The organism is Spirillospora sp. NPDC047279, from assembly GCF_040643285.1.
GTDB lineage: Bacteria > Actinomycetota > Actinomycetes > Streptosporangiales > Streptosporangiaceae > Spirillospora.
In genome coordinates, this window is record NZ_JBEYUA010000002.1 from 338,932 (window position 1) to 395,146 (window position 56,215).

Annotated in this window: 50 protein-coding genes (1 of these 50 cut by a window edge); 32 read left to right on the forward strand and 18 right to left on the reverse strand. The window is 72.5% G+C overall.

Annotated features, from left to right (window positions below):
- From ABZ810_RS05805 to ABZ810_RS05820, 4 genes are all read left to right on the forward strand, one after another.
- Positions 1-772, forward strand: partial view of an ABC transporter permease gene (locus ABZ810_RS05805; RefSeq protein WP_358399670.1) — the 3' portion only. 488 nt of this gene lie to the left of the window's left edge; the window shows 772 of its 1,260 coding nt (coding positions 489-1,260); its start codon lies off the left edge, out of view; its stop codon occupies positions 770-772.
- A 148-nt stretch (positions 773-920) separates the two neighbouring features.
- Positions 921-2,459 carry an AMP-binding protein gene (locus ABZ810_RS05810; RefSeq protein WP_358399673.1) on the forward strand — a complete coding sequence of 513 codons (1,539 nt, stop codon included), beginning with the start codon at positions 921-923 and terminating at the stop codon, positions 2,457-2,459.
- Entirely contained in the window at positions 2,459-2,704 is a 246-nt protein-coding gene (locus ABZ810_RS05815; protein WP_358399675.1) for a hypothetical protein, read from the forward strand. Before ABZ810_RS05810 ends, ABZ810_RS05815 begins: the two co-directional genes overlap by 1 nt.
- The gene (locus ABZ810_RS05820) at positions 2,701-3,366 is read left to right on the forward strand and encodes a GNAT family protein (RefSeq protein ID WP_358399677.1); all 666 of its coding nucleotides are present in this window, start codon (positions 2,701-2,703) and stop codon (positions 3,364-3,366) included. Before ABZ810_RS05815 ends, ABZ810_RS05820 begins: the two co-directional genes overlap by 4 nt.
- Positions 3,367-3,583: 217 nt before the next feature.
- Here ABZ810_RS05820 and ABZ810_RS05825 read toward each other — a convergent pair whose 3' ends face one another.
- The gene (locus tag ABZ810_RS05825) at positions 3,584-5,902 is read right to left on the reverse strand and encodes an esterase-like activity of phytase family protein (RefSeq protein WP_358399679.1); all 2,319 of its coding nucleotides are present in this window, start codon (positions 5,900-5,902) and stop codon (positions 3,584-3,586) included.
- Between the two features lie 227 nt (positions 5,903-6,129).
- On the opposite strand from ABZ810_RS05825, the gene ABZ810_RS05830 reads away from it, so the two are divergent.
- Positions 6,130-9,600 carry a protein kinase gene (locus tag ABZ810_RS05830; RefSeq protein ID WP_358399681.1) on the forward strand — a complete coding sequence of 1,157 codons (3,471 nt, stop codon included), beginning with the start codon at positions 6,130-6,132 and terminating at the stop codon, positions 9,598-9,600.
- Positions 9,601-9,712: 112 nt separating this feature from the next.
- The gene (locus ABZ810_RS05835) at positions 9,713-11,899 is read left to right on the forward strand and encodes a DUF4132 domain-containing protein (protein WP_358399683.1); all 2,187 of its coding nucleotides are present in this window, start codon (positions 9,713-9,715) and stop codon (positions 11,897-11,899) included.
- A 30-nt stretch (positions 11,900-11,929) separates the two neighbouring features.
- Here ABZ810_RS05835 and ABZ810_RS05840 read toward each other — a convergent pair whose 3' ends face one another.
- A complete protein-coding gene (locus tag ABZ810_RS05840; protein ID WP_358399686.1) occupies positions 11,930-12,829 on the reverse strand; it encodes an Lrp/AsnC family transcriptional regulator in 900 nt (299 codons plus the stop codon).
- Between the two features lie 185 nt (positions 12,830-13,014).
- Between ABZ810_RS05840 and ABZ810_RS05845 the strand changes: the two genes are divergently transcribed.
- The 9 genes from ABZ810_RS05845 to ABZ810_RS05885 are packed head-to-tail and all read left to right on the forward strand — an operon-like array spanning position 13,015 to position 21,579.
- Positions 13,015-14,133, forward strand: coding sequence for an extracellular solute-binding protein (locus ABZ810_RS05845; protein ID WP_358399688.1), 1,119 nt, complete (start codon positions 13,015-13,017; stop codon positions 14,131-14,133).
- Positions 14,130-14,987, forward strand: a complete 858-nt coding sequence (locus ABZ810_RS05850) for an ABC transporter permease (RefSeq protein ID WP_358399690.1) — start codon at positions 14,130-14,132, stop codon at positions 14,985-14,987. The genes ABZ810_RS05845 and ABZ810_RS05850 overlap by 4 nt, the downstream gene beginning before the upstream one ends.
- Positions 14,987-15,790, forward strand: coding sequence for an ABC transporter permease (locus tag ABZ810_RS05855; protein ID WP_358399691.1), 804 nt, complete (start codon positions 14,987-14,989; stop codon positions 15,788-15,790). Before ABZ810_RS05850 ends, ABZ810_RS05855 begins: the two co-directional genes overlap by 1 nt.
- The gene (locus tag ABZ810_RS05860; RefSeq protein WP_358399694.1) at positions 15,787-16,866 is read left to right on the forward strand and encodes an ABC transporter ATP-binding protein; all 1,080 of its coding nucleotides are present in this window, start codon (positions 15,787-15,789) and stop codon (positions 16,864-16,866) included. Before ABZ810_RS05855 ends, ABZ810_RS05860 begins: the two co-directional genes overlap by 4 nt.
- A 20-nt stretch (positions 16,867-16,886) precedes the next feature.
- Positions 16,887-17,849, forward strand: a complete 963-nt coding sequence (speB, locus tag ABZ810_RS05865; RefSeq protein WP_358399696.1) for an agmatinase — start codon at positions 16,887-16,889, stop codon at positions 17,847-17,849.
- Positions 17,846-18,805, forward strand: coding sequence for a C-terminal binding protein (locus tag ABZ810_RS05870; RefSeq protein ID WP_358399697.1), 960 nt, complete (start codon positions 17,846-17,848; stop codon positions 18,803-18,805). Before speB ends, ABZ810_RS05870 begins: the two co-directional genes overlap by 4 nt.
- Positions 18,802-19,695, forward strand: coding sequence for a hypothetical protein (locus tag ABZ810_RS05875; RefSeq protein ID WP_358399700.1), 894 nt, complete (start codon positions 18,802-18,804; stop codon positions 19,693-19,695). Before ABZ810_RS05870 ends, ABZ810_RS05875 begins: the two co-directional genes overlap by 4 nt.
- The gene (locus ABZ810_RS05880) at positions 19,692-20,846 is read left to right on the forward strand and encodes an aromatic ring-hydroxylating dioxygenase subunit alpha (RefSeq protein ID WP_358399702.1); all 1,155 of its coding nucleotides are present in this window, start codon (positions 19,692-19,694) and stop codon (positions 20,844-20,846) included. The genes ABZ810_RS05875 and ABZ810_RS05880 overlap by 4 nt, the downstream gene beginning before the upstream one ends.
- On the forward strand, positions 20,839-21,579 hold the full coding sequence (locus ABZ810_RS05885) for a class II aldolase/adducin family protein (RefSeq protein ID WP_358399703.1): 741 nt from the start codon (positions 20,839-20,841) through the stop codon (positions 21,577-21,579). Before ABZ810_RS05880 ends, ABZ810_RS05885 begins: the two co-directional genes overlap by 8 nt.
- On the opposite strand, the gene ABZ810_RS05890 is transcribed toward ABZ810_RS05885, so the two are convergent.
- The 4 genes from ABZ810_RS05890 to ABZ810_RS05905 all read right to left on the reverse strand — a co-directional run bounded on the left by ABZ810_RS05890 (position 21,567) and on the right by ABZ810_RS05905 (position 24,875).
- Positions 21,567-22,223 carry a GntR family transcriptional regulator gene (locus ABZ810_RS05890; protein WP_358399705.1) on the reverse strand — a complete coding sequence of 219 codons (657 nt, stop codon included), beginning with the start codon at positions 22,221-22,223 and terminating at the stop codon, positions 21,567-21,569. The genes ABZ810_RS05885 and ABZ810_RS05890 overlap by 13 nt on opposite strands.
- Positions 22,224-22,368: 145 nt before the next feature.
- Positions 22,369-23,709: a phosphotransferase family protein gene (locus tag ABZ810_RS05895; RefSeq protein ID WP_358399707.1), complete on the reverse strand. Its 1,341-nt coding sequence runs from the start codon at positions 23,707-23,709 to the stop codon at positions 22,369-22,371.
- A complete protein-coding gene (locus ABZ810_RS05900; protein ID WP_358399709.1) occupies positions 23,706-24,134 on the reverse strand; it encodes a nuclear transport factor 2 family protein in 429 nt (142 codons plus the stop codon). The genes ABZ810_RS05895 and ABZ810_RS05900 overlap by 4 nt, the downstream gene beginning before the upstream one ends.
- Positions 24,135-24,194: 60 nt before the next feature.
- Complete coding sequence (locus ABZ810_RS05905) at positions 24,195-24,875, reverse strand: TetR/AcrR family transcriptional regulator (RefSeq protein WP_358399711.1); 681 nt, start codon at positions 24,873-24,875, stop codon at positions 24,195-24,197.
- Positions 24,876-25,029: 154 nt separating this feature from the next.
- Between ABZ810_RS05905 and ABZ810_RS05910 the strand changes: the two genes are divergently transcribed.
- Genes ABZ810_RS05910 through ABZ810_RS05925 form a run of 4 tightly spaced genes read left to right on the forward strand, consistent with a single transcriptional unit; the run spans position 25,030 to position 29,029 of the window.
- Positions 25,030-26,601, forward strand: a complete 1,572-nt coding sequence (locus ABZ810_RS05910) for an AMP-binding protein (protein ID WP_358399714.1) — start codon at positions 25,030-25,032, stop codon at positions 26,599-26,601.
- Positions 26,598-27,209 (forward strand): VOC family protein, encoded by a 612-nt coding sequence (locus ABZ810_RS05915; RefSeq protein WP_358399716.1) that lies wholly within the window; start codon positions 26,598-26,600, stop codon positions 27,207-27,209. The genes ABZ810_RS05910 and ABZ810_RS05915 overlap by 4 nt, the downstream gene beginning before the upstream one ends.
- A 12-nt stretch (positions 27,210-27,221) precedes the next feature.
- On the forward strand, positions 27,222-27,863 hold the full coding sequence (locus ABZ810_RS05920; protein ID WP_358399718.1) for a carboxymuconolactone decarboxylase family protein: 642 nt from the start codon (positions 27,222-27,224) through the stop codon (positions 27,861-27,863).
- Positions 27,863-29,029 (forward strand): acyl-CoA dehydrogenase family protein, encoded by a 1,167-nt coding sequence (locus ABZ810_RS05925; protein WP_358399719.1) that lies wholly within the window; start codon positions 27,863-27,865, stop codon positions 29,027-29,029. The genes ABZ810_RS05920 and ABZ810_RS05925 overlap by 1 nt, the downstream gene beginning before the upstream one ends.
- Before the next feature lie 116 nt (positions 29,030-29,145).
- On the opposite strand, the gene ABZ810_RS05930 is transcribed toward ABZ810_RS05925, so the two are convergent.
- From ABZ810_RS05930 to ABZ810_RS05940, 3 genes are all read right to left on the reverse strand, one after another.
- Entirely contained in the window at positions 29,146-30,075 is a 930-nt protein-coding gene (locus ABZ810_RS05930; protein WP_358399721.1) for an SMP-30/gluconolactonase/LRE family protein, read from the reverse strand.
- A 261-nt stretch (positions 30,076-30,336) separates the two neighbouring features.
- Entirely contained in the window at positions 30,337-31,632 is a 1,296-nt protein-coding gene (locus tag ABZ810_RS05935) for an arginine deiminase (protein ID WP_358399724.1), read from the reverse strand.
- A gap of 19 nt (positions 31,633-31,651) precedes the next feature.
- Positions 31,652-33,100 carry a basic amino acid/polyamine antiporter gene (locus ABZ810_RS05940; RefSeq protein ID WP_358399725.1) on the reverse strand — a complete coding sequence of 483 codons (1,449 nt, stop codon included), beginning with the start codon at positions 33,098-33,100 and terminating at the stop codon, positions 31,652-31,654.
- Between the two features lie 173 nt (positions 33,101-33,273).
- On the opposite strand from ABZ810_RS05940, the gene ABZ810_RS05945 reads away from it, so the two are divergent.
- Positions 33,274-33,792 (forward strand): hypothetical protein, encoded by a 519-nt coding sequence (locus ABZ810_RS05945; protein ID WP_358399727.1) that lies wholly within the window; start codon positions 33,274-33,276, stop codon positions 33,790-33,792.
- A 7-nt stretch (positions 33,793-33,799) separates the two neighbouring features.
- On the opposite strand, the gene ABZ810_RS05950 is transcribed toward ABZ810_RS05945, so the two are convergent.
- Positions 33,800-35,776 carry a hypothetical protein gene (locus ABZ810_RS05950; RefSeq protein ID WP_358399729.1) on the reverse strand — a complete coding sequence of 659 codons (1,977 nt, stop codon included), beginning with the start codon at positions 35,774-35,776 and terminating at the stop codon, positions 33,800-33,802.
- Between the two features lie 456 nt (positions 35,777-36,232).
- On the opposite strand from ABZ810_RS05950, the gene ABZ810_RS05955 reads away from it, so the two are divergent.
- Positions 36,233-37,213, forward strand: coding sequence for an endonuclease/exonuclease/phosphatase family protein (locus ABZ810_RS05955; protein WP_358399731.1), 981 nt, complete (start codon positions 36,233-36,235; stop codon positions 37,211-37,213).
- 207 nt (positions 37,214-37,420) lie between these two features.
- Positions 37,421-38,491: a hypothetical protein gene (locus tag ABZ810_RS05960; protein WP_358399733.1), complete on the forward strand. Its 1,071-nt coding sequence runs from the start codon at positions 37,421-37,423 to the stop codon at positions 38,489-38,491.
- Positions 38,492-38,509: 18 nt separating this feature from the next.
- Here ABZ810_RS05960 and ABZ810_RS05965 read toward each other — a convergent pair whose 3' ends face one another.
- On the reverse strand, positions 38,510-39,100 hold the full coding sequence (locus tag ABZ810_RS05965; RefSeq protein ID WP_358399736.1) for a hypothetical protein: 591 nt from the start codon (positions 39,098-39,100) through the stop codon (positions 38,510-38,512).
- A gap of 186 nt (positions 39,101-39,286) precedes the next feature.
- Positions 39,287-40,492, reverse strand: a complete 1,206-nt coding sequence (locus ABZ810_RS05970; RefSeq protein ID WP_358399738.1) for a YncE family protein — start codon at positions 40,490-40,492, stop codon at positions 39,287-39,289.
- A 203-nt stretch (positions 40,493-40,695) separates the two neighbouring features.
- Between ABZ810_RS05970 and ABZ810_RS05975 the strand changes: the two genes are divergently transcribed.
- Both ABZ810_RS05975 and ABZ810_RS05980 read left to right on the forward strand, forming a co-directional pair.
- Positions 40,696-41,349, forward strand: a complete 654-nt coding sequence (locus ABZ810_RS05975) for a TetR/AcrR family transcriptional regulator (RefSeq protein WP_358399740.1) — start codon at positions 40,696-40,698, stop codon at positions 41,347-41,349.
- 54 nt (positions 41,350-41,403) lie between these two features.
- Positions 41,404-43,077: an FAD-binding dehydrogenase gene (locus tag ABZ810_RS05980; protein WP_358399742.1), complete on the forward strand. Its 1,674-nt coding sequence runs from the start codon at positions 41,404-41,406 to the stop codon at positions 43,075-43,077.
- A gap of 12 nt (positions 43,078-43,089) precedes the next feature.
- Here ABZ810_RS05980 and ABZ810_RS05985 read toward each other — a convergent pair whose 3' ends face one another.
- Together ABZ810_RS05985 and ABZ810_RS05990 are read right to left on the reverse strand one after the other, a co-directional pair.
- Positions 43,090-44,412, reverse strand: coding sequence for a hypothetical protein (locus ABZ810_RS05985; protein ID WP_358399744.1), 1,323 nt, complete (start codon positions 44,410-44,412; stop codon positions 43,090-43,092).
- Positions 44,413-44,484: 72 nt separating this feature from the next.
- A complete protein-coding gene (locus ABZ810_RS05990; protein ID WP_358399747.1) occupies positions 44,485-44,895 on the reverse strand; it encodes a hypothetical protein in 411 nt (136 codons plus the stop codon).
- Positions 44,896-45,050: 155 nt separating this feature from the next.
- On the opposite strand from ABZ810_RS05990, the gene ABZ810_RS05995 reads away from it, so the two are divergent.
- Positions 45,051-45,953: an RNA polymerase sigma-70 factor gene (locus tag ABZ810_RS05995; RefSeq protein ID WP_358399749.1), complete on the forward strand. Its 903-nt coding sequence runs from the start codon at positions 45,051-45,053 to the stop codon at positions 45,951-45,953.
- 4 nt (positions 45,954-45,957) lie between these two features.
- Here the strand turns inward: ABZ810_RS05995 and ABZ810_RS06000 are convergent, their stop codons facing one another.
- Positions 45,958-47,019 (reverse strand): DUF6348 family protein, encoded by a 1,062-nt coding sequence (locus ABZ810_RS06000; RefSeq protein WP_358399752.1) that lies wholly within the window; start codon positions 47,017-47,019, stop codon positions 45,958-45,960.
- 102 nt (positions 47,020-47,121) lie between these two features.
- On the opposite strand from ABZ810_RS06000, the gene ABZ810_RS06005 reads away from it, so the two are divergent.
- Positions 47,122-47,511, forward strand: a complete 390-nt coding sequence (locus tag ABZ810_RS06005) for a MerR family transcriptional regulator (RefSeq protein WP_358399754.1) — start codon at positions 47,122-47,124, stop codon at positions 47,509-47,511.
- A gap of 66 nt (positions 47,512-47,577) precedes the next feature.
- On the opposite strand, the gene ABZ810_RS06010 is transcribed toward ABZ810_RS06005, so the two are convergent.
- Positions 47,578-48,012, reverse strand: a complete 435-nt coding sequence (locus tag ABZ810_RS06010; RefSeq protein ID WP_358399756.1) for a PaaI family thioesterase — start codon at positions 48,010-48,012, stop codon at positions 47,578-47,580.
- 115 nt (positions 48,013-48,127) lie between these two features.
- On the opposite strand from ABZ810_RS06010, the gene ABZ810_RS06015 reads away from it, so the two are divergent.
- Positions 48,128-48,976 (forward strand): hypothetical protein, encoded by an 849-nt coding sequence (locus ABZ810_RS06015; protein ID WP_358399759.1) that lies wholly within the window; start codon positions 48,128-48,130, stop codon positions 48,974-48,976.
- A 1-nt stretch (position 48,977) separates the two neighbouring features.
- Here ABZ810_RS06015 and ABZ810_RS06020 read toward each other — a convergent pair whose 3' ends face one another.
- Together ABZ810_RS06020 and ABZ810_RS06025 are read right to left on the reverse strand one after the other, a co-directional pair.
- Entirely contained in the window at positions 48,978-49,244 is a 267-nt protein-coding gene (locus ABZ810_RS06020; RefSeq protein WP_358399761.1) for a DUF397 domain-containing protein, read from the reverse strand.
- Positions 49,162-50,052: a helix-turn-helix transcriptional regulator gene (locus ABZ810_RS06025; protein ID WP_358399763.1), complete on the reverse strand. Its 891-nt coding sequence runs from the start codon at positions 50,050-50,052 to the stop codon at positions 49,162-49,164. Before ABZ810_RS06025 ends, ABZ810_RS06020 begins: the two co-directional genes overlap by 83 nt.
- A 42-nt stretch (positions 50,053-50,094) precedes the next feature.
- Between ABZ810_RS06025 and ABZ810_RS06030 the strand changes: the two genes are divergently transcribed.
- From ABZ810_RS06030 to ABZ810_RS06050, 5 genes are read left to right on the forward strand one after another with little or no spacing between them, the layout of a single operon-like run.
- Positions 50,095-50,325: a hypothetical protein gene (locus tag ABZ810_RS06030; RefSeq protein ID WP_358399766.1), complete on the forward strand. Its 231-nt coding sequence runs from the start codon at positions 50,095-50,097 to the stop codon at positions 50,323-50,325.
- Positions 50,325-50,645: a hypothetical protein gene (locus ABZ810_RS06035; protein ID WP_358399768.1), complete on the forward strand. Its 321-nt coding sequence runs from the start codon at positions 50,325-50,327 to the stop codon at positions 50,643-50,645. Before ABZ810_RS06030 ends, ABZ810_RS06035 begins: the two co-directional genes overlap by 1 nt.
- 54 nt (positions 50,646-50,699) lie before the next feature.
- On the forward strand, positions 50,700-52,808 hold the full coding sequence (locus ABZ810_RS06040) for a histidine kinase (protein ID WP_358399771.1): 2,109 nt from the start codon (positions 50,700-50,702) through the stop codon (positions 52,806-52,808).
- A 56-nt stretch (positions 52,809-52,864) separates the two neighbouring features.
- Positions 52,865-53,596: an ABC transporter ATP-binding protein gene (locus tag ABZ810_RS06045; RefSeq protein ID WP_358399773.1), complete on the forward strand. Its 732-nt coding sequence runs from the start codon at positions 52,865-52,867 to the stop codon at positions 53,594-53,596.
- Positions 53,596-56,034, forward strand: a complete 2,439-nt coding sequence (locus ABZ810_RS06050; protein WP_358399775.1) for an FtsX-like permease family protein — start codon at positions 53,596-53,598, stop codon at positions 56,032-56,034. The genes ABZ810_RS06045 and ABZ810_RS06050 overlap by 1 nt, the downstream gene beginning before the upstream one ends.
- Positions 56,035-56,215 lie beyond the last annotated feature (181 nt).

Genomic DNA, 56,215 nt, shown 5'->3' on the forward strand with positions numbered 1-56,215 from the left:
GTACGACACGTTCCACCAGAAGGAAGGGCAACGTGTCGCCGTCCTGGGGAAGGCGGCGGCGCAGCGGCTCGGCATCACCCGGCTGGACCACCAGCCGGCGATCTTCATCGGTGACACGGCGCTGACCGTGGTCGGGATCGTCGAGGACGTCCGGCGCCGGCCCGAGACCCTCCTGTCGGTGCTCGTGCCGTCCTCGACGGCCGCCCTGTTGTGGGGCGAGCCGGGCGGCGCGGAGGGGCGGCCGGCCAAGGTCCTCATCGAGACCCGGCTGGGCGCGGCGCAGCTGATCGGCGGCCAGGCCGCCGTGGCGATCCGGCCGGACCGGCCCGAACGGCTCAAGGTGACCGCGCCGCCCGACCCGAGACAGCTGCGCGACCAGGTCACCACCGATCTCGGCGGGCTCTTCCTGGCGCTGGCCGGCATCTGCCTGGTCATCGGCGCGGTCGGGATCGCCAACACCACGCTCGTGGCCGTCCTCGAACGTACGGCGGAGATCGGGCTGCGCCGGTCCCTCGGCGCCCGCGGGCGGCATATCGCGGCGCAGTTCCTGTCGGAGTCGGCCGCGCTCGGATTCCTCGGCGGGCTCGCCGGCACCTGCGCCGGCGTCGGCACGGTCGTCGCGGTCGCCGTCGCCCGCGACTGGACGCCCGTGCTCGAACCGCTGACCGTCCTGCCCGCGCCTCTCGTCGGGGCCCTCACCGGCCTGCTCGCCGGCCTCTATCCGGCCTGGCGCGCCTCCCGGATCGAACCGGTGGAAGCGCTGCGCCGCTGAAACCGGCCACTGAAATCGGTCGCTAAAGGAATCGCCCGCCTGCGCATTTGTTCAATACATTCCCCGGCACTCTTGGCACATTAATCAATATGCGAACGCGAAGAAATGGCGCCCGGCCGGGCCGATTGCCGATAACGAGGAGGCGGAGATGTCAGTGACCGTCCTGTCCCCCCAGGGGCAGATCACCTGGGACCGCGAACAGATCGAGGAGATGTCCTGTGACCTGGCGATCCGGTTGATGGCCCGAGGGTGCGAGCCAGGGTGCCGCGTGGCGGTGACGGGCGACACCTCGTCGGCGAGCGCGCTTTTCGCACGTGCGGCGCTCATCGCCGGTTTCCAGATCACCTATATCGGCGTGGTCACCCGAGCCGCGGGCGTGCTGGCATCGGTGAACGAAAGGCTCGATCGGCTCCAGCCGGATATCGTCGTCGGCCCCGCACGGGAATTGCGCGACCTCACCACGAGGGCACGGCGGGCGGCCGTCGAGGATCTGCTCGACCCGCCGCTGCGGGACCGTCCCCGCGCGGGCGCGTCCGGCGGGTTCGAACCGGAGCGGTTCAGGCTGGTGCAGTTCACGAGCGGGACGACTGGCGCTCCGGCGCCCGTCACCGTCTCCCGCGACGCGCTCGAGGCCAATCTCGGGGCGCTGGGCCGCAGGTTCGAGGCGTCGGCCGACGACTCGATCTTCTCGTGGCTGCCGCTCAACCACGACATGGGCCTGATCGGCACGCTGTTGCTGTCCGACCATCTCGGCTGCCGGCTCACGCTCTGCTCACCGAGCACGTTCCTGGCGCATCCCAGCAGGTGGGAGCAGTGGATCGCGGCGGCCCGGCCGACGTCCATCCCCGCGCCCAACAGCGGGTGGTCGCTGCTCTCCTACCGGGCGGGCGGACGTGACCGTTCGGCGATGCGCCGCGCCCTGGAGACGTTGCGGGTGGCCGTCATCGGCGCGGAACCCGTCGATCCGGGCCTGTGCGAGCGCCTGGTGTCGGGACCGGAACGGCTGCTTCCCGGCGACAGCCTGGTCCCGGCGTACGGGCTGGCGGAGGCGACCCTGGCCGTGAGCGCCGAGGCCCCCGGCACGGCGCCCGTCATCGTGACCGCGCCGGGGACGGGCGGGTCGATGAGCGACACGCAGGTGGTCTCGGCGGGCGTTCCGCTGGACGGGCTGTCGGTGAGCATCCGCGACGGTGGCCGGGAGCTCGGCGACTTCGAGATCGGCGAGATCACGGTGCACGGCACGTCCCTGGCGGACGAGTACCGGGCCGCGCCCGGAGGGCTCGCGACCGGGGACGAGGGCTTCACGATGGGGTCCCGGCTGTTCGTCACGGGCCGGCGCAAGGATCTCATCAAGGTGCACGGCCGCCGGGTGTTCCCCCACGAGATCGAGCGCATCGCCGAGTCGTCGGGCCTGGTCAGGCCGGGGCGGACGGTCGCGTTCTCGGTCGCGTCGCCGCCGCCGGAACGTGCGGTGCTGCTCGTCGAGCCCGCCGGCGGCACCCGCTCGCGGCGCGGCGAGATCGAGGAGCGCCTGGGACGCCTCGTGCTCCAGGGCCTGGGCGTGCGGCTCGACGTCGTGAGCGTGGTCGAGTCCGGCTCCATCCCCAAGACGACCTCCGGCAAGGTCAGGCGCAACGACGCACGATCGCACTTCCTGGCCGGCGAAACCCTTCTTGCGAGGTCCTGATGCTGACCCGAGACCATCTGATGGAAGCCATCTTCGACTTGATCGACCATCCTCTCGACGACCGGACCCGCACGTTGTCCTGGACGGAGCTGGGCGTCGACTCGGTCACCGCCACCGAGCTCCTCATCCACTTGGAGGACGTCCTGCACGAGGTGGACGCCCGGGGCATCGAGGCGGCCCTCTCCCTGTCCGCCACCCCGGACGAGCTGGCGGCTCGCCTGGCCGGCCTGGGAGGGACGCGATGACCCGGGAACTCTCGCGGTCGGGACTGCTGGCCGAGCAGCTCACCCTGCACGGCAAGAGGGTGGTCCTGCGGCCCATCGAGCCGGGCGACTACGACTTCATCCTCAACCTGTCGACGAGCTCGCGCATCACCTACCGGTGGCGGACCCGCGGCACCACGCCGAGCCCGCCGGACTTCCAGGTGATGTTGTGGCGCGGCGTGTTGTGCCAGTTCCTGATCGAGCGGGCGGGCGACGGCGAGCCCCTCGGCCTGATCAGCGCCTACAACGCCGACTTCCGCAACCAGACGGTCTATCTCGCCATCCTCATGCGGGACCACCGCGGCGGGGCGATCTGGACCTTCGACGCGATCGTGCTCTTCCTCAACTACCTCTTCGCCAACTTCAACCTGCGGAAGATCTACGCCGAGACGTCCGAGCTGAGCTCCTGGACGTTCGCCAGCGGGGCCGGCCGCTACTTCGAGGTGGAGGGCACGCTGCGCGAGCACGAGTACTACGGCGGCCGTTACTGGGACACCTACGTGCTCGCCTTCTGGCGCGAGAGCTGCGAGGCGCTGCTCGAAAAGCTCCTCCCGACCCTCGTCGCCACTCCTCGAACCGGTCCCCCGCCCCGTCGCCGCACCGGCACCGAATCCCCCGGAACGGCACCGCGAGACACGGAATAGGCCTGCCTCCCGGACCTCATTTCTTGATCATCAGGAGATATTTGAAGATCACCTGGCGGCGGCACGGTGCGGCGGGCCCGCGACACCAAGCTGAACCGCGAGGCGCGGGCCGCCGCGAAGGTCCGCCATCCGGGGGCCGTCACGATCCATGACGTGGTCAGCCAGGACGGGTCCCTGGATCGTGATGGATCTCGTACCCGCGCGGTCGCTGTCGGGGTCAGTCACCGAGGAGGCCGCGGGACGTTCCGGGCGAGTAGAAGATCGTCTCGCCGGTGGCGTCGTTGACGGCGTCGTTGTCGGTGACCACCCAGACGCGGCCGTCGCCGGTGACCGCCAGGCCCTCGACCTTCTCCTGGGTCCAGCCGCCGAAGCCCTTCAGGTCCGGCAGCAGGTCGCGGGCCTGGCGCTTGCGCAGGACGGGAAGCTCACCCGGCCGCGGCGCGGTCCTCGGCACGTCCACGGTGTAGATCTTCTTGTGGCGGGCCGCCGTCCCGGAGGCCTTGTCACGTTCGACGACGGCGAGCCGGCCCGGGGCCGCGACGACCAGCTCGGAGAGGCCGTTCCAGTTGGCGGCCGACGCCGACGGCTCCAGCCCGTACCCGAACCAGGCCCAGCGGCCGGTCGCGACGTCGAGGCGGCCCAGCCGGACCACGTCCGCGGGGTCGCCGGCCAGCGGGCGCTGCAACGTGACCCAGACCTGCTCGTCCCGGCCGCCTCCGGTGACCGCGATCCCTTCGAGTCCCTGCGAGCCGAGCCTGCCCGCCACGTCGGCGGGCAGCGGCACCTCCTGGAGGACCGAGCCGTTCCGGTCCACCTTGACCAGCAGGTTCTGCTTGATCAGGTCGTTGCCCGCCTTCGGGTCGCCCTCGGAGGCCAGCCAGAAGCCGCCGGACGGGCGGGCCGCGACGCCTTCGGCGTCGTAGGCGGCGGGCCGTCCGCCGCGCGTGATGGTCAGGCCGCGGGTGATCCGGGCGGGGCTCTGCCGGGTGTCGATGGTCAGCACCCGGGTCGGCTCGTAGGCGGAGTCGGTCACCGCGTACAGGCCGTGGCGGCTGGAGGGCACGGGCGACAGGCCCGACAGCGCGCCCCAGCCGATCGGCTTCCCGTCCCGGTCCGCCGAGACCAGGCCGGGCACGCTCGGGCGGCCGAGGCGGAAGACCTGGACGCCCGCGCGGACGCCCGTCCCGGCGTCGTCCTCCTCGCTGGACACCACGAACAGCCCGCGCGACGGCACCGGCAGCAGTCCCTCGGGACCGGCGTTGGTCGGCAGGAACTGGACGAAGGCCGGCCGGTCGGGGCGCGACACGTCGTAGACGGCCACGAAGTTGGCGCGTTCGGAGCCCACGAAGGCGTAACGGCGCCCGCCGTAGGTCGCGACGGCGATGCCCTCGGGCTCGCTGCCCTTGTTGGCCGCGCGGTCCTCGTTGTGGTGCCCGTACCGGACCGCGAGGCGTTCGAAGCCGTTGCCCGCGTCCCACACGACGCGGCCCCTGTCGTCGAAGACGGTCCAGCCGCGGGTGCCGCCCTTCCAGTCGCCCTCGTTGGCGGTGGCGAGCGTGTGCCGGTCGACCCAGGCGACGGCGTCCGGCTCGCGCGGCACGTCCTCGATCCCGCCGTCGAGGGAGATCGTCCCGTCCTCGACGGTGTCGATGCCGCGCACGGTGACGGTGCCCGCCGAGAAGACCCGGTCCAGGCGGCCGGTGCGGAGGTCGACGACGGCGACGCCGTTGTTCTCCTGGAGCGTCACGGCGACCTTGTTCGCGTCGTTGACCGACACGTACTCGGGCTCGGGGTCGGTTGGCTCGGCCAGCCCGGCGGCCGTGACCGCGGGCAGCGCGCTCCCGTCGGCCGCGGTGAACGGGACCTTCCGCACCCCCCAGGCCGCGACCGGCCCGCCGAGGTCGAGGATCTGGAGGAAGCCCGCGGGCGCCTGCGGCAGGTCGCCCTCGTCGCCGCCCGGCGGCGTGGCCTCCTCGTCCCGCTCGTTCTCGATGGCGATGGCCGCGTACCGCGCGTCCTTGCTCACCGCGACGGAGTCGGGCTGCCCGCCCAGGTCGAGGCTGCGCACCCGGCGCCGGTCGGCGATGCGGATGACGTCGAGCCGCCCGGACGGCTCGGTGTACGAGCGGCTGGTGTTGACGACCACCAGGACGTACGGGCCGACGACGGCCACCGACGTCGGCTCGTCCTCGGCGTCGCCCAGCTGCTCCAGCCCCAGCGAACCCAGCCCCTTCGGGCGCTTCGGGTCGCTGATGTCCAGGAACCCGACCCGCTTCCCCGGCGCGTCGGTGTAGATCAGCGTCCGGCCGTCCTCGCTGACGGCGCTGATCTCCGCGACCGTCTGGGAATCGGCGGGCGTCCCGGCCGGCAGATTCTGAAAGACCGGATAGGTGGCCAGGCGCTCGAAGCCCGCGGCCGCCCCTCCCCGCGTCGTGCCCGTCGCGGCCTGACCGGCCGCCGGAAACACCCCTGCCGCCAGGATCACCGCGGCTGACGCCGCGACCGCAGGCCGCACCCCCGGAACACGCTTGCGCATCTCAACTCCCGTCATGTCACACAATGCGGGACGAAATTCGCAGCGGCAGGCGAGGACTCGGCGACCAGAAGATGAACGCCCGGCGGACCCTCGCTGAAACACTCCAGGTAGAAGCCCTGCCGCCCGCCGCCGCACGGATGCGCGCCGCGCCGGACGACCGTCCGCGCCCCGCGACCGATCTACCCTCGAATCAAACAGACGTTGACGTTCAAATGGGGGGCGGCGGGATGGCGGCGTCGAACGGCACCGGCCCGGCACCGTGGCGGGTGGGTGAGGTCGTCGATGGCCTGTACGAGGTCGTCGAGGTGCTCACGCAGGGCCGGGCCGGGGTGGTGCACCGCGTCCGGCACCTCGGGTGGGACGTCGAGATGGCCGTGCGATCACCGCGTGACGAGACTGCTCGGGAGCGGTTCGCCGGCGAGGCGGCGGCGGGGATGTCGCTGGGCCTCCACCCGCACGTGTGCGCCTCCCACTATGTCCGCGACATCGGCGGCCTCCCCCGGGTGTTCGGCGAGTACGTTCCCGGCGGCAGCCTGCGCGAACGGATCGATGACCGCCGGCTGTACGAGGGCGGTCCCGATCAGGTGACGGCCCGGATCCTCGACGTGGCGATCCAGGTCGCGTGGGGCATCGGCCACGCGCACGACCGGGGAGTGGTCCATCGGGACGTCAGGCCGCCGAACGTCCTGTTCGGCCACGACGGGACCGTGAAGGTCACCGGTTTCGGCTCGGCGTCGGGCGGTGGAGCGCGGCCCGCGTACGCCTCGCCTGGACAGGACGGACGACGGCCACCGGCACGGCACGACGACGTCCACGGCTTCGCGGTGACCGTCCTGGAGATGCTGGCCGGCGAGGTCACCTGGACGACCGGAGCCGCCGCGGGTGCCACGCTGGCCGCCCACATCGAGGACGGTACGGGCATGGCCGTGCCGCTGATCCCCCCGGGTCTGGCGAACGTCCTCACCCGTTGCCTGCGCAGGCGACCACGGCACCGGCCGGGCTCGATGGCCGAGGTCGCCGGCGAGCTGACCGACGCCTACGAGGCGTTGACCGGGCACGCGTACCCCCGCCCGATGCCGCGCGCCGCCGATCCGGGCGGCGACGAGCTCAACAACCGCGGTGTCTCGCTGCTCGACCTCGGGCGGCCCGATGAGGCGGAGAAGGTGTTCGGTGCGGCGCTGGCCGCCGACCCGCGGCACGCGCAGGCCGCCTACCACCTCGGCCTGCTGCGGTGGCGGCGCGGTGACATCGACGACGAGGCGCTCGTCGTGCTGCTGGAGGCCGTCCGCGCCGACACCGGGGACTCCTGGCGGGCGCGGTTCCTGCTCGGCCAGGCGCACCTGGAACGCGGTGACCTGGACGCCGCGCGCGAACTCCTGGACGGGGTGTCCCGGGAGCGGCCGGACGACCCGGAGGTCAGGGCGGCCCTCCAGACCGTCGACCGGATCCCCGACGCGCGCCGCACCGGCACGCGCGAGATGGACTGGTGCGCGGACCCGCCGCGACGAGTCCGCCTGCCCGTCGACATCGGCGCCGGCGGAGAGGTGGCGCTGAGCGGGGAGGCCGACGGCACGATCCGGTCGTGGACGCCCGGCGACGGCCGCTGCCGGCTGACCCTCAGCGGGCACGAGGGCCTCGTGAGCGACGTCGCCGTCTCCGACGACGGGCTCCGTGCCGTCTCCTCGGGCAGGGACGGGACGGTGCGGATCTGGGATCTGACCGCCGGTGACGAACGTTGCACCCATGTCCTCCGTGAGGCCGGGAACGGCGACGTCGCCCTGAGCGCCGACGGCCGTATCGCCCTCTGCTCGTCCGACGACGGCGCCTTCCGGGTGGTCGACACCGGCACCGGGCGGGTCGTCCGGGAGGTGAAGGTCAGGACGTGGGGGCCGACGTCGCCGGTCCTCAGCCCCGACGGCCGCTGGGCGATGACCTCCGGCACCGGGCATCGGGCGGCCGTGCGCGTGTGGGACCTGGTGACCGGCGAGTGCCGGCACACCCTGCCCGCGGCCGGAACGGGCCTCGCGGGCGCCGGATGTTTCAGCGCCGACAGCCGGTTCGCGGCCATCTACGGCGGCAGCCCCCTCGACGGGCCGATCACGATCTGGGACGTGACCACCGGCCGCCGCGTCCGGGTGCTGGAGAACGCGGGCCCGAGCGGCCCGATGTCACTCAGCGACGGCGGCCGGTACCTGATCTACGTGGCCGGTGCGTACCTGCGCTTCTGGGACGTGGACGGCGGCCGGTGCGTACGGACGTTCACGGCGCACCAGGGTGGCGGGCGCATCGTCCGGCTGAGCGCCGACGGGCGGACGGCGGTGTCGGCCGGCGGCACCGACCGCACGGTGTCGTGGTGGCGGCTCCCCCGAGGCCGCCACATCGCCGCGCCGAGCCTGGCCCGGCCACGCCCGCACGGCGAGCTGGGCGGCGCGGAGGCCACGGTGGCCGGGCTGGTCGCCGCGTCGGAGCGGGCCATGGACGAGGGCCGGGCCGCCGCGGCGCTCGATCTCCTCGCGCGCGCCAGGGCGGTGCCGGGGCACGAGCGGTCGTCGCTGGTCATGCCCGCCTGGCACGCGCTGGCCGGGCGCACCGAACGGACGGGGCTGCGCGCGGCGTGGCCGTCGGCGGTGCTGGCCGGCCACACCGGGCAGGTGAGCGCCATCGACGTCGTCGGGCGGCTGGCCGCGTCCGCCGCGTTCGACGGCACGATCCGGCTGTGGGATCTCGGCACCCGCACCTGCGTGCGCACGCTGGAGGTCCTCCGGCGCACGGTGGTCTCGGTGTGCCTGAGCCCCGACGGCCGCTCGCTCCTGACCGGTGACACGTTCGGCGAGGTGCGGCTCTGGCGAACCGACACCGGCGAGTGCGTGCACGTCCTGGCCGACAACGTCGCGCTGCTGGAGCCGGCGCGGTGGGAGGGGTTCGAGCAGACCGGGTGCGAGCGGTTCCGCGTCCCCGAGCACGGGGGCGCGGAGGTCGTGGCGGAGGCGGTCTTCGGCGACGCGCACGTACGGTTCGGCGCCGACGGGCTCGCGGTGGCCGGCCATGCCGACGGCCGGATCCGGCTCTGGGATCTCACGACCGGCCGCTGCGTCCGCGAGATCGAGACGGTGGACTTCGAGGTGGAGGACCTGGCGGCGCGCCATGTCGGGATCAAGGCTCTGGCGGCCGGCGGTGACGGCCGCCTCGTCGCGTCCGGCCACTCGGGCCCGGCGCACCGGGGCGGGTCGGTGCGGTTGTGGGACGTGGCCGGGGGCGAGGCCGTGGGCACTCTGCGAGCCGAGCCCGCCGACCGCCCCGCGTTCGGACCCGAGGTGAACGTCCTGTGCCTGAGCGCCGACGGACGGCTCGCCCTCGCCGGTGACAAGGGCACGTGGAAGCTCCACCTGTGGGACGTCGAGACCGGACGGCACGTGCGGGAGTTCGAGGGGAACGCCGGCTGGGCGTTCGACGCCCGGCTCACCCCGGACGGCCGGTACGCGATGAGCGCCCACGTGCGGGGAATCCATGTCTGGGAGCTCGGCAGCGGACGCCGCCTGCGCGTCCTGGACACCCGGGAGGGCAAGGGAGCGCACTGCCTCGCGCTGACCCCCGACGGGGGCTTCGTGCTGGTCGGCTCCGAGGACGGCACCGTCCGTCTGTGGGAGCTGGACTGGGAGCTGGACTGGGACCTGGCCGCGCCCTCCGCCATGAGCTGACCGGACCTTCGGCCTCGGGCCGGGTTGGCGGAAACACGTCATGGAGGGGAGGAACGGATCCTGCCGGGTGCGCGTCCGAGGGCCGACGATCACGATGTCGGAGGGTCAGCGGATGAGCGACACCATTCCCGCGTTCCTGGTGGATCCGCCGTGGGAGCAGGAGGCCCGCGCGTACCGCGCGGCGGTCGAGGCCGAACGGGCGAAGGAGGTCCCGTTCGTTCCCGGCCTGGAGCCGCCCGCCGAGCAGCACGTCGTGTGGGAACCCGGCGAACGGGAGCAGTGGCTGGACGCGCGCCGACCGAGCTTCTTCTCGTCCAAGAGGGAGAAGCAGCTCCTCGAAGACGAGGGGTGGGAGGGCGTCGTCCAGGCGTACGAGGTCGGGAAGTTGTCGTACCCGCCGAGCCAGGCCGCCATGTTCAGGGGCGCGCCCGAGGGGCTGGTCCTGCCGCTGCTGCCCGGGTGGGAGCCCCGTTTCCATGGTTCCGCCATCGCGACCCTGAAGGTGCTGGCGGCGCGCTTCGAGCTCGGGGCGCGCCACGTGGTGCTCCCCAACGCCAAAGCCCACGCCTACGATCTCGGGCCCGCCCTGATGCCGTTCCTCGACGTCGAGGTCGCCCGGATGATGGCCGACTGGTACGTGCGGCTGAAGTCGGCGCAGCGGGTCACGCGCGGCTGGTTCGCCCGGCACGGGACGGCGGCGGTGCCGTTCCTGGTGCCGGACGCGCTGGCCAAGCGGCGCGTGCCGCGCGAGAAGGCGGTGGCGGCGCTGACCCTCATCGCGTCCGAGCACGGCACGGCCGGGGTGGTCGAGGCCGCTCGTCGGCACGGCGACCGCGCCGCCGAGGCCATCGAGCGGGTCCTCGCCGACGCCGCCCCGCAGGCCGTGGAGATCGAGAAGCCTGAGAAGCCCCTGGCGACCACGTGGCTGAAAAGGGACGGGCTGCCGGAGGTGCGCCTCCTTGACGGCCGGGCGCTCCCCCCGGAAGCGGTGGAGAACCTCATCGGCGCGCTCACCCTCTCTCCGGGCGTCCGATGGAACGGCCCCCCGGAGTACTATCCGGGCCTCGACGAGGTCCTGGGGGCGTGCGACCCGGCATCGCTGGCCGCCTTCAGCTGGGCGCTCTTCGAGGGCTGGCTCGACGCCGGGCTGCCGAACCGGACCCGCTGGGTCGTCGACCAGTTCATCTGGCTGGCCGACGACGAGGTCACGCGTCGGCTGGGGGCGTTCATCCGCAAGCGGCCGCGCGACCTCAACAACCACGGCGTCGCGACGCTCGCCGACATCGGCACCGACACGGCGCTGATCCAGCTGCACCGCATCGCCCGCCAGGCGACGCCCGGACTTCGCCGCGTGACCGAGGAGCGCCTGGCGTGGGCCGCCAGGGTGCGCGGCCTGACGACCGACCAGCTCGCCGACCGGCTCGTCCCCGACCTCGGGCTGAACTCCGACGGCACGCTCGTCCTGGACTACGGCCCGCGCAGCTTCACCGTAGGGTTCGACGAGCAGCTCAGGCCGTTCGTCATCGACGACTCCGGCAAGCACAGGAAGACACTGCCCAAGCCCGGCGCCAAGGACGACGCCGATCTCGCGCCGGCCGCCTACCAGCGGTTCACCGCGCTCAAGAAGGACGTGCGCGATATCGCCGCCGACCAGATCCGGCGCCTGGAGCAGGCGCTGGCGGACGAGCGCCCCTGGAGCCCGGAGGAGTTCCAGCGCTACTTCGTCGAACATCCGCTGTTGCGGCACATCGCCCGCAGGCTGGTGTGGGTCACCGAGGAGGTCGCCTTCAGGATCGCCGAAGACCTCACCCTCGCCGACGTCAGGGACACCACGGTGACGCTGCCGGAGAACGCGAAGATCTGGGTCGCGCATCCGGTGGATCTCACGGATCCCGACGAGCTCGCGAGCTGGACGGCGTTGTTCGCCGACTACGAGATCGCCCAGCCGTTCGCGCAGCTCACGCGTCCGATACACGCGCTGACCGACGACGAGCGCAAGACCGGGAACCTCGAGCGCTTCGCCGGGGTCACCGTCCCGGTCGGCGCGCTCCTCGGGCTGATGCGGCGCGGCTGGGAACGCGGCCCCGCCGGGGACGGCGGCGTCCAGACCGAGATGATCCGCCCCGTCGAGGACGGTCTCGCCCTGGTGATCAGGCTGGATCCGGGCATCGCGGCCGGTGCCGTCGACCTCTTCCCCGAGCAGAGGCTCCGCGAGGTCGGCTTCACCCGGCCGCCCGGCGACACGATCGGCACCGTCGCCGCCGCGGAGATCCTGACCGACCTCGCCGGCCTCACCTGATCCGGCCCGCCCCGGCCCGGGGCCGCCCGGTCAGGCGTCGTAGGACTCCTTGACGACGCGCAGGTGCGTCCAGGCCTCGGCCGAACGAACGCCGGGCGTACCGCGGATCTCGTCGAGCACGGCGAGCACCTCCTCCGGGGAGTGGCCCACGGCGGTGCCGATGGCGTCGCAGCGGCCGAGGGCGGTGGCGAAGAACTGCACCTTCTCCATGCCGCGGATCCGTTCGACGGCCTCGGTGGCGTGGCCGGCGAAGGTCAGCTCGAAGCCGACCGGCTGCGCGGAACCGAGCGCGCCGGGGTGCACGCGCGCCCCGATGTGCACGGCGCCGGACTCCAGCAGGCGCAGCACGCGGGACCGGGCGGCGCTGGTCGACAACCCCACCGCGACGCCGAGGTCGGCGAACGAGGCGCGCCCGTCGCGCTGGAGCTCGGCGAGCAGGCCGCGGTCCAGCTCGTCGATGGTCGTCGGGCTGTACGGGCGGGGCGGGAAGTGGGTGTCCTTGAGGATCTCGGTGTAGAGGGCGGTGTCCACGCACCGCACGCCGGGGATGGCCGCGAGGTCGCGGACGGCGGCCGCCAGCGAGGCCTGGTCGGCGCTGCGGAGTTCGGCGACGAGCGGGCGGCGCCCCGCGACCGCCGAGACGAACGGCGCCTGCGGCGAGGCCGCGACGCGGGCGGCGACCGGCTCCACCGGACCGTCCACCGAGATCGCGGTGTGCGCGTAGGCGGTGAGGCCGAACACCGACGGGTGGACGACGCCGACGATGCGCACGACCTCGGACTCCAGGAGCCGGTGCAGGCGGGCACGGACGGCGGGCCGGGACAGGCCGAGCGGCCGCGACAGCGCCTCGTAGGTCGCCCGGCCGTCGTGCTGGATCTCCGCCAGCAGCGCCAGGTCGAGCGAGTCCATCCCGGGCCGCTCCTGCGTCATGCCGCTCCCTTCGCGTCCCTCGAACGTGTCGGGCCAAGCCTGGCAGCTCGGCCCGCCGCCGCGTTTCACAGATGTAAATCATTGCGGCAGTTTTGTTTCGTAACCGCAATAACGTAAGCGTCGGGGCTATGGTCCGCATGTATTCGCGGCCGATGAGCCGATCCTCCAACGCTCACGGAGGTCCCATGAGCCCCGCCAGTCCCTCCCGCAGACAGTTCCTCGCCCGCGCGTCACTGACGGCCGGCGCCCTCACCCTCCCCTCGCTCCTGAGCGCCTGCGGGTCCGGCGGCGACTCCGCGTCCGGCGCGGCGGCGAGCCCGTCCGGGGTGAATGCCAAGTGGCCGCGGCTGCGCGCCCGGCAGGTCGTGCTGGCGGGGTTCGGCGGCGAGACCTACCGCGTCCGGCAGCAGGAGCAGTTCGCGCCGTTCACCAAGCTGGCGGGCGCCCGGGTGGTCGAGGCCCCCTGGGACTACGGCAAGTTCGTCTCGATGGTCGCCGCGCCCTCCCCCGAATGGGACATGATCGACTTTGACGGGTTCTCCGTGGCCGCGCTCGTCCAGCAGGGCAAGGCGCCCGGCAAGCTCGCCGACTGGGTGCGCCGCTGCGACCTGGTCGACGCCGCGTACCGCGACTACGCCGGCGGCAGCTACGCCTACAGCGTGGTGATGGGCTGGTCGACCAAGCTCGGCGCGACGCCGCGCGGCTGGGCGGACTTCTTCGACCTCAAGCGGTTCCCCGGCAAGCGCGCGTTCCCCAAGTCGATCTACGCCGGGACGATGGAGCTGGCGCTGCTGGCCGACGGCGTGCCCAAGGACAAGATCTATCCGCTCGACTTCGACCGGGCGCTGGCCAAGCTCGACACCATCAAGTCCAGCCTGATCTTCTACGACTCGTACGCGCAGGGCCAGCAGTACATGGCGCAGGGCAGCGCCTCGATGATCGCCACCGCCAACAGCCGGGTCATCCAGCTGAAGAACTCCGGCCGCGGGGTCGACTGGACCTACCAGGACGCGATCCTCTACCCGTGGGGCGCGTTCGGGCTGACCCGGCACGCGCCGAACGCCGACGCCGCCAACGCGCTCATCGACTTCATGTCCACGCCGGAGTCGCAGGCCGCGGTGGCGCGCAAGCTCTACCTGGGCCCGACGGTGTCCAAGGCGTTCGAGTCGCTGACGCCGACCGAGCGGGCGCTCCAGCCCAGCGCGCCCGAGAACGTCGCCAAGCAGCTCAGCGTGAACGTGGACGCGCTGGCCAAGCAGGACAACGACTACGTGAAGAAGTTCTTCGCCTGGGTGGGCGAGTGACGGCGGTCGCGACCCGCCGTCCCCGGCTCTGGGAGGGCAGCGGGGCACGCTGGCTGTTCCTCCCGCCGGCGCTCCTGCTCGCCGTCGGCCTGGTGGGCCCGCTGTGCGCCGTGATCGTGGTCGGGGCGCGCGAGAACGGGCCCGCGGGCATGGTCACCGAGCCGTTCTCCAGCGCGCTGTTCCTGCGTGCGGCGTGGCGGACGTTGTGGATGTCCGCCCTCGTCACCGCGTGCACCTGGGCCGCCGGCCTGGTGTTCGCGCTGGCGCTCGCGCTCGCGCCGAGGGTGCTGGGGCGGGTGTTGTTCGGGGTGCTGTTCCTGACCTTCTGGATCTCGCTGCTGGTGCGCACGTACGGCTGGGTGCTCACGTTGCAGCCGTCCGGAGCGCTCGACAGCCTGGCCAAGGCCCTGCACCTGTCGCGGGACGGCCTCGGGCTCTACCAGACGATGCCCGGCCTGATCCCCGCGATGGTCCACATCATGCTCCCGTACATGGTGCTGCCGATCTACGCGGGGCTGCGCGGCATCGACCCGGCCCGGCTGCGCGCCGCGCGCAGCCTCGGCGGCGGCGAGCTGCTCACGCTGCGGTCGATCGTGCTGCCCGCCGTACGGACCGGCTCGGCGGCCGGCGCGGTCCTGGTGTTCGTGATGTGCCTGGGCTTCTACGTCACCCCGGCGTTCCTCGGCGGGCCCGAGCAGCAGCTGGTCGCCACCGTCATCGGAACGCAGTTCGGGCGGTTGCAGGACCTCGGCGGCGCGGCCGCCATGGGGGTCGTGCTGCTCGTCGCCGCGCTCGGCCTCTACCTGCTGGCCGACCGCGTCTTCGGGATCGGCGAACGATGGGAGCGGCTCTGATGGACGAGCTCCGCCTGGCCCTCCCCCGGCTGTCGCGCGCCGTGGTCATCGCCGGCTGCGCGATCGCGCTGTTCCTGCTGCTGCCCCTGGCGGTGATCCTGCCGATCGCGTTCAGCGGGGACGTCTTCCTGACCTTTCCGCCGGCCGGGTTCTCGGCACGGTGGTTCACCGAGGTCCTGAACGACGACGCGTGGCACGCGGCGATGACGACCTCGCTGCGCACCGCCGGGGTGGCCACCGTGCTGGCGACCCTCGCGGGCACCGCGGCGGCGTTCGCGCTGCCCCGGGCCCGGCGTGGCGCCCGCGTGCTCCGCACCGCGATGATCGCGCCGATGGTGGTGCCGCAGCTCGTGCTGGCGCTCGGGCTCTATCTGGCCGTCGAGGAGCTCGGCGGCGCGGCGGGCCTGAAGACGCTGATGATCGGCCAGGCGGCGCTCGCCACCCCGCTCGTCTACCTCACGGTCGCGGCCGGGCTGTCCGAGGTGGATCCCGCCCTCGCCCGCGCCGCCCGCAGCCTCGGCCACCGCTGGCCCTCGGTACTGGTCCGGGTGGAGCTGCCGCTGGTGGGACGCAGCGTGGTCGGCGCCGCCGTCCTGGCCTTCGGCCTGTGTTTCGACGAGTCGGTCCTGTCCTACTACCTGAGCCCGCCCGGCCAGGAGACCCTGCCCACCCATCTGTGGCAGTCGGCGAGCCAGCAGGCCTCGCCGGCGATCGCGGCCGTCAGCTCCCTGATCATGGGGCTGGCCGTGGTGCTGCTGGGGCTGGCGCTGGCTCTCGGCCGCGGCACGAGGAGGCACGCGTGAGCGCCACGGTCGAGATCAAGGAGCTCGGCGTCGAGCTGTCGGGGACGCGGATCCTGGACGGGGTGGACCTGACGGTGCCCGCCGGGTCGTTCGTCACGCTGCTGGGCCCCAGCGGCAGCGGCAAGACCACCACGCTGAACGTGCTGGCCGGGTTCGTGGCCGCGACCTCCGGCGAGGTGCTGCTCGGCGGCCGGCCGCTCGGCGGGGTGCCGGTCGGGCGCCGCGACATCGGGTTCGTCTTCCAGAACTACGCGCTCTTCCCGCACCTCAACGTCGCGCGCAACATCGAGTTCCCGCTGCTCGCCCGCAAGGTCGGCAGGCAACGGCGGCGCGAGATGGTCGCGACGGCACTGGAACTCGTCCAGCTGCCGGGCACCGGTGACCGCGCCGTCTCCTCGCTCAGCGGCGGGCAGCAGCAGCGCGTCGCGCTGGCCAGGGCGCTGGTGTTCGGGCCCGCCCTGCTCCTGCTGGACGAGCCGCTCGCGGCGCTGGACAAGCAGCTGCGCGAGGCCATGCAGATCGAGCTCAAGCGCATCCAGCGCGAGACGGGCACCACGACCGTCGCGGTCACGCACGACCAGGTCGAGGCGCTGTCGATGTCCGACCTGGTCGCGATCATGCAGGACGGCCGGATCGAGCAGGTCGGGACGCCGGAGGAGGTCTACCGGCGGCCCGCGACCCCGTTCGTCGCGGGTTTCCTCGGTGAGGCCAACCTGCTGCCCGTCCGCGGCGGGCGGTGCGCCGCGTTCGGCCTGCCGGTCGAGGGCGCCGCCGAGGGCGTCACCGTGCTCCGCCCCGAGGACTTCGTCCTGACCGCCGCGGTCACGGACGGCGCGGTCGGCGGCACCGTGACCGAGACCGTCTACCAGGGCGCCCGGTTGCGGCTGAGCGTCACCGTCGACGACTGCGCCCGGCCGCTGGTCGTCAGCGTCCTGCCGGGCGAGCACCCGGTGGCGCCGGCCGCCGGAGACCGGATCGGCCTGCGGCATCGTGGCGGCGGCACGTTGCGCACGCTCGCCGATCCGCCTCCCGCTCGTACCGCCCCCGCCGCTCACACCACCCCTGCCGCTCCCTGAGAGCGTGAGAGAAGGTCCCCTTGACCCGCCCGGAAGAAGGCCCGACCGGCCCGATCGGCCCCATCGACGCGACCCGGACGCCCCGGTACGGGGGCGCCGCGACGTTCGCCAGGCTGCCCCGCACGGACCAGGTGACCGATGTGGACGTCGCCGTCGTCGGGGTCCCGTTCGACACCGGTGTCAGCTACCGGCCCGGCGCACGCTTCGGCCCGGCGCACGTCCGCGAGAGCTCACGCCTGCTGCGTCCCTACAACCCCGCGCAGGACGTGGAGCCCTTCGCGCTCCAGCAGGTGGCCGACGCCGGCGACATCGACTGCAACCCGTTCGACATCGGCGAGGCCGTGCGCGCGGTCGAACGCGGCGCCGACGCGCTCACCGGAGCCGGCGCGCGGCTGCTGACCATCGGCGGCGACCACACGATCGCGCTGCCGCTGCTGCGCTCGGTGCACCGCCGGCACGGGCCCGTCGCCGTCGTGCACTTCGACGCCCACCTGGACACCTGGGATACCTACTTCGGGGCCGCCTACACGCACGGCACCCCGTTCCGGCGGGCGTCCGAGGAAGGCCTGATCGACCGGGAGGCGAGCATGCACGTGGGCATCCGCGGCCCGCTCTACTCGCGCCGCGATCTCACCGACGACACCGAGCTCGGCTTCGCCGCGGTCACCTGTCCCGAGGTCGAGTCGGACGGGCTCGCGGGCGCCATCGAACGGATCCGGGCCCGGGTCGGCGACCGGCCGGTGTACGTGTCGGTCGACATCGACGTGCTCGACCCGGCGCACGCGCCCGGCACCGGGACCCCCGAGGCGGGCGGGCTGACCAGCCGCGAGCTGCTGGCGATGCTGCGCGCCTTCGGCGACCTCGACCTGGTGTCCGCGGACATCGTGGAGGTCGCGCCCGCCTACGACCACGCGCAGCTCACCGGCATCGCCGCCGCGCACGTGGCGTACGAGCTGCTGTCGGCGATGGCGCGGCGGCCATGAAGGTCGTGCTGCTCGACACGTTCGGGAAGGCCGAGGACGTCGCGTCCGTGCTGGACGGCACCGGAGCCGAGGTCGTCCGGGCCGCGGACGTCCCCTCCGGCCCCGGCGTCGTGGCGCTGCTGCTCGGCCCCGAGACGCCCCTCACCGCCGACCAGGTCCGGGCACTTCCCGATCTGCGCATCGTCGCGGCCACGTCGGCCGGCCATGACCATGTCCCGGTGGACGCGGTCGCCCGGCAGGGCGCGTGGGTGACGACGAGCGCGGGTTACTGCACCGACGAGGTCGCCGACCACACGATCGCGCTGGTCACCGGGTTGGTCCGCGGGGTCGTGGCCCTCGACCGCTCGGTGCGGGCCGGACGCTGGGACGTCACGGAGGCGGCGCCGCGCCGGATCGCCGGGACCGTCCTCGGGCTGGCCGGGCTCGGCCGCATCGGCGCCGCCGTGGCCACCCGCGCGACCGCGCTCGGCATGGAGGTCCGCGCGTACGACCCCGCCGCCGGCGCCGCGGCGTTCGCACGGTGCGGAGCCGTGCGCGCCCGGAGTCTCAGCGAGCTCCTCGGCGCCGCCGACGTGGTCAGCCTGCACGCGCCGGCGACCCCGGCCACCGAGCGGATGATCGACGCGGCGGCGCTGGCCGCCCTGCGGCCCGGGGCGTTCGTGGTGAACGTCGCCCGGGGCTCGCTGGTGGACCACGGCGCCCTGGCCGCCGCGCTCCGCTCCGGCCGCCTGGCGGGGGCGGCACTCGACGTGCTCCCGGCCGAGCCGCCGCGGCGGGACGATCCGCTGCTGGACTGCCCCAACCTGATCATCACGCCGCATGCCGCCTGGTACTCGGCGGACGCGCTCGTACGCCCGTTCCGGCAGGCCGCCGGGCAGGTGGCCGCCGTCCTGGCTGGCCGCGTCCCGGACGCCGCCGTGGCGGGCCCGCGCGAGAACGTGGAGGAGGCTCCGTGAGCCAGACCCTGTCGGTCTTCCAGTCCCTGTGGGCGATGGAGGGCCTCCCGTGGCGCGGCCCGGCGCCCTGGACGCTGGACGAACGCGTCGCCAGGATCGCGCAGGCGGGCTTCGCCGGGGCGGCGGTCGACCTCGGCGCGGCCGAGGCGCCCGCGGCGTCGGAGATCGCACCGCTGCTGCGCACCTTCGGGCTGCGCGCGCAGGTCTTCGCCTTCGTCAACGCGGACCGCCCGCTCTCGGCCGCCCTCGACTACGCGGCGGAGATCGAGGCCGAGCTTCTGGTCGTCTGCGGCCAGGTCTTCCCCTCGGACGTGGGCGAGGCGGTCACGCTGGTGCGGTCCTGGATGAAGGAGTCCGAGGCCGCGGGCCTGCCCTTCCAGCTGGAGACGCACCGCTACACGCTGACCAACGACCTGGGGTTCACCTGCCGCCTGCTCGACGCGCTGCCCGAACTGGAGCTCGCCGTGGACCTGTCGCACTACGTCTGCGGCAACGAGATCCCCGACGGCCCGGACGTCCGCGCCGACGCCCTGATCGGCCAGGTGATCGAGCGCGGCGCCTCGTTCCAGGGACGGATCGCCACCCGGGGGCAGATCCAGGTCTCCCCGCACTTCCCCCGGCACCGGGCCGTCGTCCAGCGGTTCCAGGACTGGTGGGAACGCGGCCTGCGCTCCTGGCGCGCCCGTGCCGGAGCCGGCGCCGACCTCACCTACTGCTGCGAGCTCGGCACCGTGCCCTACGCCATCACCGGCCCGGACGGCACGGAGCTGTCCGACCGCTGGGCCGAGGCGTTGTGGCTCAAGCGGCAGGCCGAGGACCTCTTCGCCACCACCTTGTCCACCGCCACATCCACCGCCACCGCCACCGCCACCGCATCGGAGGGAACATGACCGTGCAGACCCGCTACGCCGGGCCGCTCGACACGTGGCCGGCGGACCGCAGCATCCTGCCCGCGCACACCTATCTCGACCAGGCGGTCTACGAGACCGAGGTCCGCGAGATCTTCCAGGGCCGATGGGTGTGGGCCGGTTTCGAGCACTGGGCCGGCACCCCCGGCGACTCCCGGCCGATCACCGTGGCGGGCCGGCCGCTGCTGCTCGCCCGCGACAAGCAGGGCGTGCTCCGGGTCTTCCACAACCTGTGCCGGCACCGCGGCCTGGTCCTCTCCGAGGAGCCGAGCACCCGGGGCCGCCTGCGCTGCCCGTACCACTACTGGACGTTCAACCTGGACGGTTCGTTGTGCGGCACCCCGTACTGGGACCGCACCAAGGGCTCCGCGCCCGACGACGAGACCCGCGACAGGCTCAGCCTCCTGCCCGTGCACCATGCGACCTGGGCGGGGATGGTGTTCGTCCATCTCGGCGGCGAACCCGAGGCGCCGCTGACCGATCTCCTCGCCCCGCTCACCGAGCGCTGGGCCGGCGTCGACCTCACCCGGCTCCACCTGGCCGGCGAACGCCGTTACGAGATCCAGGCCAACTGGAAGCTGCCGGTGGAGAACTTCCTCGACTTCTACCATCTGCCGTTCGTTCATCCGCAGGTCGGCCCCGCCGCGGCGGCGCTCGACATCCACGACGTCGCGCTGTCCGCGGACATCGTCGGCGGGTGCTACCCGCGCGGGGCCTCCGGGAAGGCGGACAAGACCGAGGTCCCGCTGCCCCGGCTCGGCGACGGCGTTCCGGACGACTTCCTCGAACGGCAGGAGCTGTACGCGCTCTTCCCCAACGCGCTGGTGTTCCTGGAGGCCGACTGGTTCCAGGTCATCGCCTTCGAGCCCGCGGGCCCCGAGGCGACCGTCGAGCACATGGCCGTCTTCGTGGACGCCACCGCCGCCGGGGACGGCTTCGCCGCGGCGCGCGCGTCGCTCTGCGAGGTGTTGTTCGAGGTGAACGACCAGGACGTGCCGATCCTGGAGCGCATGCAGCGCGGCCGGCGTTCCCCGGCGGCCGACCACAACCACCTGGACCCGCACTGGGACCAGATCTCCGCCCGCTTCCAGGTGCGCGTCGCCGAGATCCTCGAGGCGGCCGGCCATGGCTGACGAGGAGGCCCTGCGCCGCGAGCTCGCCGCCGTCTACCGCCTGGTCGCGCACTTCGGCATGACCGACCTCATCTTCACGCACATCTCCGTCCGGCTGCCCGGCGACCGGTTCCTGATCAACCCGTACGGTCTGCTCTTCGAGGAGATCACCGCCTCGAACCTGGTCACGGTGGGACCGGACGGGACGCCGGTGGAGGACACCCCGCACCGGGTCAACCCCGCCGGCTTCGTCATCCACAGCGCGGTTCACGCCGCTCGGCCGGACGCCCACTGCGTCCTGCACACCCACACCAGGGCGGGCTGCGCGGTGGCGGCGCAGGCCGGCGGGCTGCTCCCGCTCAACCAGATGTCGCTGGAGTTCTACGACCGCGTCGGCTACCACGACTACGAGGGGGTGGCGCTCAACCTCGCCGAGCGGGAACGCCTGGTCGCCGACCTGGGCGGCCACCCGGCGCTGATCCTCCGCAACCACGGGCTGCTCACCGTCGGCGCGACTCCCGGTCAGGCCTTCCTGCGCATGCACTACCTGGAGAAGGCGTGCCAGATCCAGGTGGCCGCCCAGTCGGGCGGCGGCACGCTCGTGATGCCGCCGCCGAAGGTCTGCGAGCACGCCGCCCGGCAGCTCGCCGGAGAGTCCTCGGACGACGATCTCCAGGACACCGAGGCGTACGACCTGGCCTGGGCCGCCCTGCTCCGGCTGGCGGACCGGATCGCTCCCGATCACGCCTCCTGAGCGCCGGCCGCCCCGGGGGCCGGGCTGAGGAGCGCGGCGGCGGCGCGGATGTGGGCGCGCATGACCGACTCGGCCCAGTCCGGGTCGCGCTCGGTGATGGCGGCCACGAGCTCGCGGTGGTGGTTCATGCTCCGGGCCATGGCCGGCTCGTCGTACCGGCGGAACGTGCCGAGGATCAGCGGTGCGTGCATGACCGAGGTCAGCATCGTGGGCAGGCGGCGGTTGCCGGACGCGTCGATCACGGCGGCGTGGAAGCGGGAGTTGAGCTGCGCCACGCGGGCGAGGTCGCCGTCGGCCGCCGCCCGTTCCATCGCCGCGCACTGCGCGTTGAGCTCGGCCAGCACCGCCTCGTCCTGGCCGAGCCTGGCGGCGCGCGCGGCGGCGTACGGCTCCAGCAGGGCGCGCAACTCGAAGATCTCGACCAGGTCGTCCTGGGTCCAGCGCACCACCCGGGCGCCGCGGTGCGGCAGCACCTCGACCAGCCCGTCCGCGCCGAGCCGCTGGAGCGCCTCCCGGACGGGGGTGCGCGACAGGCCGAGCGTCTCGGCCAGCTCGACCTCGCCGAGCCGGCTGCCCGCCTCGGCCTCCCCGGAAAGGATCATCTGGCGCACCGCCTCGTAGGCGGTGTCGGTGGCGCGAGGCATCGGCACTCCTTCGCTTATTGCATGCAATATAACGCGAGGAGGTGGGATCTGGCGACCCTGGGAGGTGAGTTGTATACAAGTGTGCGCCGGGTGGGCTCCTTGAGGTCAACGGTACGGGGTGGGCGCCAGGTCAGGGCAGGGCGGGTCAGGCCGGGAGGGTCAGGTGGCGCGGATTGGCCACCGTGAGCTTGTCGACGATGGACGCCCGGACCGTGGCGACCACCTCGTCCCTGCGGTGATCGAGCTTGCCGGTACGGATGGCGAGGGCCAGGTCGGCGTCGTCCGCGCAGCCCAGGGCGCGCAGGCGCTCGCGGTGCTCGACCCAGTGCGCGTCGCCGAGGAGCAGCTCGCGCCGCGCGATGCGGAGCGCGGACGCGGCGACGCGGGCGTGGAACCGCTGCCGGTCGTCGGCGTACTCGGCCCCGTCCAGGAACGCGGTGGCGGCGTCGATGAGGTCCTGCGCGCCGGGCCGGTCGTGCGGCGGCGACGGCAGGGCCGCGGCGGCGGGCGTCGCCGCGCCCAGGGGGTCGGGGACGGTGGTGGGCGCGGTCAGGCCCAGGGCGAGCAGGAGGTCGTGCTCCTGCTCGCAGACCTTCCGGCCCATCACCGCGTACTCGACGGTCGGCTCGGAGCCGTCGAGGTACCGTTCGGCCTGGTGACGGCACAGGATCGTCCAGCGGAGCGTGCCGTAGACCTCCCACCAGCGCAGCGTCTCGGCGGTGGGAGCGGCGCCGCCGGCCGCCGCGTAGCCCGCGAGGAGCTCCTCGCGGGGGCCGAAGCCGCCGGCCGGCTCGGGTGAGCCGAACCGCCACGCCTTCACGCACAACCAGCCGAGGTCCTCGACCGGGTCGCCGACGTGCGCCAGCTCCCAGTCCAGGACGCCGCGCACGCCCGACGGCCCGATCATCAGGTTGCCGTTGCGGAAGTCGCCGTGCACGACCGTGCGCCGGGGGGACGGCGCCGGCCGGTGGCGCTCCAGCCAGCGCAGGGCCAGCTCCACGGCGGGACGGGGCTCGGCGTACTCCTCGTAGCGGGCGGCCAGGTCGTCCATCGGGTCGTCGTCGGGCAGGCCGGGGACGGGCGGGATGGTGTGCAGCCGGGCGAGGATCGTGCCCAGCTCCCGGGCCAGGCGCGGCCTGACGTCGGCCAGGCCCTCGTCGCGCAGGATCCGGCGCGGGATGGTCTCGCCGTCCAGCCGTTCCATGATCAGGTAGGGCGTGCCGAACAGGTCCGGGCCGTGGTCCACGACCGTGGGAACGGGCACGCCCGCGCCGGCGGCGGCGGTCAGCAGGGCCGCCTCGAGCGCCATCGCCTCCGCGTTCGGGGAGGCCGGCGGGTCGCGGCGCAGGATGAGCCTCTGTCCTCCGGCGTCGAACGACCACGTCTCGCGGCTCGCTCCGCCCGAGAGCCTGCGCAGGCCGGTCACCTCGGCGCCGGCCAGGCGGGTGGCCAGGGCGAGCCGCAGCGCGGCCTCCTGAGCGGTCATGACCGCTCGGGGATCCGCGCGGCGCGCTGGGCGGCGGCGAGCGCGCGCAGCGGGTCGGTGCCGCGCGTGTCGGCGTACTCCTCGATCCGGGCGATGCGGCCCTGGTCGTCCACGCTGACGAACAGGCAGGCGGCCAGTTCGATCGGGGTCCCGGCGTCGTCAGGGAGGCGTCCGCGCAGGACGTGGCGCTGGACGTAGCCGTCCGGCAGGGGGTCGCGCCGGATCAGTTCGTAGCGGAAGTCCTCCAGGTTGCGCGACAACCAGCGCAGCGTGCGCAGGTTGTCGTCCACGTCCTGCTCGGCGCCGCCGCCGTCGCCGGGCCCGTTGTGCCAGATCTTCGCGCCGGGCGCGTAGAGGGAACGGAGCGTGTCCAGATCGCCGGCGGTGATGGCGGCGATGAAACGGTCGGCGAGGTCCTGGTGCACGGGTCCTCCTCTTTCCGGGATGTTTCCGGGGGGTGGGGATGGGTCGTCCCGCGTCCGCGGTCAGTCGTCGGGCGACAGGCCGAGGGCGCGGATGTTGAGGGTGTCCAGGGTGTCCAGGAGCCGCTCGGTGGCGGGCGGGTCGTCACCCTGGACGAGCCAGAGGTAGAGCGAGTGGTCGACCATCGCGGCGAGGGCCCGCGCGGTCGTCTCGGGGTCCAGGCCGGCGGCGACCAGGCCGGCGCGCTGCCAGCGTTCGATGGCCTTGGCGGAACGCCCGACGGAGAGGGCGCGGTGCTTGCGCCGCATCTCCTGGAACTCCTCGTTGAACGTCGCGACCTGCTCGATGATCGCCATCATCTTGGCGTTGCGCAGGTAGGCCTCGTAGTAGGCGCGGTTGGCGGCCCTGATCCGCGCGGCGGGCGAGGGCGCGCCGGCGCCGGGCGAGGGCACGGTGGCGTGCCGCGTCATGTCCTCGAAGAGCCGGTCGGCGATCTCCAGGAAGAGCGCCTCCTTGGACGGGAAGTAGGTGTAGAAGGACCCGTAGGCCACCCCGGCGTGCCGCGTGATGTGGGTGACGCGGGTGTCGAGGAAGCCGCGCTCCTCGAAGACCTCGCGGCCGGAGACGATCAGGCGCTCCCGGGTCCGCGCCCCGCGTTCGGTGAGCGGCGCCGGCCCCGCCTCGGGGTCGTCCCCCGCGGGCCTCCCGCCCTGCCGCCGATCTGGATCCGCCCCGCTCGCCATCGCTGGTCCTTCCCCTTCCGTCCCGTCCCACCGAGCCGGCGGGGGTTGACAACCCGATGGTCGCAGGAACAGGATCCGAGCATCGAACAAAGTTGACATGACTGTCAAGTCAACTCCGAGGAGGCGCCATGGGCGGTACCCGGCCGGAGGCCCCATGCTGATCAACGACATCGTCGAGTACGCGGCCCGCAAGCACCCCGGGCGCATCGCCCTGCGGTTCGAGGACCAGACGATCACCTTCGCCGAGTTGCGGGACCGCGTCCGCCGGGTCGCCAACGCGCTGCCGTCGATCGCCCGTCCCGGCGACCGGGTGGCGGTGCTGTCGGGCAACCGGCCCGAGTACGTCGACCTCTACTACGGCGTTCCGGCCGCCGGGATGGCGCTGACGTTCCTCAACCACCGGCTGCACCCGTCCGAGATCGCGGCCCTCGTCGACCACGCCCAGGCGACGGTGCTGATCGTCAGCGCCGAGCACATCGAGGCGATCGGCAAGTACCGCGACTCGATGCCCACCGTCCGGCACATCGTCGCGCTGGACGCGGCCGGCGAAGGCGACGGCGACGGCACGGGCGACGGCGGCCGCGGCGACCTCGCGTACGCCGAGCTCGTCGGCGCCGCCCCGGCCACCGAGCCGCCCCGGCCCGACGAGGACTCGATCGGCTGGCTCGTCTACACCAGCGGCACCACCGGGACGCCCAAGGGCGTCATGTTGTCCCACCGCAACCTGGTCACCGGCGTCATGAGCTCGGCGGCGCAGTGGGAGATCCCGGACGAGACGGTGTTCCTGTTCTGCTTCCCGCTGTGCCATGTGGGCGGCTACGCGGTGCTGGTCAACCACCTGCGGTCCGGGACGGTCGGGATCGTGCGCGCCTACGACAACGAGACGTTCCTCCGCCTGGTCGCCGACTGGAAGGTCACCCAGACCGGCCTCGCCCCCACGATGATCGCGTTCCTGCTCGACCATCCCGGGATCGGGGAGCACGACCTCGGCACCCTCCAGGCCATCGGGTACGGGGCCTCCGCGATCCCGGCCGAGGTGCTGCGGCGCGGCATGGACGTGCTCGGCTGCGACTTCTACCAGGGCTTCGGCATGACCGAGCTGGGCGGCAACATCCTGTACTTCGGGATCGCCGAGCACCGGCGGGCCGCCGCGGGCGAGACCCACCTGCTGGCCGCCGCCGGCCGGACCATGGACATCGCCGACATCCGCATCGTCGACGACGCCTTCGAGGACGTCGCGCCCGGCGAGCCCGGCGAGATGGTCGTGCGCTGCGACCAGGTGATGCGCGGCTACTGGCGCGAGCCCGAGCTCACCGAGGCCGTGTTCCACGACGGCTGGTTCCGCACCGGCGACGTCGTCCGGCAGGACGCCGAGGGCATGGTCTACATCGTCGACCGGATCAAGGACATGATCATCACGGGCGGCGAGAACGTCGCCTCCCGCGAGGTGGAGCAGGTGCTCTACCAGCATCCCGACATCGCGGACGCGGCCGTCTACGGCCTCCCCGACCCGCGGTGGGGCGAGTCGGTCTGCGCCGCCGTCGTGCTGCGGCCCGACGCGAAGGCCACCGCCGACGACATCATCACGTTCTCCCGCGAACGGCTCGGCGGCTACAAGGTGCCGCGCCGGGTCGAGTTCCTGCCCCAGCTCCCCCGCAACGTCGCGGGCAAGGTCCTCAAGCGCGACCTGCGCTCCCGCCACTCCACTCCCGAGGAGGTCTCATGACCGCGCGGAACACCGAGTTCGAGCTCGGTGGCATCAACCACCTGGCCCTCGTGTCGTCGGACATGCGGCGCACGATCGACTTCTACTCCGGCGTGCTCGGCATGCCGCTGATCAAGACGCTGGACCTGCCCGCCGGCATGGGCCAGCACTTCTTCTTCGACTGCGGCGGCGGCGACTGCGTGGCGTTCTTCTGGTTCCCGGACGCGCCCGACGCCGTGCCCGGGATCTCGGCCCCGGCCACCCGCCCCGAGCAGGGCGAGATGCTCAGCGCCGTCGGCTCGATGAACCACGTCGCCTTCCACGTCCCGCCGGAGCGGTTCGAGGAGTACCGGCGGCGGCTGAAGGAGAAGGGCGTCACGGTCAGCCCGATCCTCAACCACGACGACAGCCCGGTCGGCGTCTCCCGCGACGTGCACGAGGGCGTGTTCGTCCGGTCGTTCTACTTCCAGGACCCCGACGGGATCCTGCTGGAGTTCGCGTGCTGGACCAAGACGTTCGGGGACGGCGACGTCTCCCACGAGCCCAAGACCGCCGCCGACCGCACCACCCCGGCCACGCCGGCCACGCCCGAAGCACGCCAGACCGCCGAAGCCACCGTCACCAACTGAACAGGGAGAACGATGCCCCGCCTGCGTGAGGTCCCCCGCGCCGAGGTCACCGACGAGCGGATCCTCTTTTTCTACGACAACCTGTTCGGCCCCGACCGGGACCCGGCCGTGGACCACGGCACGGCGACCGGCTCGCCCGGTGACTGGTGGACGGTGTTCGCCCAGTCCCCCGACGTCTTCCGGCACGCCGTCCGGGGCTTCGCGCTCTACCGCAACGCGACCCTCGACCCGGTGCTGCGCGAGCTGGGGCAGTGCCGGGCCGGCTGGGCCCGCGGCAGCCAGTTCGTCTTCTCCCAGCACTGCAAGCAGATGCGCGCGCTGGACATGCCCGAGGAGAAGATCGAGGCGATCCCGCACTGGCAGACCGCCGACTGCTACTCACCGCTGGAGCGCGCCGTCCTCGCCTACACCGACGGGCTCGTCCTGGACGGCGGTCGGGTCGCCGACGCGGTCTTCGACGTGCTGCGCGAGCACCTGCCCGACGACCAGATCCTCCAGCTCACCTACATCACCTGCATGTACGACATGCACGCCACGATGTCCAAGGCGCTGCGGCTGGAGTTCGACGACCGGGCCGAGGCGATCGTGGAGGTCGCGGCGCCCGAGGGCTACGGCGACCGCGACATCTCGGCGGACCTCGCCGGGGAGCGCTGATGTTGTTCCCGGTGCCCGGCCGCGTCCGCGAGCTGCGGGACAGGGTGCACGCCTTCGTGACCGAACGTGTCGAGCCGGCCGAGCCGGTGCTCAACGCGGGCGGGCAGGAGTCGCGCGACGCCCTCGACCTGTTGCGCAAGGAGGCCAAGGAGGCCGGGTTGTGGGCGCTCGGCCACCCGGCCGAGCTGGGCGGGGGCGGCCTGCCGTTCCTCGACTACGTGTACGTCAACGAGGTGCAGGGGCGCAGCGAGTGGGGGCAGTTCGCCCTCGGGACGTTCACGCTCCAGGACTCGCTGATGTTGCACAAGTACGCGAGCCCGCGCTGGCGTGAGCGGTACCTGGCGCCGATGGTGGCCGGCGAGCTGTCGCCGAGCTTCGCCATGACCGAGCCGGACGTGGCCGGGTCGGACCCGACCGGGATGCGCACCACCGCCGAGCTGGACGGCGACCACTGGGTGATCCGCGGCCGCAAGTGGTTCACCAGCGGCGCGGCGCAGGCGGCGTACACGACGGTGATGTGCCGCACCGAGCAGGACGCGGAGTCGCCGCACCGCGCGTTCAGCATGATCATCGTCCCGACGGACACGCCCGGCTACCGGATCCTGCGCGAGACGCCGGTGCTCGGCATGAACGGCGGCCACTACGAGGTCGACTACGACGGCGTCCGCGTCCCGGCCGACAACCTGCTCGGCCCGCGCGGGCACGGCTTCGTCATCGCCCAGGACCGGCTCGGCCCGGGGCGGATCTTCCACTGCATGCGCTGGCTCGGCCAGGCCCAGCGGGCGTTCGAGCTGATGTGCGCCCGGCTGGACTCCCGGGTGGCGTTCGGCGAGCCGCTGTCGGCCAAGCAGCTCATGCAGCAGCACGTGTTCGAGTCGTACGCGCAGATCCAGGCGGCCCGGCTGCTCACGCTCCAGGCGGCCGAACGCATCGACGCGGGCGACCAGGCCCGCATCGAGATCGGCGCGATCAAGGTCGTCGGGGCGCGCATGCTGCACGACGTCGTCGACCGCGCCGTCCAGGTCCATGGCGCGGCCGGGCTCACCGACGACACCCCGCTGTCCCGGATGTACCGGCACGCCCGCGAGGCCCGCCTCTACGACGGCCCGGACGAGGTGCATGTCCAGTCCACGGCCCGCCGCATCCTGCGCAGGGTGAACGCCTAGTGCGGCGCACGCCTCACGGTGTGCCCGTTCATGCTGGGCCCGACACGGCCGAACGGGCCGGCGCCTCCGCGCCGGCCCGCTCGGCCTGCCCAGCCTGCCCGGCCTGCCCGGCTCGTTCAGTCCGCGTAGTTGAGCTTGAGGCCCGGGCGCGGCCAGTCGATCTTCAGGAGCTGCCCGGTGCTGGACGCGGTGACGTACGCGGTGCGCATGTCCTTGCCGCCCCAGCAGATGTTGGTGATCCCCGGGTCGTCGTCCACGTCGATGCCGACGAAGTCCACCAGCTTGCCCGACGGGCTCACCACGGAGATGCCCGCGTGGATCATGGAGGCGACGTTGACGTTGCCGTGCGCGTCGACGCCGAGCGAGTCGAAGTTGGTGTAGTCGGCGGCGGTGTAGAGGAAGTTGCCGTTGCCGGAACCGCCCAGCGACCGGCCGCCCTTGATCTCGCCCGGCCCGGTGACGTCCCACCACCAGACCCGCGCGGTGTAGGTCTCGCTGACGTAGAGGCGGTCGCCGTCCGGGGAGAGGCCGATGCCGTTCGGGCCCTCCATGCCGCCGGCGATCATCTTGATGGACGAGCCGTCGGCCTTGGCGTAGAACAGCCGGCCCTTGTCGCCGGTGACGCCGTCGCTCTTGCCGTAGTCGGTGAAGTAGATGCCGCCGTGGGCGTCGAGGACGAGGTCGTTGGGGCCGCGCAGCGGTGCGCCGTCCGCCTCGGTGTAGAGGGTCTCGACCGAGCCGTCGGTGAGGTCGACGGCCTGGATGCTCCCGGTGGTGTAGTCGTCGGGGATGCCGCCCGCGAAGACGAACCCGCCCACCTCGAAGCGGCGCAGGCCGCCGCAGTTGGCGATGTAGACGCGGCCGTCGGGGCCGAGCGCCGCGCCGTTCGGGCCGCCGCCGACCTCGGCGACGACGGAGGTCGTGCCGTCCTGGCGGACCCGGGTGAGCGTGCCACGGTGGATCTCCACCACCAGCACGTCGCCGTTCGGCAGCGCCACCGGGCCCTCGGGGAAGAGCAGGCCGCCCGCCATCTTCGTGATCTTCATTTTCCGTCCCTTCCGACGCGGTCCCGCCGCCACGGCGACGGAAGCGGACGCGGAACCGGCCCCGCCCGTGACGGCGAGGCCCGCGACCGTCGCTCCCAGACCCGTGAGCAGAGAGCGGCGCGTGAGCCGTTGCATGCCAAACCCCGTTCGCAGACAGCGTCGTGGATCAATCGTCCACCTAGATTGCACGCAATCTGCTGTGAAATCTACCCTTTTACCCCGAAAATCCGCCGAGTTGTATGCAACGGCCTCGGGTGTGGGTCACGAAACGGGGTCCCGCAGGATCGGGCACGTCATGCAGTGCCCGCCGCCGCGCCCCTTGCCCAGCTCGAAGCCCTCGATCTCGATGACCTCGACGCCGTGCTCGCGGAGCGTGCGGTTGGTGTACTCGTTCTTGTGGTAACCGACCACCACCCCGGGCTCCAGCGCGACGAAGTTGCTGCCGCTGTCCCACTGCTCGCGGGACCGCTGGTAATCGTCGCCGCCGGTGGGGATCACCTCGAGATGGCCGATGCCGAGCGCGTCCTCGAACGCGGCCGCCAGGCTCTTGTCGCGGTGGACCTCCAGCGTCCCGTCCCGGTCACCGGGCCGCACCGAGTAGACCTCGGCGTTGTCGACGACGGGCGGGTAGCCGGTGGCCTTGTCGGCGTCGAGCAGCGTGAAGACCGTGTCGAGGTGCATGTACGAACGGTGCGGCGGGATGTTGACCGCGATCACCCGGGTGGCGGCGTTCCGCGCGAACAGCGCGAGCGCGATGTGCTCGATCATCCGGCTGGTGGTGCGCTCGCTGACGCCGATCGCCACCGCCCCGTTCCCGATCGGCATCATGTCGCCGCCCTCCAGGCAGGCGCGGCCGAAGTCCTCCTCGTCGAAGCTCCCGTCGTCCCCCATGGGCGGGTACCAGTACGCGAAGCCGGCCCCGGCGAACATCGGGTGGTGGTGGTAGACCAGGCTCTGGTTGAGCGTCTCCAGGCGCCGGGCGTGGAAGTACAGCGGGTTGAGCGAGACCCCTCCGTACAGCCAGGCCGACGGGTCGCGCTGGTAGAGCGAGTTGGGCAGCGGCGGCAGGATGAACGCCCCCGGCCCGGCCATGGCCGACACCAGTGACGCCTTGTCGAATCCCGCGCTCCGCGCCCGGTCGAACTCCGCGCCGTCCGCTTCGGCGAGCAGCTCGTCCTTGGTGAGCCCGCCGATGAGATGCGCGGCGAGCCTCTCCCCCGTCCAGCCGGCCAGTTCGGCGCGGATGGGCTCGACCAGGGCCGGCCCGACCGACAGGTGCGTGATCGTGCGTTCGACCGCCCGGACCTTGGCCTCCGGCGCCGCCTCCAGCGCCTCGGCGAGCAGCTCCTGGTGGTAGAACACCTCGATCCCGCGCTCGCGCATGACCGCCGTGAACGCGTCGTGCTCGATCTGCGCCCGCCGCACCCACAACACGTCGTCGTAGAGGAGCTCGTCCTTGTTCGACGGCGTGAGCCGCTTGAGGCTCAGCTCCGGCCGATGAACGATCACCTTGCGAAGCCGTCCGACCTCCGAATGAACGCCGTACTCACCGCTCATGACACACCCCCGAGACCGCTCAGATCGTGATCCACCCGCTGATCAGGCCGATGAGGCCCAGCACCGCGCCCGCCACGATGAGGACGAGGAGCGTGAGCTCGGGCGGCGAGAACGGGCGTTTGTTCTGTTCCCTGCGCGTCAGCACGAACAGCGTCGCGCCGGGGGCGTAGATGATGCACGACAGGAGGAGGTACTCCAGGCCCGCCGCGAAGATCAGGAAGAGCGTGTAGACGACGGCCACGGCCGCGATGACCGTCTCCCGGCCGAGCCGCCGCGGCGGCGACGGGTCGTTCCGGTCCGCCACGGCGATCTTGAGCGCGTATCCGGCGGCCAGCAGGTAGGGCACCAGGGACAGCGCGCTGCACAACTCCAGCGTGAAGGTGAAGGCGTCCTCGGAGAGGAGGGTCACCACCAGCACGGCGGTGATCAGCGCGCTCGTCATCACCAGGGCGCTGGTCGGGCTGCCGTGCGCGTTGTCCCGCTTGAGGAACGCGGGCATGTCGTCGTCCCTGGCCGCGACGTAGAGCACCTCCGCGGCCATGAGCGTCCAGGCCAGGTAGGCGCCGAGCACCGAGATGATCAGGCCGATCGCGATGAACGTGCTGCCCCAGCCTCCGACGACCGACTCCAGCACCCCGGCCATCGACGGCTGCCGCAGCCCGTCCAGCTCGGCCCGGGGCAGCACGCCGTAGGACAGCAGCGTGACCGAGGCGAAGATCGCCAGGACGCTCAGGAAGCCGAGCACGGTGGCCCGGCCGACGTCGGTGCGGCGGCGGGCGTACCGGGAGTACACGCTGGCGCCCTCGACGCCCAGGAAGACGAAGACCGTGACGAGCATCGTGGCGCGCACCTGCTCGAAGATGTCGCCGGCCGAGTAGTCCCGGTCGCCGCCACCCCAGAAGTTGTCGCCGAAGACCCCGGCCTCGAACGAGACGGCGAGGATGACGATGAACATCAGGATGGGCACGAGCTTGGCGACCGTGACGATCTGGTTGATGAACGCCGCTTCCTTCACCCCCCGCACGATCATCAGATGGAACGCCCACACGGCCACGATCGAGACGGCCACCGCGAGGAGCGTGTCGCCCTCGCCGAAGGCCGGGAACACCAGCCCCAGCGTCGACTTGATCAGCACCCAGTACGAGACGTTCCCGACGCACGCGCTGGCCCAGTATCCGAAGGCGGACAGGAAGCCGGGGAACTCACCGAACCCGGCCTTGGCGTAGGCGTAGACGCCCGCGTCCAGCTTCGGCCGCCGGACCGCCAGGGTCTGGAAGACGAACGCCAGCATCAGCATGCCCGTGCCGGCGATCGCCCAGGCGACGATCGCGCCGAAGACCCCGGTCGCCTGGGCGAAGTTGCGCGGCAGCGAGAAGACCCCCGCGCCGACCATGGAGCCGACGACCATCGCGGTCAGCGTCGGCAGCGACATCTTCCGCGTGGAGGTGGTCTCCGTCGTCGTGGTCACGTGCTGCACCTACCCGGCCGGTGAAACGGGTGATCAGCAGTAAAAGTCAAGTTTGGGCATGAGCCGCGGCAGGTGTGCTGCCCGGCCCCGACGGGCACATACCAGCGACGAACCGGAGGTCATGCGGCCGCCCCCGACCGCACGACGCCACAGGCAACCAGAAGGGGGCGCCGATGAAGGCGCTGCTGAACTCGATGAGCGAGAACGAACTGGCCCTGGTCCGCGAGACCGAGCGCGCGCGCTTGCAGGACATGGACGAGGACGGGCTCCTCGAACTCCACACCCGGATCCGGCGGGCCCGTGACAAGCACGTGAAGCTCTACCGGCGGGAGGCCGCCGGGCGCGTCGAGGAGTACGGCGGCCGTGGCGTCTCCCGTCCCAAGAACCGCCGCAACGCGCAGAAGGCCGAGGTGTTCGAGGACGCGCTCTCCCGCGTGAGCCGGCATCTGGCCGCCGCGGCCCGCCGCGCCGCCGCCGCGCTCAAGTCGGAACGGCTCGAGGCGGCCCGCGCCGAACGTCACTCCGGCCCGGCCGCGCCTCACCCCGAGGAGGGCACCGGCACGCTCCGGTCGCAGCGCGCCGTGCGTTCGCCCAAGTCCCCGTCGTTGCGCAACTCCCTGACCAAGCAGCAGGCGTCGAGCCAGGCCGCCGGCGCCCGCCGCCAGGCCAAACGCGACAACCGCCGCCCCTGAACGGCCCTCATCCGCCGGTCCGGTGGTAGAAGCCGGACGGCTGCGGGTCGCCTTCGACGATGAGGCGGACGTCGTCCTCCCCGGTGCGCGTGACCGTGCCGGGGCTCGGGTCGTCGCCGCCGTCGAGCCAGCACGTCATGGGCACCGGGTCGCGTTCGGTCATCGAGACCGGGCCGGCCGCGTTGCAGTCGTAGCGCACCTTCCATTCGCCGTTGTCGTCGTAGGTCACGACGATGTTGGACCAGGTCGTGGTGTCGGAGCCGTTCGACGGAAACTCGATCATGTAGATCCCGTCCTTGCTCCAGAAGCCCATGGCGCTGGTCAGGGGCGGGGGTTGCGGGGTCACCGGCGTCCTGGTGGTGGGTACGCGGATGGTCGGCGGCACCCGGGAGGGCCTGGTCGTCGGCGGCTTCGGCCCCGTGGTCGGCGGCCGGGACGCTGATGGCGCCGGGACCGGCGGGGACGGGCGGAACGCCGGTGGCCGGGCCGTGCGGGGTGCGGGGAGGATCGGCGCGACCCCCACGGTGGGCGTGGGCGGGGGCGCCTCCTGCGCTCCGGGGGACGTCGCGTAGCTGACGGCGCCGAAGACCGTGGCGACGATGACGGCCACGGCCGCCGTCAGCGCGCCGGGAGCCATGAGGCATCCCTTGGCGGACGTGTGCCTGCCGAGATGCCGTCCGGCCAGGAACCCGCCTCCCGCGGCGGTGCCGAGCCACAGTCCCCGCGCCAACGCCCGGCGGCGGGCCTTGTCCTCACGGTCGAAGTAGGCGGCGTCGCCGGGCGAGCCGCTCGCGCGGGCGGCCTCGCCGCCGAGCGCGAGCACCCGCTGCCACGACCCCCACTTCAGGGTGCGGCACAGGCCCGGGGCGGTCGCGCGGGCGAGCCTGACGGCGGGGCCGTGCAGTCCTTCGTCCACGGCCCGTTCGAGCATGCGCACGACGATCGGCGCCGCCTCCGCGATCTCGTGGTCCCGGCTGACTCTCGCCCATCTGGCCAGCGCCGAGACGTGGCCGGCGACGTCCGGAGTGGTGCCCGCCGATTCGAGGACCAGGGCGGCGCCGGGGTTGAGAGCGCGCAGGCCCGTCCCGTCGTCGGCCACGAGGCTGGCGGAGGACAGGCGGCCGGCCATGTCGGTGCCGAGGGGGTCGCCGGTGAGGTGCTCGACCATCGGGAAGGGGACGTCCAGGCCCTCCAGGATCAGCAGGACGCCGAGCACGGTGTGGTCGGCGTCGGTGAGACCCGTCGCCAGGGCCTCGGCCAGGCTCCCGGGGCCGGACGGGACGCGGGCCTCCGCGTCGAGGGCGGCGGACGCCTGGATCATGGCGAGCGGATGCCCCTGGACGGTCTCGTGGAACGTGGCGGCGGCGGTGCGCTCGGCGCCGGTGAGAGGCCGCCGTAGCTCGCGTTCCATGAGCTCCAGCGACGGGCCGAGCTCCAGCGGGCCGAGCTCGACGGCCCGGCCGCCGTCCCAGAGCGAACGTTCGGCGGACGAGACGACCAGCCCGCCGGACGGCGCGGCGTGCCGCAGCCGTTCGAGGTCGGCGGGCGTCCCGGCGAAGTCGTCGACGATCGCGACGGCGCGGATGGCGCTCATCAGCTTGTGGAGCCGGGCGGGCCCCGGCCGGTGGCGCTCGACGTCGTAGCACGCCTCGAACAGCTCCTGGAGGACGTCGTCGACGCCCTTCCCGGCGGCCGGGACGTACACGACGTCGGTGCCGCGCTCCCTGAGACCGGCGGCGAGGAGGGCCAGCAGCGTGGTCTTGCCGGCGCTCCGCCGCCCCACGAGCTGGACGGGCTTCCCCGCCTCGACCCAGCGGCGCAGCCTCGCCAGCTCGGCGTCACGCCCGAGCGGGTCGCGGTCGCCGGGTGGGATCGCCGGGCTCTCGGGCCGGCTCCGCGGCCGGATGCGCGGCGCCCGTCCGGACCGTTTCTCCACCGAGGTGGAGCCGCCCGTGTTGATCACATTGTTGTTTCCGACGATCATCGGCCCGGAAACATCCCGCGCGTGCACCTCGAACCGCTGCGCACGCTGATCACCATTATCAGCCATTACCGCCCCGGCCACCTTAATACCGGCAATCCATGAAATCCCTAGCCATACTCGGGGCATCCTAGAGTCCTGGCATCGCAGGCAGGGGCCCTTCAGTTCGAGGTGCCACTTTCATGGCCGATCAGACAGCCCGCCGCCTCCGACTTTCACGTCAAAGGCGACTTTTCGGGTCAATGCTCAATGAGGTCGAGAAATTGCATGACCCCCGTGACGAATCTGCCCGCCCGGGACTCTGTCCAGGGCACCGATGTCGATCTGCCCCTCTCAAACGCCCGCGCGGCGGGATGACCGCCAGCGGCCATCGCCCGTGACAGCCCCCGGACCCGACTGGATGCTGAAAACGCCACCAGAACAGGGGCCTGGGCCGGTCGAGCAGGCGGGAGCGTCCGGATGCGGCGCGTTCGAGACTCGGTTTCCGTCGTTCTGCTGACCGCGATGGTGACGATGCTCGGGCTCTTCATCGGCCCCGGGCAGGCGGCGAGCTCCCATCCGGTGTCCCTTCGGGTGGTGCGGGACGTCGCCGGCCGGCCGCCGGTCGCGCTGATCACCACCAGGGACGCCCGCCGGCCGCCGTCCCGCCGCGACGCCGCGTCCGTGCCGATCCCCGTCCAGCACTACAACCTCTGCGCCGGGAACGCGACGTGCGTCGAGCAGCCCGCGCTGAAGCAGCGGGCCATGGACCTCGTGGCCCGGGTCAAGGCGGCGGAGGGCACCTGGTTCATCTCGCTGAACGAGGTCTGCCGCAAGGACGTCCAGGAGCTCGTGCGCCTCACCCGCGGCGACGCGGTGATGGTGGCCAGCTGGGCGGGCGGGCCGCGTTGTGAGGGCGACTGGTACGGCAACGCGGTCATCCATCCCGGGGGCGTCCTGGAGGGCTACACCGCGGAGTACTTCCCGACCCAGGAGGCGAGGCCCTGCGGAGGCGTCGAGTGCCGCACCTATGTCTGCCTCAGGCTGGGCACGGCCGCCGGGCCCATGTCGGTGTGCTCGGCGCACCTGGAGAACAACGCCCCGATCGCCAGGAAGCAGGCCGAGGAGTACCTGTGGCTGGCGACCGGCTACGCCGCCGGGCGTCCCAAGGTGCTCGCCGGCGACTTCAACCTCAGGCCCGACCAGCTGGACGGGCCGGAGGCCGCACCGGCCTACTTCGCGGGCATGCGCGATCTGGTGGCCCCGTACAGCCCGACCTACCAGACCTGGAGCGATGACGACGGCGATCCGGAGACGCCTCCCGTCCGGGCGACCCCCCGGAACCACATCGACTACATCTGGGTCGACCGGACCGGAGAGTCGATCGCCTACCCGGCCTCCTGCGACGACGCGGCGCCGGCCAGCGACCACTGCCACACCATGGGCGTCTGGCTCCGCTGACCCGCCGCGCCGCCGCCCGTCTCCGGGCGGGTGGCCGAGTCCCCGCCCGGAGCGCTTCACATCCGGAACACGGATCTGCGGGTGTGCCCGTTCGGGCTCAGCACGACCGGACACGGCCATCCGTGTCCCCCCAAAAGGGGACGTGACCGCACGGGTGGCGGCGCCTACGGTCGCGGGCACCGAACCCTGCGAAGAAGGGGGACCGCCATGCGCAGGCGGCTTCTCGCGATCACGATGACCGGCGGGCTCACCCTCGTCATGGCACCGGCGGCGTCGGCCCTGGCGACCTGGACCGTCGTGCCGAGCCCGAACCCGGCGAGCGGCGACACCCTGCTGCTGGGCGCCGACGCGATCTCGACCACGAACGTCTGGGCGGTCGGCCGCTCGGACGGCGGCACCGCGCCCTTCCGGCGCACGCTGACCATGCGCTGGAACGGCTCGGCCTGGAGCGTGGTGCCCAGCCCGACCCCGGTCGACGGCGGCCAGCTCAACGACGTGGACGGCACGTCCGCCACCGACGTGTGGGCCGTGGGCACCCATGTCCAGCGGTGGAACGGGTCCGCCTGGAACGTCGTGCCGAGCCCGAGCGGCTTCTTCGGCGGGGTCAAGACGCTGAGCCCGGCGCAGGCCTGGGCCGTCGGCTCGTCCGGCGGGAACACCCTGACCGCGCGGTGGAACGGCTCGGCCTGGTCGCAGGTGCCCAGCCCCAGCCGCCCCGGCACGTTCAACGTCCTCCAGGCCGTCGACGGTGCCTCGGCGAACGACCTGTGGGCCGTCGGGCACTCCATCGTCGACCCCGGGTACGGGGTGGAGGAGGCGCTGATCCTGCGGTGGAACGGCTCGGCCTGGAGCATCGTCCCCGCGCCGGACCGGTTCGCCGGCCTCAAGGGCGTCGTGGCGCTGGCGGCCAACGACGTGTGGGCCGTCGGCGAACGTTTCTCCCAGCAGGCCGTCCGCTTCGTGCCGTACGCGATCCACTGGAACGGCACGAGCTGGAGCCGGGTGGAGGTCCCCGATCCCGGCGTCACCGCGGGCAGCGAGCTGAACGCGGTCACGGCCCTGTCACCGGCCAAGGTCTACGCGGTCGGGCAGAGCGGCGCGCGGCCGTTCATCACCCGCTGGGACGGCACCCGGTGGACCATCGAGCCCACGCCGTCGGTCACCGGGCCCACGCTGTTCGGCGCCACCTCGACGGGCACCGGCACGGTCTGGGGCGTCGGCCACCGCTTCACCGACATCGCCCTGCGCACCCTGACGGTGCGCACGACCAACGGCTGACCCCCGCGCCCGGCACGGTCAGGTGCACAGATCCTCCCGGACCCGCGCGGCCAGCTCCAGCTTGGTCTGCGCGGGCCGGCCGAGGCGCTCGTACTTGGCCTTGACCCTGGCCAGGTACGTCTTCGCCGTCTCCGGCTGAATGCCGGCGCGGCGTGCGGTGGCCTCCAGCGTGAGGCCGGTGGCGTAGTCCAGCAGCACGACGCGTTCCATCGGTGACAACCTCGGCAGCCGTTCGGGCCTGGCAGGGAAGACGACCCCGCCCGCGGCGATCGTGCCGAACGCGCGCACGAGGTCGGCCAGCCCCTGGTCCTTGGTCAGGTAACCGGCCGCGCCCGCCGCCAGCGCCGCCGCGGTCCCGCCGGGGCACGGCCCGACGACGAGCACCCGGTGCCCCATCCGCGCCAGCCTGCGAACGCCCTGCGCGAGCGCCGACAGATCGTCCCTGCTCAGCGAGAACAGCACCAGGTCCGCCGGACAGCGGCGCCGCGCCAGCTCCTGGACGCTGGGCACCGTGACGACCAGCTCGATCCCGGCCACGCCGGCGGCCCAGGCCTCCAGGCTCTCGGTGAGCAGCCGGTCGTCGGCCACGACGGCGAGCCGTGTGGACATCGGCATCCCTCCGGTTCCGGCCCTCGTCCGTCCGACGGCTGCGCCCGGCCGGCCGTTCAATCCGCCGGTGTCCGGTCCCGGCCGCGCGACGAGGACACGGCGGACGCCGGACCCGAAGGTGCCGGGACGGCGGGGGCCCGTCCCGGCACCGGCTCGTGGGGGTCGGCCCGCGAGCGGGCTCGTCGGTCAGCCCGCGGGCGGGGAGGTCCAGCCCGCGGGGAGGCGGGCGACGCGGACGCGCTGGGGGTGGTCGCCGACCGGCGTGGACGTGATCTTGCGTCCGGTGGCGAAGTCGATCGCGGTCACCTGGTCGGCGCCGCTCTCGGAGATGACGCAGGCGCGGCCGTCGCCGCTGACCGTGGCCCAGTACGGCTTGGCGGCCGGGACCAGCGGGCCCTCGCGGAGCGAGGCGCGGTCGACGACGGTGGCGTAGTCGTCCATGGTCCCGGCGACGCACAGCTTGGTGCCGGCGGGGTTCATGGACATGCCGTGGTGGCGCGAGTCGTTGACGAACGTGGTGCGGTCGTCGCTGGTGTCCGGGTTCTCCGGGAGCACCTTCTCGCGGGTGATCCTGTCGGTGGCGACGTCGTACTCGAAGAAGCCGTTGAAGAAGGAGACCTGGAAGTACAGCTTGGTCTCGTCCGGGGTGAACGCGACCGGGCGGACCGCGTCGGAGAAGTTCGTGCGCCCGAACGCGTCCAGGCGCGGTCGCATGTCGATGGTCCTGACGACCCGGAACGTCGAGGCGTCGGTGATGGTGATCTTGCGGTCGCCCTTGAGGAAGTCCTGCCAGGGCGCGTCGAAGTCGTTGTTGACCTCGCCGATCGACATGTTCCAGATCTTGCCGTCACGGCTGAAGACGTTCTCGTGCGGCTTGTCGCCGGTCGCGAACGATCCCAGCTGGCGGCCGGTGTTGATGTCGAGCACGTGGACGGTGTTGCCGGTGGAGGCCGACACCGCGACGCGGGTGCCGTCGGGCGAGACGGCCATGTGGTCGGAGCGGAATCCGGAGACGGGGAAGCGCCACCTCAGCGCGCCGGTCGCGGTGTCGATGGACGCGACGTCGGCGAAGCTGGGACGCGAGACGACGATGGCCGAGCCGTCGGGCGTGGAGTACATGTCGTCGACGAACTGGTCGTGCCCCTCGCCGACGGTCTGCCGGATGCCCAGGAAGAAGGCCAGCCGGATGGGGTTGAGGTAGATCTCGCGGAGCCGGTCGTCCTTGTCGGGGACGACGTTGATCCGGCCGATCTTGGCGAAGTCGCCGCGGGACCTGATGACGTCGGCGGTGCCCTCCCAGTTGTTGCCGACCAGCATCACCTCCTGCAGCGGGTCCGCCGCGGTCGCGGGGGCGGCGGCGACCACGGCGCCGGCCGCCAGGACGGCGGCCACGGCGCCTCTCATCAGGGATCTGCGCCGGCGAACCGGGACCGGACTGTTCATGACGTCCTCCAGGGGGGTGGGGGCTCAGGAGGCGGGGAACAGTCTGAATATCGCCGTATTCAGACTTGGTTACTGGATGGTAGGCAGATGTGAGGGCGGCCACAAGACCCGATCGGGGAAAATCAAGGGGCGGCGGAGAACGGAGGTGCCGGGTGGCGGGGAGGATCACGCCGGCGGCGGGACGGTACGGCGGCAGGTCGGCGACCGAGCGGCAGGCCGAGCGGCGCGGCCGCTTCATGGAGGCGGGCCTCGACCTGTTCGGCGGCGGCCCCGGCTACCGCGCCACGAAGGTCACCGACGTCTGCCGGGCGGCCGGGCTGTCCACCCGGCAGTTCTACGAGGAGTTCCACACCCTCGAAGACCTGCTGGCCGAGCTGCACCTCTACGTCAACGACGCCGCCGAGCGGTCCGTCATGGCCGCCCTCCCGGACGACGTGGCCGACCTGACGCCGATCGAGCGCTACACCCGGCTGTTCCGCGCGTACGCCGCCGGGGCGACCGCCGACCCCCGCCACACCCGCATCGCGTTCGTCGAGATCATCGGGGTCAGCCCGCGCCTCGACCGGCAGCGGCTCGACCGCCGGGCCCGCTGGATCGACTTCCTGTGCCAGCAGGCCGACGAGGCCGCCGCGCGCGGCGAGATCGCCCCCGGCGACTACCGGGTCACCGCCGCCGCGTTCATCGGCGCCATCAACGGCCTCATGCACGACTGGGCCGTCGGCTGGGTCGACGCCGGCCTCGACCAGATCGTCGACGAACTGCTCCAGCTGCTCCTCGACCGGCTGCACCTCGCCCCACCAGCCTGAACGGGTCAGACTGGGGGTAGGGACCAGCCGTACGCACGCGCGCCGGGAGGACGCATGGACGCCGATGTGATCATCGTCGGGGCGGGACTGGCCGGCCTGGTGGCCGCCCACGAGCTCACCTCGCGGGGGCGCAGGGTCGCCCTGCTCGACCAGGAGAACGCCGCCAACCTGGGCGGGCAGGCGTTCTGGTCGTTCGGCGGGCTCTTCCTCGTCGACTCGCCCGAGCAGCGGCGGCTGCGCGTGAAGGACTCGTTCGACCTGGCCTGGAGCGACTGGCAGGGCAGCGCCGGGTTCGACCGGCTGGACGACGAGGACTCCTGGGCGGTGCGCTGGGCCCGCGCGTACGTCGAGTTCGCCGCCGGCGAGAAGCGCTCCTGGCTGGCCGGGCACGGCATCTCGCTGACGCCGATGGTCGGCTGGGCCGAACGCGGCGCCCTGCGCGCCGGCGGGCACGGCAACTCGGTGCCGCGTTTCCACGTCGCGTGGGGCACCGGCACCGGGGTGGTCGCGCCGTTCGTGCGCAGCGCCCGCGAGGCCGAACGTTCCGGCCGGCTCACGTTCCACCACCGGCACCGGGTCGACGAGATCGTCCGGAACGGCGGCACCGTCACCGGGGTGCGCGGCACGCTCCTCGCGCCCGACGACGCGCCGCGCGGCGCGCCCTCCAGCCGCGCGACCGCGGGCGAGTTCGCGCTGTCGGCCCAGGCGGTGATCATCACCACCGGCGGCATCGGCGGCGACCACGACATCGTGCGCCGCCACTGGCCGTCACGGCTCGGCACGGCTCCCGCGAGCATGATCACCGGCGTTCCCGCGTACGTCGACGGGCGCATGCTCGACATCAGCGCCGAGGCGGGCGCGCGGCTGGTCAACCGCGACCGGATGTGGCACTACACCGAGGGCGTCCAGAACTGGGACCCGATCTGGCCCGGCCACGGCATCCGCATCCTGCCGGGCCCGTCATCGTTGTGGTTCGACGCCCTCGGGCGGCGGCTGCCCGACCCGTGCCTGCCCGGCTACGACACGCTGGCCACCCTGAAGTACCTGCGCACCACCCCCGACATCGCCGAGTACGACCACTCGTGGTTCGTCCTCACCCAGCGGATCATCGAGAAGGAGTTCGCGCTGTCGGGCTCGGAGCAGAACCCCGACATCACCTCCGGCGACAAGAGGGCGGTGCTGCGCGAGCGCGTGCTGGGCAAGGGCGCGCCCGCCCCGGTGGAGGCGTTCAAGCGGCACGGCGCCGACTTCGTCGTGGCCGGGACGCTCGAGGCGCTGGTCGGCAAGATGAACGGTCTCACCGACAAGCCCCTGCTGGACGCCGCCGTGCTGCGCCGCCAGATCGAGGACCGTGACCTTCAGGTCGCCAACCCGTTCAGCAAGGACTCGCAGATCCAGGGCATCCGCAACGCGCGCCGCTACCTGGGCGACCGGCTCAGCCGCGCCGTCGCGCCGCACCGCGTCCTGGACCCGGACGCCGGGCCCCTCATCGGCGTCAAGCTGCACGTCCTCACCCGCAAGACCCTCGGCGGCATCCAGACCGACCTCGACTCCCGCGTGATCGGTGATGGCGGTGAGCCCGTCGAGGGGCTGTACGCCGCGGGCGAGGCCGCCGGGTTCGGGGGCGGCGGCGTGCACGGTTACAACGCGCTCGAAGGCACGTTCCTGGGCGGCTGCCTGTTCTCCGGGCGCGCGGCGGGACGTGCCGCCGCCAGGCAGATCACCTGACGGCGGCCCACGTCACGTCGCGGTCGCGGCGGGCGGCGTCGCGGCGGGCGGCCTGGACAGCAGCTCGATCACGGCGAGGAGCAGCACCAGCAGCACGCTGATGAACAGGACCACCTTGCCCGTCGGCTGGTCCCACAGCAGGAACATCAGCGCGGCGAGCGCCACGGCCGCGCACCGCAGCAGCGTGCGGTACGAGTACATCCAGCGGCCGACCGGGCCCGTCGTCACGCCGTGCCCCTCGCCCGTCCGCCGGACCCGCGCGAACGACCGCGTGAAGAAGGCGCGCAGGCGGACGGCGGCCGGCGCCGGACCGCTCAGGTAGGCACCCGCGGCCACGACCAGCGCCAGCACGAAGATCGTGCGCAGGCCGGCCCGCAGGAACCGCACGAGAGTGTCGAACAGGACGGCCGCCGCCGTGGTGTTGAGCTTGGCGTCACCGACCGCGTCGAGATAGGCGGCACGGCCGATCGCGATCCCGATCGCCAGCGCGAACATCCCGAGCGCCACCCCGATCCCGGCGCCGATGAGGGCGTTGCGCTTGCCCCGGGCCACGTAGACGCCCGCGGCGACGAACAGCAGGGCCATGATCGGCAGGACCCACTTGAGGGTGTTGAGCATGTCGTACGCGCTCTGCGCCTTGGCGAGCTCGGACGACTCGAAGAGCGGGAACGTCGGGTGCACCGCCGGGATGCTGGCGGCCACCGACAGCCCCGCCGACACCAGCCGCTGCTTCACCAGCTCGATCAGCGGGCCCAGGTCGATGCTGACCGACCCCTGGTTCACCCTGAGCAGCTCGCCGCCCTCACCCGACAACACCGCGTTGAGCTGGGTGTGCGCGAGGCGGTTCGCCTGGCTCCACAACGTCACGAACTCCTGGCTTTGGACGATCTTCGCGATCTGGTCCCTGACGAAGCCCCGGACGCCGTTGCCGATCGGGCCGGCCAGCCCCTCGAGCCGGTCGCCCGCGCGCGGGGGCAGCCCGCGCTGCTCGAGCGCGCCGATGACCTCGGCCAGGATGGCCTGGACGTCGAGCCGCAGCATGATCTCGTTCGTGGTCCGGTCGATGATCGCGTTCTGGATCACCGGATCGGACGCCAGCGGCGCCACGTTCTCCACGTAGCGGTCGGTGTTGGAGATCTCGTTGCTCGTCCAGACCGCGAGTGCGCCGAGCGGCGCCAGCAGGCATCCCACCACGATCAGGATCGTCGCCAGGATGGCCCGCGGGCGCCGCCACGCGCCGTGCGGTGTGCGTTCTTCACGGAGCCGGCCGACCTCCGTGCGGAGGCGTTCGAGCTCGGCTCGCTCGTCATCGTTCAGCGGAACGTTCTCAGTCATCGCGCTCCCCGGACAGTCAGCGCCATCCCACGCGCCGGGGGCGCGCGCGGCATCCCCCTTTTCGGGCGAGTGTCAGTCGCCGACCGCGCCCTTGGGCGCCGCGACCAACCCGTAGATGACCAGGACGAGCATGGCGATGTTGATCGTCGCCCACACCGGGTGGGCGTCGAGGAAGGCGAACTGGCCGATCAGCGCCAGGCCCGCCAGCACCACGCCCGCGACGCGGGCCCAGGTCTGACCGGCCAGGACGGCGAGGCCGACCCCGATCTGGAGCAGGCCGGCGATGAGCCAGAACCAGCCCCAGGTGTTGTAGTCGAAGACGAGGAGCTCGCCTCCGGGGGTCAGGAAGTAGTCCTTCTTCACGAGGGCCACGAAGCCCTCGATCACATTGAAGATCCCGACGACGATGCCGAGCATTCCGGCGTACGCGAGCCAGCCCGAGTACGGGCCCCCCGTGGTCGAGCGTGCGGTCGAAGCAGCCATGGCGAATCTCCCCCTCAACGCCGCGATTCCGGCGAACCTTAGATCCCCCAAGCGACCACCGCGCGCACACCGCTCATTGCAAAGGGTGTGCCTGGATTCGCCATTTTTCACAACCCGTGATCAACTCGCTCCGCTGTGTGGCGCCGCTGCATCGGATGTCACAAAGGCGGACGGGGCGGCGTCTCGTGCGTATGGACTCCGCCACCGAAACCTTCGTGACCCACCGGAACCTGCTGTTCACCGTCGCCTACGAGATGCTCGGCTCGGCCGCCGACGCCGAGGACGTGCTCCAGGAGACCTGGCTGCGGTGGGTGGGCGTCGATCTGGACACCGTCCGGGAGCCGCGCGCCTACCTGGTCCGGATCACCACCCGCCAGGCGCTGAGCCGGCTGCGCACGCTCGGCCGGCGCAAGGAGTCCTACGTCGGGCCGTGGTTGCCCGAGCCGCTCCTCACCGCGCCCGACGTGGCCGAGGACGTCGAGTTGGCCGACAACGTCTCGATGGCGATGTTGCTGGTGCTGGAGACGCTCGCGCCCACGGAACGGGCGGTGTTCGTGCTGCGCGAGGTGTTCGGCCTGGAGTACGACGAGATCGCCGAAGCCGTGGGCAAGAAGCCCGCCGCGGTCCGCCAGATCGCGCACCGGGCACGCGCGCACGTCGCCGCGCGCCGGCCGCGCGAGGCCGTCTCCGCGGCCGAGACCCGGGACGCGCTCCAGGCGTTCCAGCGGGCCGTCGAGATGGGCGATCTCCAGGGCCTGCTCGACATCCTCGCCCCGGACGTCGCCCTGCTGACCGACGGCGGCGGCGTCGTGCGGGCCGCCTTGGCCCCCGTCGTCGGCGCGGCCACGGTGGCCGAGGTCCTGGGCAGGATCTCGACCGCGGGGTCGCTCCAGCCGGCCCAGGTCAACGGCCACCCGGCACTGATCCTCCGCCTCGACGGGGAGATCGACACCGTCCTCGCGGTGCGCATCGACGGCGGCCTGATCGCCGGCCTCTACGCCGTCCGCAACCCCGAGAAGTTGTCCCGTGTCGACCACGAGACCCCCATCAGCCGCTGAACGATCAGGGAGACCGCTGGGGGACGAGCAGGCCGAAGAGCCGGACCGCGACCCTGCCGTCGGGCAGAGGCGCGGGGTGGTGCGCGACCACCGCCTCTCCGGCGGGCCAGGGCTCGCTGTCCAGCAGAACCTCGGTGGACTGCGCGCGGCCGTCGTTGTGGGCGGTGAACACGCGCAACCCGTGCACCTTCCGGGTGAGCGGCCGCGCGCGCAACTCCACCAGCAACCGGTCGAGCAGGGGCCCGGCGGACGGCACGGGCCGGTCCGTGAACATGGTGAGCTGGGCGCCCAGCACCAGCTCGAACGGGCCGTCCGGGTGCTCGTAACGTTCACGCTGGACCTGGTCAGGTGCGGCGCCGGGGTTGAGGAGACCCTCCACGATCGGGTGCAGCGCGCCCTGGGTGAACGTGCTCACCGCCCTGCCGATCGCCTCACGCCAGGTGGGGCCGTGCCCGGCGACGCTCTCCACGAGCCACGGCGCGGCCAGGGCGGGATGCGAGACGGCGAAGTCGACCTGGGTCATCACCAGGCCGCGCGGAGCGGGGTGGACGAACAACGTCGCGCCGACCGCGGTCTCGCCGCCGAGGGGGACGCCATGGCCGCGGAGGAGGTCCTCGAACGCGGCCCGCGGCGAGGGCACGCCCCCGTCGCCCGGCCGGACCGGTTCCAGGTCCTCGGCGAGCGCGGGATCGCCGAGGACGAGGTCGGCCAGATTCGACCCGTCGTTCAGCAGGCTGTTGATCGCGTTGAACTCGGCGCTGCGGAAGGCGATCCGCTCGATCTCACCGCGGTCGGCCCGCTGGGCACGGGCCAGCGCGGCCGCGAACACGGGCTCGTCCGCGAGGCTCAGCCGTCCGCCGGGGGTCTCCAGCCCTTCCGCGTACCGGACGTCGGGCAGCAACCTCCGCGTGTACGCCATCGGCAGGAAGTACAGCAGCCGCTCGGCCAGCCACGGCTCGACGCCTGCCCCGGTCAGCGACTCCCACACCGCGTCGTCGCCCGGCGACTCCTGGCCCGCGCAGAACGCCGCGATCCCCACCTCGACGGCCGCATCCAGTTCGATCATCGAGCAACCGTACTCATCACGGGTCGTACACGCTGGCACTCCGGAGGACGGTGCCGGTACGGTGAATCTGACATTGATGTCAGATTTCGAGGTGGGGTACGGATGCGGATCGGGGAGCTCGCCCGGCGTACCGGGGTGAGTGAGCGGTCGCTGCGCTACTACGAGAAGCAGGGGCTGCTGGCGGCCGACCGGACGCTGGGCGGGCACCGGGACTTCCCCGAACGGGCCGTCGACCGGGTCATCCTCATCCAGGAGCTCTTCGCCGCCGGGCTGCACAGCGCGAAGATCGCCGAGCTGCTGCCCTGCATGCGGGACGCGGACGGCGGGCCCAACGAGGTCGCGACGCCCAGGCTGGTCACCGAGTTGACCGAGGAGCGCGACCGCATCAACCGCATGATCGCCGATCTGATCCGCTCACGCGGCGTCCTCGACGAGGTGATCGAAACAGCCTCCGGCCGCCCCGCGCCGGACGAGGAACACCACCACGCCTGACCACGACGACCCGGGTCGTGCCCGGCGAGCACGTCAAGTAGCGGTCTCCCCGGAGAGCGACCGGTCTCAGGAGAGCGTCTGGATGCGGGCCGTCGCGGTGGCACTGGCCAGGAGCCTGCCGCCCGCGTCGGTCAGGCGTCCGGCCAGATGGCAGATCTCCCGGCCGCGGTGAACGACCTCGCCATAACCGCGGATGCGGCCGGGCCGCGCCGGTCGCGCGAACTGCACGTGCAGGTCGAGCGTCGGCGCGAACTGCCCCGCGGGCAACGTCGCCACCAGCGCCGGGCCCAGCGTGTCGTCGAGCATCGCCGCGAGGAACCCGCCCTGGATCATCCCGACCGGGTTGAGGAACTGCTCGCCCGCCTCGAAGGTGACCTCGATCGTGCCCGCCTCGGGGTCGACCGCCTGCAACTGCCAGCCCAGCGTGACGGCCGCGGGCGGCGGCGCCACCCGCCCCGCCTGAACATCCCAGAACGCGCCGTCGCGGACCTGTTCTCCCATGCGGCCAGGCAATCATCTGCCTCTGACAATCCAAAACTCCAGCAAGCCCGCGAGGCCCGGCCGCCGCGGCGTGTGATCATCCGTAGCTGATTCGAGATCGCTGGGGGGCGAGGTCGTGAGTCAGGCCGGTACGGCGCTGGACGTCGGTGAACTGATCTGTGTTTCGAAGCCCTACTACGCGTTGCGGGACCTGGTCACCACGGGGCCCGGCATGGTCGAGGCGACCGTGCCGGTGGAACGGCCGCCGGGCCGCGAGGCCACGCCGATCACGATGGCGGAGCTGGGGCGGCACCTGGCCATCCTCGGCCTCTGCGGAGCGGCCACGGTCAACCCCGTGGCGGGCCGCCACTTCTACCTCGCGGGCGACGCGATGGTCGAGTGGCTCGCCCCGCCGACCTCCGAACGGCCGTCCGAGCTCCACGGCAGGGCGACGACCGCGTTCACCAGCCGCCGCCGTACCGCCAGGGCGCACACGGAGCTCCTGGACGCCTCGGGCGCGGTGCTCGCCCAGGTGCGCATCGACTACACGGTGATCAGCGAGCGGACCTTCGAGCACCTGTTCCCGGCCGACCCGCCGCTGGTCCCCACCCAGGTCAACCCGTACCGGGGCGACCTGCCGTTCCCCGAGGTGGAGGTCATCGACGGCCGCGTCGAAGCGGACCTGCTGGTGGAACCCGACATGTGCGTCGGCCACTTCACGGACCGCCCGATGTTGCCCGTCGCCGTCGCCGCGGGCGGCCTGGCCACCATCGGCGAACGCCTCCTCCGGGAACGCGCGGGCACCGACGACTTCACCTGGAGCTCCACCCGGATGGCCCTCCAGGCGCAGCGCCTCGTCCGCGCGGGAACGAAGGTCACCTTCGTCGCCAAGGCCGACCCCGAGAACGAGGACCGCTACCTGGGCGAGGTCCTGTCCGACGGCGAGGTCGTCGCCTCAGGCCAGATGGACGCCGTCATCCACTGACCTAGAGATCCAGCTCCGCTCGCTTCACCCGCGCGACAAGCTCGCCGAACGCCGCCACAGACAATGAAAGATGCCCCGACTCAGGAGCCTTCGAATCCCGCACGCCCACGGCAACGGTGAGCTCGCCGACGAGGGGGATCTGGGCAAGCTCAACACAGTCATTCTGTGAGCCCGTACCGCTGTAGCTAGATTTTCGCCACATGATCACGAAACTGCTCCAACGTCTGAACAAGCACCTGCAACGATGCTTCCTTGGGTAGCGCCACATCGCCGATTAGGTCAAACCGAGTGCGGTATGAGGCTATCTCTCCCGCGTCCTGCACAAGGCGCCCGCCGCCAGCGGCGGCAACGAAGACCGCACTGGCACCACCCTCGGTCATGATCTTGAACGAGCCGTCCCGACCCACGTGCGCGCCAACTTCACGGGGGACGATCCTCACCGTGATGTTAGGGAGCCTGGCGGATTCAACAAGGCGGCTGAGCTGCTCGCACATGAGCTCCGGAGAACCCACGGGCTGCTCGACGACACTCTGATCCAGGAGCACCCAGATCCTGGGGCGAGGCTTGCGCCGCAGACTGTCCTGGCGAGCGAGACGTGTCTCCACATCCGCCTCGACGTCCTCTTCCCCCGAACACGTGAGCACCGCTCGCGCATAGTCTTCGGTCTGGAACAAACCAGGAAGCCAGCCCAGCTCCCAGATGCGAAGCTCGGAGGAGTTGGCCTCCATCTCCAAGTGCGTCTTGAACCACTCGACGTCGTGACCGGCCTTGGCGAATTTGACGAGGCGACGGAAGAGCCCGTCGAGATTCCACGCGTGGTCCAGCCTCCCCGCGTGGACCTCCTGCAACTTGGTGTCTCCGGATTCAACGCGGGCGACAAGTGATCTGTCTCGATTGATGATGTCGCCGACGGCAGCCAGCGACAGATTTCGCTCTTGGCGTTGCCTTCGCAGCTCAGCGGCTACGAAGTCCCAGAGGTCGCTATCTGGGTCGAATCCACGGCGAAACTGCATGATCACCTCGCGCCCGTTGTATTTCTTGAGCTCGCCTAGGCAAAGGTAGGTCGGCGGGCGCACTCTGTCAGCGGTTCATGACAATCCGCTACGAAGGGGTGGGCGATGCATCCTGACGATCGAGATCTGGCCCGGCTGCGTGAGGACTTCCCCGGGCATCGGATCTTCCGGTCGGTGCGGTGGGACGGGCTGCTCGGGTCGTGGTGCGCGACGTTGCACGACCCGGCGGCGGGGATCGATCCCACGGTCATCGAGGACGATCCCGACACGCTGCACGCCGCCCTGGTGGAACAGCGCGTGCGTGCGGAGGCGCGGCTTCGCACGGAGGTCTGGTGATGGGCGGGCAGGTGCTCGCGCCGCCGGTCTCGTCGTTCACCTCGCGGCGGCGGCTGAACGCGTTGCGGCGCGTTCTGCACAAGCGGGGCTGGGCGACCAGGCGGCGGTACGAGGCCTCTCCCCCGCTGCTGCTGGTCTTCTCGGCGCAGGCGCCGCACATCGGGGAGAGCGTCACGGTCGTGCGGACGCCGCACGAGCCGTGGTTCCTGGCGTGCTCGGGCGTCTATCTGGCGCCCTGCGCGGACTCGGAGCAGGCCGCCGAGGAGGTGGGGCTCCTGCTGACGCCGTGGGTGGCCGCCGCGCTCGGCTCGTCCGAATAAGATCCTTATGTCCAGGTCAGGGGGCGGGGGATATTGAGGAGGCCGTCGGCGCGGGTGGATCTGCATCCGCGTACCGCGCAGGTCATCGCCGTGGCGGTGCTCGGCAGCCTGGTGAGCGTGTACGCGCTCACCGCGATCAGCGGGCCGGGGCGGGCGGTCGCGGTGGTGCCGCTGTCGCTGGCGGTGCTGGGCGTCCAGCTGCGGTACGTCCTGCCGTCGCTGCGGCGGTTCCGGACGTGGTGGGCGATCGGGGTCCAGGCCGTCCTGGTGTACGCGGCGGTGCTGGGGTTCGGGGTCTCGGTCGGCATCGTCGGGCTCCTGCTCGGGTCGCTGCTGCTGGCGTCGGCCTGGCGGGGCGCGCTGGTGGCGGGGCTGACCGTTCCGCTCATCGACGCGGCGCGCGACCACTCCGTGGCCGAGTCGCTCGACTTCACGATCACGGCGGTGCTGATCGCGCTGGTCACGTACGGCATGTCCCGGCTGACCGACCGGATCGACGAGGTGCACCGGGCGCGCGTCACGCTGGCGATGGCGGCGGTGGAGGAGGAACGGCTGCGGATGGCGGCCGCTCTGAACGAGAACGTGGGACGCGGGCTCGACACGATCGCGGCGGCCAGGACGGACGATCTCGACGAGGTGCTCGCGGCGGCGCGCTCGTCGCTGGCGACCGCCCGTTCGGCGGCGGCCGACCTGCGCAGCCTCTCGCTGACGCCGGAGATCTCGGCGGCGCGCGGCCTGCTGTCGGCGGCGGAGATCGAGGTGACGGTGCGGGTCGGCCATGACGAGCCGCTCGGGCAGGCCGGGGCGCTGCTGGCGACGGTGCTGCGCGAGGCCGTGACCGACGTGGTCCGGCAGGGCACGGCCCGGCACGTCGTCATCGAGACCACCGGGCAGGACGGGCTGGTCGTCCTGAAGGTCACCAACGACGGGGTGCCCAACGCCGCGCGCGGCGCCGAGGCGCTGGTGCCGCTGGCCGATCGGATGGAGGCCGTCGGCGGGCGGCTGACCACCGGGCTGGAGCCCGACGGCAGGTTCGCCGTGGAGGCCGCCGTCACCGCGGCGCCGGAGCCCGCCGTCCCGTCCAGCCGGGAACACCGGCTGTCGGTGGCGCTGCTCGGGGCCGTGCTCGCCGGGTTCTGCGCCAAGGCCTTCCTGCTGCTGACCGAACCGTGGATGTTGCTGACGGCCGTTCCCTTCCTCGCCTCGATCGTCCTGTTGCAGCTGAGGTGGACGCGCCCTCGCGGAGACCACTGGGGATGGGCTCTGCTGTTGCAGGCGGTGCTGAGTTACGTGCCACTGCTGTTGTTCGGCCGGGCGTGGGGCGGGCTTCCGGGCTTCCTGGCGGGCACGCTGCTGGTGCTCCTGCCCGCCGGTGTCGCGTGGCCGTTGATGGTCCTGGTGATGGGGAGCATGGCCGGGATCGCCTGGTCCCTCGGCGAGAGCGCCCCCGTCATCGTCAACTCCGCCATCAGCGTGCTGGTGACGGCGATGGTCGTGTACGGGCTGGTGCGGCTCGCGCAGCTGGCCGACGAGCTGCGCGCGGCGGGCGCCGGGATCGCGCGGGCCGCCGTCGTCCAGGAACGGCTGCGCGCGGCCCGCGACCTGCACGACCTGCTCGGCCACACGCTGGCGGCGATCCTGCTCAAGGGCGAGCTGGCCCGCCGCCTCATGACCGTGGACGGGGAACGCGCGCGCGCCGAGCTCGCGGACGTGGTGGAGATGGCCGTGCGCGCCCGCGCCGACATGGACACCGTGACCGGGGCGGCCCCTCACCTGCGGCTCGAGCCGGAGCTGCGGTCGGCGCTGTCGGTGCTGGGCGCGGCGGGAATCGACGTGCGCGTCAGCCGCGAGGGCGAACCGCCGGCCGACGCGGAGGGCGTGCTGAGCACGGTGCTGCGCGAGGCCGTCACCAACATCCTGCGGCACAGCGCGGCACGGACCTGCGACATCACGATCGCCGCGGACCGGCTGGTGGTGGAGAACGACGGGAGCCCGTCCGAGGTCACCCCGCCGGGCGCGGGCATCGGCAACCTCACCACGCGGCTCGGCACGTTCGGCGGCGGGCTGGACGCGCGGCCCTCGGGCGGCGGGCGGTTCCGGGTGACGGCGACGCTGCGCCGCGAACCCGAGGCGGTCACGGCCGCACCCATGACGACGTCATAGGTGATCGATGACGTGCTCTCTGTCGACCGAAGCCGCAGGTCAGCAGAGTTGAGGGCATGAGCGAAGCAGTCGAGCTGACCGCCGTCAGCAAGGTCTACGGCAAGGGCAGGAGCGCCGTGGCGGCCCTGCGGGAGGTGACGGTCACCCTTCCCAAGGGCGGCTTCACCGCCGTGATGGGGCCGTCGGGGTCGGGCAAGAGCACGTTCCTGCACTGCGCCGCCGGGCTGGACACCCCCACCTCCGGGTCGGTGCGGCTGGGCGGCACGGACCTGTCCGGGATGAACGAGACGAAGCTGACCGAGCTGCGCCGCGACCGGGTCGGGTTCGTGTTCCAGGCGTTCAACCTGGTCCCCTCCCTGACCGTCGAGCAGAACGTGACGTTGCCGCTGCGGCTCTCCCGCACCCGCACCGACAAGGCCTTGCTGGACGAGACGTTGCGCCGGGTGGGCCTGGGCGAGCGGGCCGGGCACCGGCCCGCGGAGTTGTCGGGCGGCCAGCAGCAGCGGGTGGCGATCGCCCGCGCGCTGATCACCAGGCCGGAGGTCGTCTTCGGGGACGAGCCGACCGGGGCGCTCGACACCGTGACCGCGCGGGACGTGCTGACGTTGCTGCGCGAGACCGTCGACACCCTGGGCCAGACCGTCGTGATGGTCACCCACGACCCGGTCGCCGCCTCCTACGCCGACACCGTGCTCTTCCTGGCCGACGGCCGGATCGTCGACTCGGTCCAGCGGCCGGACGCCGCCGACGTGGCCGAGCGCATGACACGACTGGGGGCCTACGTCTGATGTTCGCCCTGGCATTCACCACACTGCGGCACCGCAAGGCCGCGTTCGCGGGCGCGTTCGTCGCGCTCTTCTGCGCCGCCGCGCTCGTCACGGCCTGCGGCATGCTCATGGACACCGGCCTGCGCGGCAAGGTCGCGCCGGAACGGTACGCGGGCGCGCCGGTCGTCGTCGCGGGCGACCCGCAGTCGCACTTCCTCAAGGACAAGGGGGAAGGCGAGTTCAAGAAGAAGTCCAAGCCCAACACCGCCCGCGCCTGGATCCCCGAATCGACGGCGGCCACACTGCGGTCGGTCCCGGGCGTGCGGTCGGTCGTCACCGAGGTCACGGTCCCCGTGATGCTGCGGGGCGCCGGTGCCGTGGACGGGCACGGGTGGGAGTCGGCCGGGCTGACCCCGTTCACCCTGAAGGCGGGGCGCGCCCCCGCCGCCGGCGGCGAGATCGTGGTGGACGCGGGTTCCCCGCACCGCATCGGCGCGAAGGTGAACGCGCTGACCTCGTTCGGCTCCGGCACGTACCGCGTCGTCGGCGTCACCGCGCAGCGCCTCGACCACCAGAACGTGGTGTTCTTCGCCACCGCGGAGGCCCGGCGCCTGGCCTCGGCGCACCCCGGGCAGATCACCGCCGTCGGCGTCTGGCCCGCCTCCGCCGAGAAGGCCGTACGCGACGCGCTGCACGGCACCAAGGTCAGCGTGCAGTCCGGCACCGACCGGGGGCGCGTGGAGTTCGTCGGCAGCGACAGCGGCCGGGTCAAGCTGATCAGCATGGGCGCCGCGCTGGGCGGCACCTCCCTCATCGTGGCGGTCCTGGCCGTCGTCGGCACGTTCGGCCTGGCCGTCCAGCAGCGCGAACGCGAACTGGCCCTGCTGCGCGCGGTGGCCGCGACGCCCCGGCAGCTGCGCCGGATGATCGGGCGGGAGGCCCTGCTGGTCGGATTCGCCGCGACCGTGCCGGGCGCCGTCGCGGGGTTGTTCCTGGGGAACGCGGTGCACGGGGCGTTCGCCGATCTGGACGCGATCCCCGCCAACCTGCCGCTGGTCGTCGGCCCGTTCGCGCCGATCGTCGCCGTCGCGGTGACCACCACGGCGGCCTGGCTCGCCGCGCGGATCTCGGCCCGCCGCGTCGCCCGGCTGCGGCCGGTGGAGGCGCTGGGCGAGGCCGCGCTGGCCCCGGCGCGGGCGCCGTGGCCGCGGCTGGCGGCCGGTGCGGTCGCACTGGCGGGCGGCGTGGTGCTGACGTTCGTGCTGCGGTCCATCCACACCGAGGCCGGGTCCGGCCCGCTGACGCCCGTCACGGCCCTGCTGTTCGCGGCGGGCGTGGCCCTGCTGGGCCCGGTGCTCGCCCGCGCCGCGCTCACGCTGACCGGGCTGCCCCTGCGCGCCGGCGGCGGTGTCGCCGGGCTGGCCGACGCCAACCTGCGGACGGGCGCGCGCCGCTTCGCCGCCGTGCTGGCGCCGCTCACCCTGATGATCGCGCTGTCCTCGACGTTGCTGTTCGCCGAGACGACGGTCAAGGGCGCCGCCCGGACGCAGGCGCAGACCGGCAACGTGGCCGACTACGTGCTGGGCCCGGCCGTGCCGTCTCCCGCCGCCGAGTCGGTACGGCGGGTGCCCGGGGTGGAGGCGGTGACCGAGGTCCTGCACACCAGGGTGCGCGGGGTCAACAGCCCCTACAGCGCCCAGGGCGTCACCCCGGCCGGCCTGTCGCGGACCATGGACCTGGACGTCACGTCCGGCACGCTCGACGGGTTCGGCCAGGGCACGATGGCCGTGCGGGAGGGCCTCGGCATGAAGGTGGGCGACAGCAGGTCGTTCGCCATGGGCGACGGCACCCCGGTCACGATGCGCGTCATCGCGGTCTACCGCCGCGGGCTGGGGTTCGGCGACCTGACGCTGCCGCACGCCCTGGTGGCCGCGCACGTGGACGTGCCGATGGGCACCGTGCTGGTGTCCGCGCCCGGTGTGGACCGTGCCGCGCTCGACCGGGCCACGGCCACCTTCCCGGGACTGCGCGTCCAGGAACGCGCGACCGCGCCGGAGAAGTCCGGCGGCAGCGCCGTCAACTACCTGTCGCTGGGCCTCATCGTCGCCTTCGCCGCGATCTCGATGGTCAACACGCTCGCCATGGCCGTCGCGGGCCGCGTCCGCGAACTGGCCCTGCTGCGGCTGGCCGGCGCCACCCGGCGCCAGGTGCTGCGGATGTTGCGGCTGGAGACCCTGTCGGTCGTGCTGGTCGCCACGGTGCTCGGGACGGTGATCGCGCTGGTCACGCTCAACGCGTTCAGCACGGGCATGACCGGCTCCGGCACCCCGCACGTCCCGCCGCTCGCGTACGCCGGAGTGATCGCCGGCGCGGGCCTGCTCGCGCTGCTCGCGACCGCGCTGCCCGCCCGCGCCGCATTGCGGAACGCACCGGCGGAGACCATCGGCGCCCGCGACTGATCGCGGGCTCGCCATCGGGCCGCGCCGTTCGTCCCAGATGTCTCAGGCGCCACATCCATCGCGAAGATCCTCTCGAACCCCGCCGAAATGTCGGTGGGGTTCGAGAGGATTCCAGTGACGGTGAGCGAACCCGATCCGGCGGTTCGTGCGGGCACCGGGCTGGAGGTCGAGTGTGAGCGCG

Coding starts and splice junctions, on each gene's coding strand:
- ABZ810_RS05985 (WP_358399744.1), bottom strand. CDS start 44,412: ATGACTGAGAACGTTCCGCTGAACGATGACGAGCGAGCCGAGCTCGAA.
- ABZ810_RS05920 (WP_358399718.1), top strand. CDS start 27,222: ATGCCCCGCCTGCGTGAGGTCCCCCGCGCCGAGGTCACCGACGAGCGG.
- ABZ810_RS05825 (WP_358399679.1), bottom strand. CDS start 5,902: ATGCGCAAGCGTGTTCCGGGGGTGCGGCCTGCGGTCGCGGCGTCAGCC.
- ABZ810_RS05925 (WP_358399719.1), top strand. CDS start 27,863: ATGTTGTTCCCGGTGCCCGGCCGCGTCCGCGAGCTGCGGGACAGGGTG.
- ABZ810_RS06010 (WP_358399756.1), bottom strand. CDS start 48,012: ATGGGAGAACAGGTCCGCGACGGCGCGTTCTGGGATGTTCAGGCGGGG.
- ABZ810_RS05830 (WP_358399681.1), top strand. CDS start 6,130: ATGGCGGCGTCGAACGGCACCGGCCCGGCACCGTGGCGGGTGGGTGAG.
- ABZ810_RS05810 (WP_358399673.1), top strand. CDS start 921: ATGTCAGTGACCGTCCTGTCCCCCCAGGGGCAGATCACCTGGGACCGC.
- ABZ810_RS05930 (WP_358399721.1), bottom strand. CDS start 30,075: ATGAAGATCACGAAGATGGCGGGCGGCCTGCTCTTCCCCGAGGGCCCG.
- ABZ810_RS05890 (WP_358399705.1), bottom strand. CDS start 22,223: ATGCCTCGCGCCACCGACACCGCCTACGAGGCGGTGCGCCAGATGATC.
- ABZ810_RS06050 (WP_358399775.1), top strand. CDS start 53,596: ATGTTCGCCCTGGCATTCACCACACTGCGGCACCGCAAGGCCGCGTTC.
- ABZ810_RS05980 (WP_358399742.1), top strand. CDS start 41,404: ATGGACGCCGATGTGATCATCGTCGGGGCGGGACTGGCCGGCCTGGTG.
- ABZ810_RS06005 (WP_358399754.1), top strand. CDS start 47,122: ATGCGGATCGGGGAGCTCGCCCGGCGTACCGGGGTGAGTGAGCGGTCG.
- ABZ810_RS05995 (WP_358399749.1), top strand. CDS start 45,051: ATGTCACAAAGGCGGACGGGGCGGCGTCTCGTGCGTATGGACTCCGCC.
- ABZ810_RS05910 (WP_358399714.1), top strand. CDS start 25,030: ATGCTGATCAACGACATCGTCGAGTACGCGGCCCGCAAGCACCCCGGG.
- ABZ810_RS05880 (WP_358399702.1), top strand. CDS start 19,692: ATGACCGTGCAGACCCGCTACGCCGGGCCGCTCGACACGTGGCCGGCG.
- ABZ810_RS05820 (WP_358399677.1), top strand. CDS start 2,701: ATGACCCGGGAACTCTCGCGGTCGGGACTGCTGGCCGAGCAGCTCACC.
- ABZ810_RS05885 (WP_358399703.1), top strand. CDS start 20,839: ATGGCTGACGAGGAGGCCCTGCGCCGCGAGCTCGCCGCCGTCTACCGC.
- ABZ810_RS05935 (WP_358399724.1), bottom strand. CDS start 31,632: ATGAGCGGTGAGTACGGCGTTCATTCGGAGGTCGGACGGCTTCGCAAG.
- ABZ810_RS05870 (WP_358399697.1), top strand. CDS start 17,846: ATGAAGGTCGTGCTGCTCGACACGTTCGGGAAGGCCGAGGACGTCGCG.
- ABZ810_RS06045 (WP_358399773.1), top strand. CDS start 52,865: ATGAGCGAAGCAGTCGAGCTGACCGCCGTCAGCAAGGTCTACGGCAAG.
- ABZ810_RS05990 (WP_358399747.1), bottom strand. CDS start 44,895: ATGGCTGCTTCGACCGCACGCTCGACCACGGGGGGCCCGTACTCGGGC.
- ABZ810_RS06030 (WP_358399766.1), top strand. CDS start 50,095: ATGCATCCTGACGATCGAGATCTGGCCCGGCTGCGTGAGGACTTCCCC.
- ABZ810_RS05905 (WP_358399711.1), bottom strand. CDS start 24,875: ATGGCGAGCGGGGCGGATCCAGATCGGCGGCAGGGCGGGAGGCCCGCG.
- ABZ810_RS06035 (WP_358399768.1), top strand. CDS start 50,325: ATGGGCGGGCAGGTGCTCGCGCCGCCGGTCTCGTCGTTCACCTCGCGG.
- ABZ810_RS05840 (WP_358399686.1), bottom strand. CDS start 12,829: ATGACGCAGGAGCGGCCCGGGATGGACTCGCTCGACCTGGCGCTGCTG.
- ABZ810_RS05855 (WP_358399691.1), top strand. CDS start 14,987: ATGGACGAGCTCCGCCTGGCCCTCCCCCGGCTGTCGCGCGCCGTGGTC.
- ABZ810_RS06000 (WP_358399752.1), bottom strand. CDS start 47,019: ATGATCGAACTGGATGCGGCCGTCGAGGTGGGGATCGCGGCGTTCTGC.
- ABZ810_RS05955 (WP_358399731.1), top strand. CDS start 36,233: ATGCGGCGCGTTCGAGACTCGGTTTCCGTCGTTCTGCTGACCGCGATG.
- ABZ810_RS05815 (WP_358399675.1), top strand. CDS start 2,459: ATGCTGACCCGAGACCATCTGATGGAAGCCATCTTCGACTTGATCGAC.
- ABZ810_RS05895 (WP_358399707.1), bottom strand. CDS start 23,709: ATGACCGCTCAGGAGGCCGCGCTGCGGCTCGCCCTGGCCACCCGCCTG.
- ABZ810_RS05915 (WP_358399716.1), top strand. CDS start 26,598: ATGACCGCGCGGAACACCGAGTTCGAGCTCGGTGGCATCAACCACCTG.
- ABZ810_RS05845 (WP_358399688.1), top strand. CDS start 13,015: ATGAGCCCCGCCAGTCCCTCCCGCAGACAGTTCCTCGCCCGCGCGTCA.
- ABZ810_RS05965 (WP_358399736.1), bottom strand. CDS start 39,100: ATGTCCACACGGCTCGCCGTCGTGGCCGACGACCGGCTGCTCACCGAG.
- ABZ810_RS06020 (WP_358399761.1), bottom strand. CDS start 49,244: ATGTGGCGCTACCCAAGGAAGCATCGTTGCAGGTGCTTGTTCAGACGT.
- ABZ810_RS05835 (WP_358399683.1), top strand. CDS start 9,713: ATGAGCGACACCATTCCCGCGTTCCTGGTGGATCCGCCGTGGGAGCAG.
- ABZ810_RS05960 (WP_358399733.1), top strand. CDS start 37,421: ATGCGCAGGCGGCTTCTCGCGATCACGATGACCGGCGGGCTCACCCTC.
- ABZ810_RS05945 (WP_358399727.1), top strand. CDS start 33,274: ATGAAGGCGCTGCTGAACTCGATGAGCGAGAACGAACTGGCCCTGGTC.
- ABZ810_RS05950 (WP_358399729.1), bottom strand. CDS start 35,776: ATGATCGTCGGAAACAACAATGTGATCAACACGGGCGGCTCCACCTCG.